Genomic DNA, 56,152 nt, shown 5'->3' on the forward strand with positions numbered 1-56,152 from the left:
AGTCCACGAGGAGGTCCGCCATCGCGCGGCTGTCCTCGTCGATCGGGCGCAGGGGCGAGTTGCGGTCGGGCTGGTCGGTCTCGACGACGGCGACGACCTTCTCGGGATCGACCCGGAGGTACGGATCGCCGATCCGCTGCATCGGCGTGGTCAGCTGGATCGGCGCCCGCTGCGGCGGCAGCCGGGTGCCGTAGTAGATGTCGTGGAAGCCCTCGAACCCGCGCGGCTGCCAGTGGTTGACCTCGAGGATCACCTTGTCCGCGTTCTCCAGCCAGGTCTTGTTGTTGCCGACGCTGCTGGTGGGGACGAGCAGGCCGTTGGGCAGGATCGCGGCCACCTCGACCACGGCGACGTCGAGGTCGCCGTAGAAGCCGAACCAGCTGTGCTGGGCGACGTGGGACAGATGTACGTCGACGTACTCGACCTCACCCGAGTTGATCTGCTGCCGCAGCAGCGGGTCCCCGTTGTAGGGCAGCCGCTTGGAGACGCCGTGGGCACCGGCCAGCACGCCGTCGAGGTCGGGCGCCGTCGAGGCTCCGGTCCACGCCTGGACCCGGAACTCCTCGCCTCGCTCGTGCGCCGCTCGCATCCGCTCCGCCAGCGCCGCCGGCACCGCCTTCGGGTGGCCGGCCCCGGTGAACCCCGAGAAACCAACGGTCTCCCCCGGCGCGATCTGCTCGGCCGCCTCGGCGGCACTCACCACCCGCCGGCGGAGCCCGCGGTCGAGAATCCTGTCCCCCGTCATGGGGTCGATCTTGCCCTACGTCGAGGCGATCAACGCCCGATTACGCGCTCGAAGCAGACGCGGTCGTACCCCGGACCGTCATAGTCGGGCTGCGGCTCGGACACGGAGAACCCCATCGAGCGGTGGAACCGGATCGACGTCGCGTTCTGCGGCCCGGTGATCGTCCGCACGACCTCGCCGCCGCGCTCGCGCGCCTGCCCGAAGAAGCGCTCGTAGAGCGCCCGTCCCACTCCGGTCCCGCGCAGCTGTGGATCGATCCCGACGAAGTGGATGTACGCCGCCCGCGGGTCGTCCTGGGACATGAACCCGATCAGGAACCCCCGCAGCTCTCCGCTCTCGTCCTCGACGATCGTCGAGGTGTCCTTGAAGTGCTGGAAGAACAGCCGGGTCAGCATCAGGGTGCGCATCATCGTCGCGTGCGGGTCGCCCCAGTCGTCCCACCACTCACCCAGTCGCGCCTGGACCCGCCCGTGGTCGTCCTCGGTCGCGGGCCTGAAGGTGAGATCGGGGTGCTCGCTGCTCATGTCACGCGATGCTCCCAAGAACCATGCATATGTGGGGAGTTGCACCGGAATCGCCCAGCCGGTCGTGCAACAACCCCACACATGCACCGCTCTTGCAGTCAGCTGCCTACGACGCCGACCAGGTGAGCGACGGCGTCGGCGAGGGCGACCTCGGTCTTCTCGCCGCTGCGGCGGTCCTTGACCTCGACCTTGCCCTCGACCAGGCCCTTGCCCACGGTGACGATGGTCGGGACGCCGATCAGCTCGGCGTCCTTGAACTTCACACCCGGCGAGACCTTGGGGCGGTCGTCGTAGAGCACGTCGATGCCGGCGGCCTCGAGCTCACCGGCGAGCGTCGCGGCGGCCTCGAAGACGGCGGCGTCCTTCCCGGTCGCGACCAGGTGGATGTCGTACGGTGCGACGTTGCGGGGCCAGGCGAGGCCGATGTCGTCGAGGGTGCCCTCGGCGACAGCGGCCACGGCGCGGGTGACGCCGATGCCGTAGGAGCCCATGGTCACGGTGACGAGCTTGCCGTTCTCGTCGAGCACCTGCAGCCCCAGCGCGTCGGCGTACTTGCGGCCGAGCTGGAAGACGTGGCCCATCTCGATGCCGCGGGCCAGCGTCAGCGGGCCGGATCCGTCGGGAGCCGGGTCGCCCTCGCGGACCTCGGCGGCCTCGATGGTGCCGTCGGGGGTGAAGTCGCGGCCGGCGACCAGGTCGATGACGTGCTGGCCATCGACGTTGGCGCCGGTGACCCAACGGGTGCCGGTGACCACGCGGGGGTCGACCAGGTAGCGGATGCCGGAGGCCGACTCCTCCCCCAGCACCTCGGGACCGATGTAGCCCTTGACCAGCTCGGGGTGCTTCTTCAGCTCGACGTCGTCCATGGGCTCGACCTCGATCGGCTCCAGCTGGCCCTCGAGGCGCTTGATGTCGACGTCGCGGTCACCGGGCAGGCCGATGGCGAGCGGCTCGACGGTGCCGTCGGGGTGGCGCAGCGTGACCAGCACGTTCTTGAGCGTGTCGCCGGCCTCCCAGGCACGGTCCTCGCGCGGGAACGCCTCGTTGAGGTGGTCGACCAGCGTCTGGATCGTCGGCGTCGCCGGGGTGTCCTCGGCGTGGGCCGCCGGCACGTCCTCGTAGGAGAGGGCCTCGGGGGCCAGCGTCGTGACCGCCTCGACGTTGGCGGCGTAGCCGCCGGGCGAGCGTACGAACGTGTCCTCGCCGGCCTCGGAGACGGCCAGGAACTCCTCGGAGGCCGAGCCGCCCATCGCGCCGGAGGTGGCCTTGACGATGACGTACTCGAACCCGAGGCGGTCGAAGACCTTGACGTACGCCGCACGGTGGGCGTCGTAGGCAGCCGACAGCCCCTGGTCGGTGTAGTCGAAGGAGTAGGAGTCCTTCATGATGAACTCGCGGCCACGCAGCAGCCCCGCGCGGGGACGCGCCTCGTCGCGGTACTTCGTCTGGATCTGGTAGATCGCCAGCGGCAGGTCCTTGTAGGAGCCGTAGAGGTCCTTGACCAAGAGCGTGAACATCTCCTCGTGCGTGGGCCCGAGCAGGTAGTCGGCCTCCTTGCGGTCCTTGAGCCGGAAGATGCCGTCGCCGTACTCCGTCCAGCGGCCGGTCGCCTCGTAGGGCTCACGGGGCAGCAGTGCCGGGAAGTGCACCTCCTGGGCGCCGATCGCGGCCATCTCCTCGCGGATGATCCCCTCGACCTTGCCGAGCACGCGCAGGCCCAACGGCAGCCAGGAGTAGATCCCCGGAGCGGCGCGGCGGATGTAACCGGCGCGGACGAGCAGCTTGTGGCTCGCGACCTCGGCGTCGGCGGGATCCTCACGCAGGGTCCGCACGAAGAGCTGTGACATACGGGCTGTGGTTCCGGGCATGCGGGCAAGCGTACGGCGCACCGGACCGCTGCCGCGAACCGGTTGGAATTGGCGTTGCAACCCCGTCGGCACCCCGCGCATCTTTACTTTCATGAGAGGTATCCGAATCCCGGCACTGGCCACGGCCATCCTTGCTGCTCTCATGCTCCCGGTGACGCTCGTGTCACCGGCTTCTGCGGCGGCTCCGACCGTCGATGTACGCCCCCTGCCCCTGCCCGTCGGCGAGAGACCGACCGTTCCCTACCTCGACCGGCCCTCGGACACGTCGGTCGTGGTGGTCGACCCGACGACCGGCACGAAGACGCCGGTGGAACATGTCGGCGACGACCTAGATTTCTACGAACTCCTGGGCCGCTCCGGGAGCGGGTTCGTGCTGCGGATCCGCAACCGCAACGTCGACCGGATCGTCCGGGCGCAGCTCGATGTCCCACAGAGATCCCTCACGGACATGTACTACGAGGACGTGGCCAGGCTGTCGGCCGACAGGCGCTACCTGCTCAAGACGGCGACGCTGAGCAGCGGCGGAATCCAGGTCCAGGTTCGCAACACCACCACCGGCGCGGTCGTCGCCCGGCACACATTCAAGGCATCCACCAAGCCCGATCCGATCGATGTCAGCGGCACCCGGGTGCTCGTGGGTGGCTACGGCACCCCGCGCACGATGATCTGGGACTGGAAGGCCGGCACGATCAAGACGATCGCCGCTCGGGCGGCGTACGCCGGCAGCTTCGCCACCAACAGACTGGCGACCTACACCAAGAACCCGTACGCGCCCGACGCCTGCTCGGTGGTCTCTACTGTCACCGCCCCGGGCGCCACACTGTGGCGCAGCTGCCTCGAAGCGGTGGCGTCCTTCTCGCCCGACGGTGCCCGCTTCGCGACCGATGCGATCGCCCACGAGAGCCAGGTTGTAGTCCGGCGCCGCAGCCTCCGCGGCACGCTGCTGACCACCTACCGAAACCCCAACAAGGTGTGGATGCACGCATGGGAGTCCAACACCCGGATCCTGATGGAGTCCTACCCGGCTGACGGGAGCGACGCTTGGCTGGTGCGCTGCGAGGTGGCGGCTTGCGAGCGCGCCACCAAGTTCAGGAACGGATGACTCAGATGAACACGACATTCACCCGCGTGCTGGTAGGGATGGCCCTGGCTGTCACCGCGCTCTCGCTCCCCGGGGCCCTCTCCCCGGCATCCGCCGCAGCCGACGTCGACGTACGTCCCCTCCCCCTCCCGATCGGCGAACGCCCGACCGTCCCCTACGTGCACCGGCCCACGTACGAGTCGGTCGCTGTAGTCGACCCGGCAACCGGAACGGACGTCCCGGTCGACTTCGTCGGCGACGACGGCGACTCGTTCGAGCTGCTCGGTCAGTCCGGGAAGGGCTTCATCCTGCGAGTCAGGAACCGCAACGTCGACGAGATCGTCCGAGCGCAGCTCGGGGTGCCACAGAAGACGCTCGTCTCCATGTACTACGGAGACAGGGCCAGGCTCTCGGTCGACGGCCGCTACCTGCTCATCTCGAAGACGCTGACCACCGGCGCGATCCAGGCCCAGGTCCGCAACACCTCCACCGGCGCGGTCGTCGCCCGGCACACCTTCAAGGCATCCACCAGACCCGATCCGATCGATGTCAGCGGCACCCGGGTGCTCGTGGGTGGCTACGGCACCCCGCGCACGATGGTGTGGGACTGGAAGGCCGGAACAGTCACGACGATCGCGTCCAGGGTGGCGTACGCAGGCAGTCTTGCCACCAACCGGCTGGCGACCTACACCAAGGACCCGGCCCGGGCCGGCGCCTGCACGGTCGTCACCACGATCACCCGGCCCGGCACCCAGCTGTGGCGGGGATGCGAGGAGAAGTTGGCGTCGTTCTCGCCCGACGGAGCCCGGTTCGCGACCGAGCTCCGGACCAACTCCGACGTCGTCAGGCGGCGAAGCCTCCGCGGCACGCTGCTGACCACGTACCGCAACCCCAACGGGCTGCGGATGTTCGCCTGGGAGACCAACACCCGGATCCTGATGTGGTCCGCCATAGGCAGCAGTGGAGAGACGTGGCTGGTCCGCTGCGAGGCCGCGGCATGCGAGCGCACCGTCCGCGGAAACGTCGGGTAGCTCAGAACATGATGGTGGAGAAGCGGGCCGTCTCGAGGAAGCCGGCCCGCTCGTAGGCACGGCGCGCGGGGGCGTTCCACTCGTTGACGTAGAGGGAGACGCGTGGGGCGATCTCGCTGCGGACGATGTCGCAGACCGCGGCCATCCCGCGGGCGGCGAGGCCCTCGCCGCGGCGGTGCTCGGGCACCCAGACCCCCTGGATCTGGGCGGCCTCGGGGGTCGCGCAGGCGACCTCGGCCTTGAAGACGACCTCGCCGTCCTCGATCCGGGCAAAAGACCATCCGCGCGAGATCAGCTGGAGCACCCGGGCACGGTAGAGGTCGCGGCCGCCGCCGGTCTCCGGCGAGATCCCGACCTCTTCGGTGTACATCGCCACGCACGCCGGATAGAGGGCGTCCATGTCGGCGCGGACGGTGCGGCGTACGAACGGGTCGGGCTCGACCATGCTCTGCAGCTGCTGCTCGAGATGGGGCTGCTCCCAGCGCTGGTCGCGCGGCGTGCCCCAGGACTCGCCGATCGATCCCCACAGCGCCCGCACCGCGGGCTGGCGCCCGACGATCGTCGAGACGGTGCGGATCCGGCTGCGGGCCCGCTCACCGAAGGCGTACGCATCCTCCTCGGTGGCCTGGATGGGGACCAGGTTGGCGCCGACGTGACAGGCCGCGATCAGGTCGCCGCCGTCCCAGCGCCCCCAGATCTCACCGCCGAGCCAGCGCGGCTCGAGGTTGGTGGTGCGCGCCCGGTATTCCGCGAACACGTTGACCACCGGATCCTGCGCGGTCAGGTCGAGGAACGCGCTGAGATCCCCCGCGTGCAGCGGGCGGATCCCCTGGCGCGTCGTCAGCATGTCACCGAGCCTAGGGCCAATCCGGTCGTACGTCGCCCTGCGGCTCGCGGACCGGATCACGCGCTGGTCAAATCGCAAAGGTGCGTTCGATCGTGTGCATTCGCTCGCGGATGGTCTTCAGGCGTACGTCCTGGCCGGCCTCGCCGGTGTCTCCCCAGACCGCCCGGCCCACCATCACGCCGCGGGCACCTAGTTCTCGGACCCGCAGGAGCCGCTGGCTGAAGTCGTCCCAGCCCATCCCGTCGGAGCGCGCGACCCAGGGAGCGCCGCCGATCTCGGCGCGTGCGATGGCCGCGAGGCCCTCGTCGTTGACCTTGAGCTTGAGCACGATGCCGCCGCACCGCGACCGCGCGGCGAGCGCGGCCAGATCCTCGAGGCAGTCCGGTGTCGCGCAGTACGGCTCGAGGAAGACCCGGTCATAGCCGGGGAGCCGCTCCAGGAGGGCCAGCACCATCGATGCGCAGCCGACCTGGTGGTCGTCGAAACCGATCTTCACCGCGTCCGTCGTCCGCTGCGGGACGACGAGCTCGTCGACGGTGTCGATGTCCGGGAGCCCGGCGCAGGCGAGCTCGCGGCGTACGTCGCCGTGCCCCTGCGTGGGGCGCACGACGATGCCCCAGCCAGGGGTGGTGGCCACCAGATCGAGGATCCCGGACCTGATGTCGGTCGAGTCCGGGGTGCGGAACAGCGCGTCGTCCGCGTGATCGATGGCAAGCCAGAAATTGGTCACTGTTGTCGCCAGTCTGAGAAGGGAAAATGAAGACATGTGGAGGCGCTAGGCGAAGCCTAAGCAGAGGCGACCGCGCATCTTCGGCAACTCGCGTTAATTGATTATTTCGGGTCGCGCCTCAGTATTCGCCGCCGTCGGCGACGATGCACTGGCCGTTGATCGCACCGGCGACGTCGGAGGCGAGGAACACGCAGACCTTCGCGACCGCGTCGGCGGTCACGAACCGGTGTCCGGGGATGCGCGCGGCCCGGTAGGAGATGTACTGGTCGACGGTCACGCCCTCCTTGCGGGCGTGCTTGACGAAGACCTGTCGCGAGGACTCGCTCCACATCGGGCCGGGAGCGACGACGTTGGCCCGGACGATGCCCTCCTCCTCCTGCGCGATCGCCTGGGCGAGCCCGGTCAGCGCGTGCTTGGACACGCCGTAGGCAGCCCGTCGTGACGGCGTACGGATCCCGAAGACGGAGCTGACCAGAACCACCCCTCCGGACCTGGCCGCCCGGAGCTTCGGCAGCGCGAGCGCGGCCGTGCGCCACACCGAGGTCAGGTTGAGATCGAGGGTGAGCTGCCACTCGGACCGGTCGATCTCGGCGACCGTGTCGGGAGTGGGGTTGATGCCCGAGCAGTTGATGAGCCCCGACAGCTTCTCGAACCCGACGAGCGTCTCGGCCAGGGCATCCACACCGTCGTCGGTGGTCAGGTCACCCTCCACCCGCGCGACCGCGCCGGTCTCGTCGGCGAGGTAGGCCAGCTCGGTGGTGCGGCTGTAGGCGTGCAGGATCACCGGGGTGCCCTCCGCGGTCAGCCGGCGCGCGACCGCGCTGCCGAGGTCGCCGGTCGCGCCGAGGACGAGCGTCGGCGATCGCTCAGTCTGGGTGCTGATGCTCATGGCGCTCCTTGATCCGGTGGATCGCCGCCCTCACCACGTCCTGATGGGCGGGCGGCAGACCAGTGAGACCCTCGAGATGGCTCAGGCAAGTGATATCACCCATTTGCCCGAGCCGGTACGCGGTAATCGGAATCGCCGGGGCCAGGACCGGATGCTGCAGCCGATGGACCAGGGCGTCGGTGATGTCGGTGCCCCAGCCGAGCACGTCGCGCTCGCGGGCGACCGCGCCCGGATCCTCCTCGCGGTCCAGGATCTCCAGGTAGCCGTCGACCGGCACCCGGCCACGCAGGATCAGCTGGAACATCGCCGCCTTGCGCAGGAACAGCGACCGGAACGCCTCCAGCACGAACTCCAGCTCGTCCCAGTAGCGCTCCGGCGCCTGGTCGAGGAGGTCGCCGTAGTCCACGCGCTCCTCGGTCAGGTAGAGGCAGATCAGCCGGTCCATCCAGGACAGGCTCTCGCGTACGCTCAGCCGGGCCACCGCGTCGAGGTCACCGGGCTGGAACCCGGCCTTGAGGAACGTCATCACCAACGGCCCCATGTGCATGTCGGCGAAGCGGGCGCCGTCGAGCGCCATCCCGTGCCCGTCGCGCAGCCGGTCGCGGATGCTCTCGGCGACGAAGTACTGGTAGAAGGTCTCGTGGGCGAACTCCGCCGACTCCGCCGAGTCCTTGGTCCGGCCGGTCACGCCGAAGACCTCGGAGTGGTCGAGCAGGTCCGCGATCCATTCGTACGTCAGGAAGTCACGCTGCCGGGTGATGTCGAGGTCGCGCTGCAGGTTGGCGAAGAGCCACTCCGAGACGCGCGGGACCGGGATCAGGTCCTGCTCCTGCGAGGTCGGCTCGTCCATCCCGGTGAACAGGTCCCAGGCGATGTCGCGGTAGGTCTGGAACCGCACCCGGCTGGGGATGCGCGAGCTCTTCCGGTCCCAGGGCTGGCCGCAGACGTGCTTGAGATGGACGGTGTAGCCGTCCCACTGGGTCCGGGGAGCCGGGGCGCCCTCCTCGAGGGAGGCGTAGAGCTGCTTGAGGACCATCGGGGTCGCGGGGAAGAACCCACCGCCACGCTCCATCTCCGCGGCCAGGTTGCGCAGCCGGTCGTCACCGCCGCGCTCCTTGCCGAGAGCACGCACCTCGACCGGGGAGATCGGCTCGACCCGTACGACCATCGCCGACTCGACCCCGAGGTCCTCGAGCCGGGCCGGGCTGCGCAGCTGCTCGGCGAGCTCGTCGCGCTCGGTCTGCAGGTTGCGCTTGCTGATCACCACGAACCGTCCGCCGCGGCCGAAGGCCGAGCGCAGCTCGCTCAGGTCGGGTCGGGTGACGCCGTGCTCCTCGGCGCTGGAGGAGATCAGGTCGAAGTCGTCGATCACGATCGGCGATCGGTCCTCGTCGACCAGGGCGATGTAGTCGACGGCGCCGTCGCGCAGGCTGACGTAGCGCACCTGCTCCCTCGAGGCCGTCCACTCCCTGGTCTCGACCGTCTTTCCCGAGCCCGAGGGACCGGTGAGGAAGAAGAGGTTGGACTCCGAGTCCTCCAGCCACCGGCCGAGCGCCTCGATGAGCGGGATCGTGGGCTGCTCGGTCGTCAGTCCGCCCAGCGCCGCCACCCGGGCCCGCGGGAAGGTCAGGCGGGAGCCGGTGGCGGCGGGCACCGGTGCCGCCGTCGTGGCAGGGTCCAGCACGGGCACCGGCGCCGCGGTGTCCTCGCCACGCCAGGCGTACGCCTTCCACCACTTCGCCTGCCAGATGCCGGTGTTCTTCCGGATCCACTCGCCTCGATGGGCCGGGTCCAGGGTGCGGGGCACCGCGCCGCCGACCACGCGGATGAGCTCGTCGAGCGGCATCATCTTCGAGCCGGACGTACGCCGGTAGAAGGTGCTCCGGGCCATGGCCACACCGGCGCCACCGTCAGCTTTTCCGGTCACTTGACGGACCCAGGCGCGCAATTCGCCGTTGAACTCCTCTGGCGAGAGAGATTCGTCGGTCATATCCCCTCACCGAGTCGTCGCGGAAGCGCTTGAGAGTATCTCGCAGGCGTCCCAATTCTGTCCCAGAAACGTCCCAACTCACCTGGGACTGTCTTTACTTCGTCCCCACTCCCACCCGCCCTCTGGTGGGACATCTGTGGGCTCCGTCACCGTTGGAGATGTCCCCAAGAGGGACAGCGCCGGCCCCTCTCCCGGGCCCCACCGCTGAAGGAGATGATGACCATGAGGAACCACAAGTTCAGCATCGCCACCTTCGCCGTCACGCTTCTTGTCGTGTTCGGCTTCAACCAGCTGCTCAGCGCCGAGCCGCCCACGTGCCAGGCAGCCGCCGGCACCTCGTCCGTGTCCGTCGTCCTCACGGAAGGAGTGCTGTCATGATCAGCAACTCCCAGCGCCCCGGCGATACCGTCCGGGCCCGCGGCGGCATCCGTTCCGGAAAGCGCGGTGTCGTCGTCGCCACCGCCGCAGGCCGCACCAAGGTCCGCTTCAACGGCAGCAGCGGCACCCGCTGGGTGCGCACCGGCAACCTGAGGTCCACCGGCAGCGGCTCGCTGTCCTGGATCCTCCCGGTCAAGGCCGCACTCGTCCTGTTCCTGGTCGTCCCCGGCCTCCGGTTCGTCGTCGTCCACCTGTGGACCCACGGCGGGCTCGACGGCTTCGCCACGGCCCTCGGCAACCAGATGGGCCAGGCCGCCCTCGCCTGGGGCCACCTGATCACCACCGACCCCCTCGGAGCGCTGCTCCACCTCGGGTTCCTCGGCCTGGTCTCCAGGCTGATGCACTGGTGAAATCACAAGACCTTCGAGACGTACGCAGGGGGACGTCTCGGAGCAGAAGACGGAAGCCCGGTCCGAGTGAGGACCGGGCTTCCTGCGTACGTGGCGGCCTGACAACTTCTGCCGAAACGGATGCTCGGCCGAGACTCCGACGGTAGATTTGCTGGACTCCGGCGGGACTGGATCGGGACTCATCCAGGACGCGAACGTGAAGAGGCGACTTCAGGGGAGGACGAGATGGCCCTCGACCCTGACGACAGTCCAGCCGCCCTCAATCGCGACCTCCGAATCTGGGTCAAGAACTGGACCGGCAAGGGCATCGGTCAGGTAGCGCTCGGCGCGAACATCAGCAACAGCCGTGCGTACGCAGCCACCGCCAACACCAACCTCGTTCCTCGTGACCTCCTCCTGGCCATCGTCCGCGCCGCCGTGCCTCCCACCTATGACATCGAAGAGCGCACCCGGTGGCTCCTCCGGTGGTCACGTGAGTGGGAACGGCGCTGGGAGATCGCCGAAGCCACGAGCCGCGGCGAGCACCTGAAGCCAGCCCCGCCACCGGAGCCCGCGCTCGAGCGTTCGTCGCAACCGCCGCTACAGCCCAACGCCGTGGTGAGGCTCGACCCCGAGCTCGTCCTTCCCGTACTCGAGCGGATCACCGACAAGGCCGTCCGACGAATCACGTCGAAGCATGTCTACGTCGCCAGGCAGCCGCTCCCGGTCGGCTATCACAATCGCGATCCCATCACGGTCTATATCGATCTACACTCCGCGTCGTGTTCACCTCGCTATCGCGAGGACCTCGCCCAGTTCCTCGCCGGCCGGGTACGCCGCGCCCTCGGCGGCCTCGACCCCGAGCGGACCGTCATCGCGACAGCCCGCGAAGGAAACATCCTGGTCGGCAGCCGGGTCGCCGAGCTCTGCGGCGTCCCGTTCCTCATGGTTCGCACCACCGCGCGCCCGCCCCGCTTCGGCTATCCCATCGAGCGCAACGCAGGCGATCAGGTCGAGGCCGTCATCGTCGACGACATCGTGATGAGCACACTGGTCCCCAGGATGGCCGAGCTTCTGCGCATTCACGAAGGCATCACGGCCACTAGGTGCTTCAGCATCTTCGATAGGGCCGACGTCGGCGCTGTGAACCGATGGGAAGGAGACGAGATCACGCTCGACTCCGCATTCCCGATCGACAGCGAGCTTGTCGAGGTCCTCGGGAACCTCGCCGAGCGCTACGCCTGAGCGGCGACGCACCGAGGCAGGCTCCACGTGGGCACGATATTTTGCGCTTCGAGACACGCCGCTAACGCTGGCGGATCTGCCTTCGACGGGGCTACCTTTCCTCTAGACAGATGCCAGGTTCCCCACCGGATCGGCTGGCTTGTTCCGCGCCCCGATTTCCTAACTAGAAGGCCTCCGGTGACCGACATCGAGATGGTGGTCAACCTCCATGTGACTGAACGGTGCAATTTTCAATGCACCTACTGCTTCGGTAAATGGGGCCTACTCCAAGAGTCGAGCGCGGAAACAACCGTGTGGGCCGACACCTCGGAGGCTCACCGAATCATGAAGGATCTCGCCGGAAAGTTCCGTAAAGACGGCGGCGGCGACAGCTCCATCCGGTTCAACTTTGTCGGCGGCGAGCCCGCGTTGCTCCCGAACATCGATAACCTCGTCAAGTACGCCCGATCGAAGTTGAAGACGCGTGTTTCGTACGTCAGCAACGGACTCATGCTTCGAAGTTTCGATGCCAAATGGACTGCTAGAAACATCGACATCGTCGGAATCAGCGTCGACTCTTCATTCCAAAGCACCAACCAACAGATCGGTCGCGTCACACGCAGTGGCAAGACCTTTGACCTGGCGGAAGTCGGCATGCAAGTTCAGGCCATTCGCAAGGAAGCCGATTGCTTGGGCATCAGGCAACCAGAGATCAAGGTGAACACGGTCGTGAGCGAACTGAATGTCCTTGAGGACTTCGGCACTGTCCTCAAGACGATCAGGCCGGACCGCTGGAAGATCCTCAAGATGCTACCGGTCTACTCTGCGAAGACGGCGATCAGCGACAAGGACTTCCACGATTTCGCTGTACGACACCGGACGTACATGCACGAGGACTCGAACTTGAATGGCCTGGTCATCACGACTGAAGACAACGACGAGATGACCGGCTCGTACGCCATGGTCGACCCGCTTGCCCGGTTCTTCTGGTATGGCGATCTTCCGGAAAGCGGCTATCAGTACTCCAAGCCGATGACCGAGGTGTCAGCAGAAGATGCATGGCAAGTTGCGGCTATCCACTGGGACGAACAGAAGTTCGGCGCGCGTTACACCGAACTCATGGACGGTGCAGACGTAGGCGACACAACGAAGGCCGAAGTCATCCACACTGCCGTGACGCTGCCGGTTCCAATGCCTCGAACAGTCGAGGAGCCTTCGGCGTCTGCGAAGCTCGTTTCCGCCTGAAGGCGCGAGTTGTCCAGCGACCGCCCGGCAATAGACCGGGATCAGTCCCGGATTCAGATCGTTCTGTCCTGACCTGATCCCGAGTTTCGTTTCGCTCTTCCGCATTCGGCCACAACCAGATCACCCTGGAACTGTCACCTTTCGAGGCAGCGTAGAAACCAGCCAGGGGGTCCGCGATGAACCACAAGTCCAGCTTCGTCGTCTTCGCCATCACGCTGATGATCGTCTTCGGAATCAGCCAGCTGCTCAGTCCAGATCGGGGCGACTGCTCGGCAGTCGCCCACGCCACGTACGCCTCCGGCCTCCTCGAGGAGGTGAGGCACCGATGATGGGCAGGCGACTGCGGACCGGCGACGTAGTCCGGGCGCAGCGCACGATCCCGCTGCGGTTCAGCGACCGGCTCGCTGGACGTGGAGTACGGAGCGGCAGGCACGGCGTCGTCATCGCCACCGACGGCCGCCGGGCCAGGGTGACTTTCGAGGGCCGCCGGTATGGCGGCACGGGCTGGGTGCGAAGCGCCAACCTCGGAGTCGTCTCCCGAGCGCCACGACCGCTGGCCTGGATCGTGCCGGTCAAGGCCGCGCTCGTCGTGTTCCTGGGCGTACCGGCACTTCGGTTCGTCGTCGTCCACCTCTGGACCCATAGCGGATTCGACGGGTTCGGCACAGCCGTCGGAAACCAGATGGGCGAGGGGATGCTCGCCTGGGGCCAGTTGGCCACCGCCGACCCGCCCCGGGCACTGCTCTACCTCGGGTTCCTCGGCGTGGTCTCGAAGCTGATGCACTGGTGAGACCGCAAGATCTTCGAGACGTATACAGGGGGACGCCTCGGAGCAGAAGACGGAAGCCCGGTCCGAGTCAGGACCGGGCTTCCTGCGTACGTGGCGGCGGAATGCTGACCGAGGCGATGTCCTGAGCTTGTCGAAGGGTAGCTCGGTCGGTGCGCACTGCCCTCGTGGAACTCCACGAAGGAAGCGACCGTTCACCGAGTTACCTCGGTGAACATCCACACCTCAGCCGCTGACCGACACCTGCGCGCCGGCGCCCTCGACGGGCTCCATGCCCTCGGCGATCTTCATCGCCTCCTCGATCAGGGTCTCGACGATGGCGGCCTCGGGGACGGTCTTGATGACCTCGCCCTTGACGAAGATCTGGCCCTTGCCGTTGCCGGAGGCGACGCCGAGGTCGGCCTCGCGGGCCTCGCCGGGGCCGTTGACGACGCAGCCCATGACGGCGACGCGCAGCGGGACCTCGAGGCCGTCGAGGCCGGCGGTGACCTGCTCGGCGAGCGTGTAGACGTCGACCTGGGCGCGGCCGCAGGAGGGGCAGGAGACGATCTCGAGGCGGCGCGGCTTGAGGTTGAGCGACTCCAGGATCTGGATGCCGACCTTGACCTCCTCGACCGGCGGCGCGGAGAGCGAGACGCGGATGGTGTCGCCGATGCCCTGGCTGAGCAGGTGGCCGAAGGCGACCGAGGACTTGATCGTGCCCTGGAAGGCCGGGCCGGCCTCGGTCACACCGAGGTGGAGCGGCCAGTCACCGGCCTCGGCGAGCAGCTCGTAGGCGCGCACCATCACGACCGGGTCGTTGTGCTTGACCGAGATCTTGAAGTCCTGGAAGCCGTGCTCCTCGAACAGCGAGGCCTCCCAGATGGCCGACTCGACCAGCGCCTCGGGGGTGGCCTTGCCGTACTTCTCCAGCAGGCGCTTGTCGAGCGAGCCCGCGTTGACTCCGATCCGGATCGAGGTGCCGTGGTCCTTGGCGGCGGCGGCGATCTCCTTGACCTGGTCGTCGAACTTGCGGATGTTGCCCGGGTTGACCCGGACCGCGGCGCAGCCGGCCTCGATGGCGGCGAAGACGTACTTCGGCTGGAAGTGGATGTCGGCGATCACCGGGATCTGCGACTTCTTCGCGATCGCGGGCAGCGCGTCGGCGTCGTCCTGGCTCGGGCACGCGACCCGGACGATGTCGCAGCCCGAGGCGGTGAGCTCGGCGATCTGCTGCAGGGTCGAGTTGACGTCGGAGGTCAGCGTCGTGGTCATCGACTGCACGGAGATGGGCGACTCGCTGCCGACACCGACCGAGCCGACCTTGATCTGGCGGGTCTTGCGGCGAGGGGCGAGCACCGGGGCGGGTGCCTCCGGCATACCGATGTCTGTCGGCGTGGGGATCGACGTCATGTCTACCAATCTTACGGGCGGGTCAGGCTTGCAGATGAAGTGGGACGACGAGGTCGGCGACGATCAGGACAACACCCATCACCAGCAGCGCCGAGGCCACGACGTACGCCACCGGCAACAGCTTCGCCGGGTCGGCATGTCCCGGGTCGGGACGCCGGAAGACCTTGGCGAAGGCGCGACGGATGCCCTCCCACAGCGCGGTCGCGATGTGACCGCCGTCGAGGGGCAGGAGCGGGACGAAGTTGAAGATGCCGATGAACAGGTTGAAGCCACCGACCAGGAACGCGAAGCTGGCGACCTTCTCGCCGACGTCGAGGCCGTCGTGGGCGGCGATCTCGCCGGCGATGCGGCCGCCGCCGACGATGCTGACCGGACTGTCGGCCGAACGCTCCTCGACACCGACGATCGCGAGCGCGACGTGCCAGACCTTGACCGGCAGCCTCAGCAGCGAGTGGACAGCGTTCTCGGCCATCGCACCCATCTCCTGGAGCGCGTAGACCGGCCCCTCCTTGGTGGTCACCACGTGCGACTCGGGAGACATCCCGAAGAAGCCGACCTTCGCGGTCTCCGGGTCAGCGCTGGTGTCGTCGAGGTCCTTGACCCGCTCCTGCACGACGGTCTGGGTGCTCAGCGTCATCTGCTCGCCGTCGCGCTCGATCACGATGGTGGCGTCGCCGTCCATGTTGTCGCGGATCAGCTCCTGGGCGACCGCCCACGAGGTCAGCTCGGTGCCGTTGAACGAGATCAGCTCGTCACCGGGCTTGAGGCCGGCGTCGGCGGCCGGGGTCGGCTTGTCGCTCGCGCGGCACTCGCGGCCCTGATCCTCCCAGGTCAGCAGGCACTCCTGCAGGCTCGAGACGACCGGGTGCCCCTCGTCGACGACGTTCTCGTGGACTCCGTAGATCCCGAAGACGCCCCACAGCACGAAGAACGCGATCGCGATGTTCACCGTCGGCCCGCCGGCCATCACGATGACCTTCTTCCACCACGACATCTTGTAGAACAGCCGCGGCTCGTCCTCGGGACGGATCAGCTCCCACTCGGCCGAGCGGGCGTCGCTGATCAGCTGGGTGAACATGCCGGTGTTGGACTTGCGCACCTTGAGCGCACCGTCCTCGGTGCGCTCCCCCAGCTGGTCGGCACCGGGCGGCAGCATCCCGAGGATCTTCACGTAGCCACCGAGCGGGATCGCCTTGAGGCCGTACTCGGTCTCGCCGACCTGCTTGGACCACACCGTCGGCCCGAAGCCGATGAAGTACTGGGTCACCTTCCCGCCGAACGCCTTCGCCGGGATCATGTGGCCGAGCTCGTGGAGCCCGATCGAGACCAGGATCGCGAGAACGAAGCCGATCACGGCCAGCGTGTAGAGCAGAACACTCACGGGCGGGTCTCCAGGATCCGAGTGGCTTCCTCGCGCGCCCAGGCGTCGGCGGCGAGCACATCCTCGATGGTGAGGCTGCTTTCAGAGCGTACGCCGCTGTGGGCTGCCATCACCTCGGCAATCGTGTCCACGATGCCGGGGAACGGGATCCGGCCCTCGTGGAAGGCGTCCACGCAGACCTCGTTGGCCGCGTTGTAGACGGCCGGGTGAGTGCCGGCACGGGTGCCGGCCTCGCGGGCGAGCGCGACCGCGGGGAAGGCGACGTCGTCGAGCGGCTCGAAGCGCCAGTCGGCGGCCTTGGTCCAGTCGATCGGGGTCTCGGCGTCGGGCACCCTCTCGGGCCAGGCCATCCCCATCGAGATCGGCACCAGCATCGTCGGCAGCCCGAGCTGGGCGACCACGGCGCCGTCGGTGAACTCGACCATCGAGTGGATGTACTGCTGCGGGTGGACGACGACCTCGATCCGATCGAACGGTACGTCGAAGAGCAGGTGTGCCTCGATGACCTCGAGTCCCTTGTTGACCAGGGTGGCCGAGTTGGTCGTGATCACCCGGCCCATCGCGAAGTTGGGGTGCTTGAGCGCCTGCGCCGGGGTGACCTCGGCGAGCTCGTCGCGGGAGCGGCCGCGGAACGGGCCACCGGAGGCGGTCAGCACGAGCTTGCGCACCTCGTCCGCGCGGCCGGCGCGCAGCGACTGCGCAATCGCGGAGTGCTCGGAGTCGACCGGGACGATCTGCCCCTCGCCCGCGACCCGCTTCACCAGCGGCCCCCCGATGATCAGCGACTCCTTGTTGGCCAGGGCGAGCGTGTTGCCCGCCTCCAGCGCGGCCAGCGTCGGGCGGAGCCCGACGGCGCCGGTGATCCCGTTGAGCACCACGTCGGCGGGCTGGGCGGCCGCCTCGACGGAGGGCTCCTCCCCCAGCCCGGAGAACCTCGGCGCGAACTCGGCGACCTGCGCCTCGAACAGCTCCTTGTTGGCCCCGCCCGCGGTCAGCCCCACGACCCGGAACCGGTCCGGGTTGGCCCGCACCAGGTCGAGGGCCTGGGTGCCGATGGACCCGGTCGAGCCGAGGATCACCACGTCGCGTGGTCGCTGATCGTTCACCAGCCCATCCTCCCAGCAGAGGCTGAGAAGGCGCCAAGCGCCCGCCGCTCGCGGGCCGCAAAACTGCAACAGCCCCGGACTCCCCCACGGGTCCAGGGCTGCGCGTGAAACGTTTTGCAACGTCTGCCCACAATTAAGCCACAAAGATGCACGTAAAGGCAAATTCCGAAATGCGCGTCCCAGTTAAATCTGCGGCGCGACCAGGTCTGGCTAGATCAGTGGGGCCAGGATGGCCCCGAGCCGCGGTGTGACGTGGCGGACCCACGACTCGGTCAGGTGCGAGCTGTCGTAGTAGGTGACCTTCTCCCCCACGACCAGCGGGCAGCGGTCCTCGGCGCACACGAAACGCTGGGTGTCGACGTACGCCGCCTCGGTGCCTTCCAGCGCCGACTCGGTGAGCTCGTTGCTGCTGGTCTCGCGCGAGTCGGGGTCGCTGAGGCAGGAGCGCTGGTCGGCCTCGGGGGCGCTGATGCAGTCGGCGGGGTCGTGGTCGACGGCGGGTACGTCGCCGAGGACGACGACCTTGCGGGAGATCTCCCGATAGGCCTTCACCGTGCTGCGCACGGCCCGGGACCACTGCTCGTCACGGTCCATCCCCTCGTACGTCTTCGGCATGAAGAGCTGTCCGCGGGCCGTCGAGACGATCGTGTCGGGGTCGAGGCGCTCGAGGTGGTCCGCGGACCAGTCGCGGAAGTCGTCGCACTCGGCCTGGGTCATCTTCTTGCCGCGGTGCTGGACCGGGTAGGGAGCGCAGCCGACCTTCACGACCGGCACCACCCGGAAGCCGTTCTCCTTGCCGAGGTCGTCGAAGGCGGTCAGCCACATGCCGGCGTGGGAGTCGCCGACGACGGCGACGGTCTTCTTCGCGTCGGTGTCGCCGAGGGTGCAGTCGGCGCCGCGGGTGTCGCCGTAGTTGGCGTAGCAGTCGCCGTAGGACTTCTGCCACCGATCGTCCGTGATGTCCTCGCCGAGCACGCCCGGCGGGATCGGGCCACCACGGTCGGCGATCTCGAGCGCGGCACGCAGCTCTCGCTGAACCTGCGGCGGGCCGCCGGTCTCGGCGGCGGTGTCGGGGACCTCGTGGGCCGCGAACCACGCCTGCGCCTGGGCGGCCCGTTCCTTCTCGGCGTAGGCGGCATAGCCGGTCGCCAGCCAGCCGCTGCCGACCGCCAGCACGAGCGCGACGGGCCACAGAGCCAGCGCGCGCAACCCGCGCGAGATCACCGGCACCTGCTTGTGCTGGAACGGGAGCTCGACGAAGCGGTGGCTCAGGACGGAGAGGAGCAGCGCGGCGGCGACCGCGACAGTCATCTCGAGGGCGGCGCTGCCGAGGTGGAGGAACTCGGGCGCCAGCACGATCAGCGGCCAGTGCCACAGGTAGAGGGAGTAGGAGATGTCGCCGACGTACCTCAGCGGGCGGATCGCGAGCAGCTTCGCGGTCGGGGCGTTCGCGCCCGAGGCCAGCAGCGCGACCGTGCCGAGGGTGGGCACCAGTGCCTGCCAGCCGGGGAACGGAGTGGCCTCGCTGAACAGGACGGTGGCGGCGAGGATCGCCGCGGCTCCCGCCAGGCCGGCGATGACGCTCGCGGCGCCTTTGAGTCGGCCGCCCCAGCAGGCCAGCAGCGCGCCGGCGGCGAGCTCGTAGGCGCGGGCCGGGGTGGAGAAGTAGGCGGCGGTCGGGTTCTCGCCGGTGGCGTGGATCGACCACGCCAGGCTCACGACGGCGATCACCGCGGCGACGACCGTGAAGCCCTTGCGGCCGAGCCTGGGGATGAGCAGGAGGGCCAGCACCGGCCAGACCAGGTAGAACTGCTCCTCCACCGAGAGCGACCAGTAGTGCTGGAACGGCGAGGGCTCGCTGGGCTGGAAGTACTGCACGCCCTCGGCCGCGAAGTGCACGTTGGCCAGGAAGAACGCCGCCCAGGTGCCGTCGGCGGCCGCGTCGGTGAGCCGGGTGGTGGGCAGCTGCCAGGCGGCGTACGCCAGGACGACCAGGATCACGAGAGTGGCTGCCGGCAGGATCCGACGGGCGCGACGCGCGTAGAACTGCGGGATGCTGACGGTGCCTGAGGTGTCGGCCTCGCGCAGCAGCAGGGTGGTGATCAGGAAGCCGGAGAGGACGAAGAAGACGTCGACGCCGACGAACCCGCCCTCGGTGTGCGGGATGCCCGCATGGGCAGCGACGACCAGGCCTACGGCAATGGCCCGGAGACCTTGGACATCTGTCCGCCATTGCTTGGCTGACATGTGGGGTGCACCTCGTGTGGGGGTCGACTGCTATCCATTGCTGGGTCCGAGTCGCGGAGGTGCGCGAAACGGGCCCTCGATGCTTTCACGGACATGGTCTGCTCGCACATCGAGGGTCGCCGACCGACCTGTTCAGTTGCTGTCCCCGCTGATGCCTCAGGCCCCGATGTAGGACATCACGTGCTTGATCCGGGTGTAGTCCTCGAACCCGTAGACGGAGAGGTCCTTGCCGTAGCCGGAGTGCTTGAAGCCGCCGTGGGGCATCTCGGAGATGTAGGGGATGTGGGTGTTGATCCAGACGACACCGAAGTCGAGGCGCTTGCTGACCCGCAACGCGGTGGCGTGGTCCTTGGTCCACACGCTGGAGCCGAGGCCGTAGTCGACGTCGTTGGCACAGCGGAGCGCCTCGGCCTCGTCGGCGAACCGCTGCACCGTGATCACCGGGCCGAAGATCTCGTGCTGGATCTGCTCGTCGTCCTGGCGGAGCCCGGCCAGGACCGTGGGCTGGTAGAAGTAGCCGTTCTCGCCGCCAACGACTCGTGCCGGCGCGCCTCCGGCGGCGATCGTGGCGTGGTCCGGGAGGCGGTCGACCATGCCCTTGACGCGGGCGAGCTGACCGGGGTTGTTGAGCGCGCCGACGTCGGTGTTGTCGGCGGGGAGACCGACGGTAGTGTCGCGGGCCGCCTCGGCGAGAGCGGCGACGAACTCGTCGTGGATGCCCTCCTGCACCAGCACCCGGGTCGCGGCGGTGCAGTCCTGGCCGGCGTTGAAATAGCCGGCCGCGGCGATGCCGGCGACCGCCTTGTCGATGTCGGCGTCGTCGAAGACGATCACCGGCGCCTTGCCGCCGAGCTCGAGGTGGACGCGCTTGACGTCCTGTGCCGCTGCGGCGGCGACCTCCATGCCGGCACGCACCGAGCCGGTGATGGCGACCATCTGCGGCGTCTTGTGCCGGATCAGCGCGCGGCCGGTGTCGCGGTCTCCGGTGACGAGGTTGAGGACGCCCGGCGGCAGGAACTCCTGGGCGATCTCGGCCAGCAGCGCGGAGCTGGCCGGGGTGGTGTCGGAGGGCTTGAGCACCACCGTGTTGCCGGCAGCCAGGGCCGGGGCGATCTTCCACGACATCATCGCGAGCGGGTAGTTCCACGGCGTGACCTGCCCTATCACGCCGATCGGCTCGCGACGGATCCAGGAGGTGTGGTCTGTCATGTATTCGCCGGCGCTCTTCCCCTCCAGGGTCCGGGCCGCGCCCGCGAAGAAGCGGAAGTGGTCGATCGTCGGCGGCAGCTCCTCCTCCAGGGTGAGCTGGAACGGCTTGCCGGTGTCCTTGACCTCGACGGCGGTCAGCTCCTCGGCCCGGGCCTCCATCGCGTCGGCGATCCGGAGCAGGGCCAGGCTGCGCTCCTGGGGCGTGGTCTCGCCCCAGGTCTCGAAGGCTGATGCTGCTGCGGCGTACGCCTGGTCGACGTCGGCCTCCCCCGACATCGCGGCCTGCGCGTAGACCTCGCCGGTGGCGGGGTCGACGACGTCGTACGTCGCGGCGTCGGCGGCCTCGCGCAGCTCGCCGCCGATCACGTTCCTGAAGGTCTGGTCAGCCATGCGCTAGAGACTAACTCCTTCCCGTAACAGGGATGTCACAACTGAATCCGAAGTGATAATCGCACTTTGAAACGGATTCGCTTGCGGAAGCGAGATGCGGTGGGTGACCATGGAGTCATGACCGGCAACTACGAGCAGCTGCAGCGCGACGCCAAGGACCATCTCTGGATGCACTTCACGCGGCATTCGAGCTATGCGAAGAACGACGTGCCGATCATCGCCAGGGGTGAGGGCGCCTACATCTACGACATCGAGGGCAACCGCTACCTCGACGGGCTCGCGGGGCTCTTCGTCACTCAGGTCGGTCACGGGCGTGCGGAGCTCGCCGACGCAGGTGCGGAGCAGGCGAAGCAGCTGGCCTTCCACCCGCTGTGGTCCTACGCGCACGAGCCGGCGATCGAGCTGGCTGCGCGGCTGGCCGCGCTCGCTCCCGGCGACCTGAACCGGGTCTTCTTCACCAACTCCGGCTCCGAGGCCGTCGAGACCGCGTGGAAGCTCGCCAAGAACTACTTCAAGCTGCGGGGAAAGCCGGGCAAGCACAAGGTCATCGGGCGCAACATCGCCTACCACGGCACCACCCACGGGGCGCTGTCGATCACCGGCCTGGCCGACATCAAGGCGCCGTTCGAGCCGCTGGTCCCCTCGACCTTCCGGGTGCCGAACACCAACATCTACCGGGCCTCGGAGATCACCGGCGGCCTGATGGACGGGAGCGACCCGGAGGCGTTCGGACGCTGGTGCGCCGACCAGATCGAGGTCGTGATCCGTGCCGAGGGGCCCGACACCGTCGCCGCGGTCTTCCTGGAGCCGGTGCAGAACTCGGGCGGGTGCTTCCCGCCTCCCCAGGGCTACTTCCAGCGGGTGCGCGAGATCTGCGACGAGTACGACGTCCTGCTCGTCTCCGACGAGGTCATCTGCGCCTACGGACGGCTGGGCACGATGTTCGGCTCGGAGCGGTTCGGCTACGTGCCCGACATGATCACCTCGGCCAAGGGGCTGACCTCGGGATATGCGCCGCTGGGCGCCACGATCATCTCCGAGCGGCTGATGGAGCCGTTCCTCTCCGGGGACGAGACCTTCTACCACGGCTACACCTTCGGCGGTCACCCCGTCTCCACCGCGGTGGCGATGGCCAACCTCGACCTCTTCGAGGCAGAGGATCTGCTCGGCAACGTACGCCGCAACGAGGGGGCGTTCCGGGCCACCCTCGAGAAGCTGAAGGACCTGCCGATCGTCGGCGACGTGCGCGGCACCGGCTACTTCTACGGCATCGAGCTGGTCAAGGATCGCGGGACCAAGGAGACCTTCACCGAGGAGGAGTGCGAGCGGATCCTCTACGGGTACGTCTCCAAGGCGCTGTGGTCCGAAGGCCTCTACTGCCGCGCCGACGACCGCGGAGAGCCGGTCATCCAGCTCTCCCCGCCGCTGACCGTTGGTCAGGCCGAGTTCGACGAGATGGAGCAGATCCTGCGCCGGGTGCTGGAGAAGGCCTCGACGATGCTCTGAGGGCGCTCACCGCTGACTCAGTTGTCCTGGATGGGGCGCCACGGCGACTGCTCCTCGAGGGCGTAGGCGAGCTCCAGGAGGGTCCGCTCGTCCCCGTACGCCGCGGAGAGCTGCACCCCGATCGGCAGCCCCTCCTCGCTGAGCGCCATCGGCAGCGAGATCGCCGGCGCACCGGTGATGTTCTGCAGCGGCGTGAACGCGACGTGCCGCTGGAGCCGGTCGACCAGCTCCTCGAACGGCACGTTCGGGGAGAGGTGGCCCAGCGGCGGGGTGACGCCGGCGACGACCGGGCACAGGACCACGTCGTGGTGGTCGAAGAGGGTCGCGTAGGCCGCCGCCGCCCGTCGTAGGCGGAGCAGTGCCGTGGGCGTCCGGCGCCAGCCGCCGGAGGTGAAGGCGCGACGCAGGCCGTCGGTGAGGCCGTCGAGGCGGCCGGTGTCGAGCGTACGGTCGATGGTCAGGCGGCCCAGGTTGCCGGCGAGGAAGGCGAGCAGACCCCAATAGCTGAGGAAGTCGTCGCCGAAGCGTGCGTCGACCGGGATCGGGACCGGCTCGACGGTGTGACCCTGCTCCTCCAGCAGGGTCGCGGTGCGTTCCACGGCCGCCTTCGTCTGCGTGTCCACGACGGCTTCGGTCACCGACTCGATGATCATCGCTACCCGGAGCCGCCGTCGTGCGGGGCCCTCGACCAGCCCGAGAGGCGGCAGGGCCGGGTTGCGCCAGTGCCGCTCGAGCGCGGCATGGAAGGTCGCGGTGTCGCGGACCGTCCGCGTCACCACCCCCTCGCTGACCATGTTGATCGGCAGGGTGCGGGCCGTCTCGCCGTCGATGTGCCTTCCCCTGCTCGGCTTGAGCCCGACGAGTCCGGCGGCCGCCGCCGGGATCCGGATCGACCCGCCACCGTCGTTGGCGTGCGCGATCGGCACGGCTCCGGCTGCGACCAGGGCCGCGGCCCCGCCGGAGGAGGCCCCGACGGAGTGGCGCGGATTCCAGGGGTTCGGTGTCGGCGGCCCGCTTCGGAACTCGGTGGTCGCATTCAGTCCGAACTCCGGCATCCGGCTCTTGCCCAGCACCGTCATCCCTGAGCTGAGGAACTGCGCGGTGTAGCGCCCGTCATGAGACGCCGCCCGTGCGTCGAACGCCTCCGAACCGTGGTTGGTCGGCATCCCTCGCAGGTCGGTGTTGTCCTTGAGCAGGGTCGGCACGCCGTGGAGCAGGCCGGTGTCGGTGTCCGCTCTCCGGGGCGCGTCATAGGCCTCGTACGCCATCGCGTGCAGCTCCGGGACGACGCGTCGCAGCCGGGCGACCGCCGCCGCCTCGACCTCTGCGGCGCTCAGCTCGCCGGTGCGGATGAGACGGGCGAGCTCGACGGCGTCGTGGTCGCCGAGGGCGTCGTCGGCGAAGGCGTGTACGCGGGCGGGTGCGGTCATGTCGGACAGCCTTCTGGATCGGCCCCCAAAAGTCTAGAAGATCTTCCAGACTTTGCACCGGGCCTCGTGAAACACTCGGCCCATGAAGCGACGTCACGGCGACAGCGCCCGGCAGCGACGCGACGCTCTCGTCCGGGCCACGATCGAGGTGGCTGCCGAGAAGGGCATGGCCGGGGTCACCCACCGGGCCGTGACCGAGCGCGCCGGGCTGCCGCTGGCCACGGTCGGCTACTTCTTCGACTCCATCACCGACCTGGCGGCCGAGGCGCTGCGCACCGGCGTGGCCGAGGACGTCGCCCGGCTGCGTACGCTCGCCGACGAGCTCGCCGCGAACTCGTCCGGCACGGATGCGATGGCCGAAGCGTTCGCCGCGGCACTGATGTCACCACCGACCGACGCGCTCGCGTTCCTGGAGGGACTGGTCCACGCCGCCCGCGACCCGCAGTTCCGGCCCGTGGTGGCCGAGGTGCTCACCGCCGGTCGCGCCGTCGCCGAACGCGCGGCCACGGTGGCCGGCGCGACCCGGACAGATCCCGACTCGCTGCTCGCCCTCGTGCACGGCTATCTGCTGCACGCCCTCGCGGCGCCGGACCTGGTCGACCCCGACGCCCTCCTGCGCGGCCTCCGCGCCCTCGTCATCGGCACCCTGGTCGAGAGCGGTGAGGTCGCGCTCGCCCTCCGGCTCGCCGGCCGTGGGTCAGCCGACGACGCGTACCTCGCTCCCTAGGACCGCGCCGTCCTGCAGGGTCAGGTGGTCGCCGGACCAGAAGCGACCCGGGTCGTAGTAGTTGGTCGGGCGCTCGTCGTCGAGCAGGCTCATCTCCTGGTACGTCGCGGCGACGACCTCGGCGCAGAAGACCTGCTCGAGCCCGGCCTTCGAGCGCACCCTCCCCCGCGCCCAGCGTCCGGCCAGCGCGGCGGTCGACGGGAACGGCGTGCCGTCGAGCCGAGCGATCGTCCGCAGCAGCGCGTCCTCCCGCGGACGGTCGATGTCTGCGGTCAGCTGGCGCAGCCAGACCTGCTGCTCGTAGCGCCCGGCCCACTGCTCGACCGCAGCGCGCAGATCATGGAGCTGTACGCCACGGTGGTGGGTGCCGGTATAGAGATCGAGCAGCCCCTTGCCGAGCTCGGCATGCCACATCAGCGGCGGCAGGTCGTCGAGCACCACCGCCATCCCGACATGATTGACCGGGGCGTTGCTCAGCATCCGGATCGCCCGGTCGGCGACCGAACGCCCACGGAAGAGCCACAGATCACCGGTCCGGGTCTGGTCCACGGCGTCGGCAAGGGAGATAGTGGTGTCGTCAGACATCTAGCAGGGGGTCCTATGAGTTTCGGCAGTGCAAGCGTGTGGAAGATCGTCGGTCTCGCCGGACTGGCCGGGGTCACCGCGACAGGCGTCATCATCGCGCGCAACCACCGCCAGCGTACGCAGCGCACGCCGGAGGAGATCCACGCCAAGCTTCGTGAGCGGGTTGCGGCGGCGCAGGAGGGTTCTGCGGCATAGGTTTCTTCGGGTTGGGGTGGGCCGCCGACCCGTTCTTTGAGGGTCTTCTCGATCTGGGCCGGCGTCAAGGACACCCTTCGGGCGCCGGCTTCGCCGGCCGCCTTCGGCGGTCCTGGACTCCGGACCAGATCGAGAAAAGATTTGGCTGGCTATCGGGGCGGCGGCCCGGGTGTGGCGCGGAGGGGTTCTTGCTGGGATTGGTGGGGCTCGCGGGGGTGGAGGGGTGGCCCTTCGGGCCACTTACCATCCACAGAAGCGAGGTTGTTCGCCCACCGCGAAACTGGCGTCTGACCTGCACCTATAGGTGGCTAGGTATCCGGTCAGGGCGTAGAATCAGACCCATCACGACACACCTCTGAAGGGAGGGAAGCGATGAGTCTCGAGCACGACGTCGACCGCTGGGGCAGCCAGCCCGGCGACCCGATCGACGCCGCCCTGACCGCCATCGAATCCTCCCTCCAGGACCTACTCGCCACCGATCCCGTCTACTGGCGCACCGGCCAGAAGAAGGACCTACTGGCCCGGCTGGAACGAATCCACGCCCAACAAGCCGCGCTGAAACTCCGGGTCCTGGCCACCGCCGGCGACATCGCCGACGAAACCGGCGCGAAGGATGCCTCGGGATGGATGCGGACCGAACTCCTGGTCGACAAGGCCGCAGCCCGCTCCCAGATCAAGCTCGCCACAGGCGTGGCAAAGTACGAGCTCGTCGCAGCCGGCCTGGCCGAAGGCATCGTGTCCCAGGACAAGGCCCGCGTGATCACCAAAGCGTTGGACCAGATCGAGTCCGACCCGGCCGCCAGCGGTGAGGACCTGGTCCTGGCCGAGAAGCTGCTGGTCGACCATGCCACTCGACTGACCGCCAACGAGCTGCGGATCGTCGGGAACAAGATCCTCGCCGAGATCGACCCCGAACGATTCGAAGCCGCCGAAGCCAAAGCTCTCCAACGCGAAGAAGAACACGCCCAACGCCGCACCTTCTTCCAAACGCGCGACAACGGCGACGGCACTATCGACCTCCACGCCCGCGTCCCCCGCGCCGTCGGGATGCGGCTGCGCACCATCCTCGACTCCCTGGCCCAGCCCCGGAAGTGGTCCGCGGAGGACAAGGGCCGCAAAGCGCCCTACGACCGGTTGCTGGGCCAGGCCTTCGCCCGCGTGGTCGAGACCTACGACGTCGACCTCCTCCCCAGACACGGCGGGCACGCCACCACCGTGTTCATCACCATGAACGTGGAGGACCTCCACAAGGACCTCGGCACCGCCGCGCTCGGGTTCGACGGCGACCAGATCACCGCCGCCGAAGCCCGCCGCATGGCCTGCAACGCCGACCTCGTCCCGGTCGTGCTGGGCACCGACTCCGAGATCCTCGACCTCGGCCGCACCGCCAGATTGGCCCACCCGATCCAACACCGAGCCCTCCGGCTACGAGATCAAGGCTGCCAAGCCGAAGACTGCGACGCCCCCGCCGCCTGGACCGAAGCCCACCACCTCAAACCCTGGTCCCAAGGCGGCAAAACAGACATGGCCAACATGGTCCTGCTCTGTCCCAGCGACCACCGCCGCATCCACGCCGGCCACGCCTATGAGCGGCTCCCGGACGGACGGATCCGGTTCACCCGACGGACCTGAACCGGTCACGCCCGAAACCAGACCGCCCCCACCACCCACGTTCTTCGCCGCCACGCGTCCCTGGCTGCCGAGACGATCAGTGCGCGCTCGTTCCCGCGACCCGTTGGGGTTGACGTCGTCGAACCACGGCCAGCCCTCGAATCCGTTGCGGATCGCCGGTCCGCTGCCGATCACCAGACCGCACCCGTGCTGGACGTGGGACCTGTGCTCGACGCAGAACCTGTGCTCGACGCAGAACCTGCGCTCGACGCAGGACCATGCCCCCGGAACGGTCGCGCACTACGGATGGCTTCCCCACTGCTGATGCTGCCCCACGCGACGATATGTTCCCCACGCTCCACAGCAGGGGCACCGACATCGCAGTGGGGAGTTTTCCTCACCCGTGAAGAAACCCGGGCACTGACCCGCACCACCTCTGTTGAGCCACCCCTTTCGCCGCTCGAGCAGTCGCCGCCGAAGCACCAGCAGCGGAAGCCAACGCCGCTACCAACCAGAGGTCTGCCGCCCCGAGCTGCGACACCTTGTGAATCGTTCACAAGGTGTCATCGTCTAGTAAAAGCCCCGAGACCAAGCCCTCCCCCACAGGAACATCGACGCCAGCTCCCAAGCCCGTACCCACCCCACGGAATCCGCGCCAAACCCCGCCGCCGACCCGATAACCAGCCAAAATTCTCGGGCTCGGCCGGTGTCAAGGATCGCCGAAGGCGACCGGCGAAGCCGGCGGCCGCAGGCCGTCCTTGACTCCGGGCGAGACCGAGAACACCCTCCATAACGGGTCGGCGGCCCCAGCCAAGAAAGAACGATCAGCCACAGCGCCCACCCCAAAAAGCCAGCCCTACGAGTCGAACCCCAACCCCAACCGATCCATCGTCCGCAAGAACAGATCCCGACGACCACCATTCGCATCGGCCTTGCCGAGCGAGCGGACCATCATCGAGATGCCCGCATACCGAGCCGGCTCGGGCGGGAACGGAAGCGGCCTGGAGCGCACCATCTCCAGGGACGTACGCTCCGTCTGCTCGCCGCTGAGGAGGTCGAGCATCACCTGGGCGCCGAAGCGGGTGGCTCCGACGCCCAGACCGGTGTAGCCGAGGGCGTAGGCGACGCGGCCGGCGTACGCCTTGCCGAAGAATGCCGAGAAGCGGGTGCAGGTGTCGATGACGCCGGCCCAGCGGTGGGTGAAGCGCAGTCCCTCGAGCTGCGGGAAGGTCTCGAAGAAGTGGCCGGCCAGCTTGTCGTGGGTGGCGCCGGTCTCCAGCTCCGGCGAGATCTTCGAGCCGAAGTGGTAGATCGCGTCGTAGCCGCCCCACAGGATCCGGTTGTCCCTGGTCAGGCGGTAGTAGTGGAAGTGGTTGGCGGAGTCGCTGACGCCCTGCCGGTTCGCCCAGCCGATGGCGTCCAGCTGCGCATCGGAGAGCGGCTCGGTCATGAGTACGTAGTCGTAGACCGGCACGGTCATCATCCGCAGCCGCCGCAGAAGCGGCGGGAAGGCGTTGGTGGCCAGCGCTACGCGCCCGGTCCGCACCGACCCGGTGAGGGTCGAGACCAGCATCCCCGCGCCGTCGCGGACCAGGCCGCTCACCGCGGAGCCCTCGTGGATCACGATCCCTGCGTCCAGGCAGGCTTGGCGCAGCCCCCAGGCCAGCCGCGCCGGCTCGACCGTGGCCGTATCACCGAGCACCTCCAGGCCACCGAGAAAGGTCGGCGAGCGGAGCTCGGCCCGCACCGCGTTCTCATCCAGCAGCCGGTGCTTGATGCCGTGCTCGGTCAGCGCGGCCGACCACTCGGCGAGGTCGTCGACCTCGTGCGGGCGGGTGGCGACGTTCAGTGCGCCGGTCAGCCGCCAGTCGCAGTCGATGCCGTACTCCTCGATGGTCGCGGCCATCTCATCGAGGTTCTGCTGACCGAGCCGGTCCAGGGTCGCGAGTTCGTCGGGCCAACGCTCCAGGCCGTTCCAGAATCCATGGGTCAGCGACGCCTCGGCGAAGCCGCCGTTGCGGCCCGATGCCTGGTCCCCGCACTGGCCGGCCTCCAGCACCACCACCGACCACGACGGAAACCGCACCCGCGCCAGCAGCGCCGTCCACAGACCCGAATAGCCACCCCCGACGACCACCAGATCCGCCGATGTCACCCCGAGCAGAGGCGGCAGCGGCGCTGGCTTCGCGGGGTCGTCCAGCCAGTAGACGGCGGGCTTCGCATCGGTCAGCGAGACATGGTTCACGACGCCCACTATGACAACTTCAGAGGCCTTCAGCCACACACAACGTACGGAATCATGGAAATTGTTCGTTACACACGACGGATTTCGTTGCATCTGGCCACGACGAACAGGTTGACTGGGCGCCATGACCACTCGCAAGCGCAACGGGGGCGCTCACCTCGACGAGGTCAACAAGCTGATCATCGAGCAGCTCCAGCAGGACGGGCGGCGCAGCTATGCCGCGATCGGCAAGGAGGTCGGCCTGAGCGAGGCCGCGGTGCGACAGCGCGTGCAGCGCCTCGTCGACAGCGGCGTCATGCAGGTCGTCGCGGTCACCGACCCGCTCGAGCTCGGCTTCGCGCGGCAGGCCATGATCGGCGTACGCACCTCCGGACCGATCGAAGGGATCGCCGACGAGCTCGGCAAGCTCGACGAGGTCGACTACATCGTCATCACCGCCGGCTCCTACGACCTGCTCGTCGAGGTCGTCGCCGAGAGCGACGAGGCCCTGCTCAACCTCGTCTCCAGCAAGATCCGCGCCATCGAGGGCGTGGTGAGCACCGAGACGTTCATGTATCTCCACCTGCACAAGCAGACGTACGCCTGGGGAGTCAGGTGACCTCTTACCCCGAGATCAGCCTGTGGCACGCGACCGCGGGCGACGCCTGGGAGCCGCGGCCGGCGCTGATGGGCGACATCGAGGTCGACGTCGCGATCGTGGGTGCCGGCTACACCGGGCTGTGGACGGCTTACTACCTGGCCGAGGCCAGGCCGGACCTGAAGATCGCGATCCTCGAGGCCGAGGTCGCCGGCTTCGGCGCCTCGGGCCGCAACGGCGGCTGGTGCTCTGCCCTCTTCCCCGCCTCGCTCGACAAGGTGGCCGCGGGGTCGAGCCGGGAGGCCGCGCTCGCCCAGGACCGGGCGATGCGGGCAACCGTCGACGAGGTGATCCGGGTCGCCGGGGCCGAGGACATCGAGGCCGACATCGCCAAGGGCGGCACTGTCGTGGTGGCCCGCACGGCCGCCCAGCTCGAGCGCGCCCGCGACGAGGTCGAGCACGCCCGCTCCTGGGGGCTCGGTGACGCCGAGATCTCCCTGCTGGACCGAGCCGCTGCCGAGAAGCGGCTCGCCGCGACCAACACACTCGGTGCGACCTACACCCCCGACTGCGCTGCGCTCCATCCCGCGAAGCTCGTCCGGGGCCTGGCCCGCGCCGTCGAGTCCCGCGGCGTCACGATCTACGAGCAGACCCGGGTCACCGCGATCGAGCCGCACCGGGTACGGACCGAGCGTGACGTGGTCACCGCCGACGTCGTCGTACGCGCCACTGAGGGCTACACACCGACGCTGGCCGGCCTCGAGCGCGAGGTCATCCCGGTGCGCTCCCTCATCATCGCCACCGAACCCCTCTCCGACCTGGTCTGGTCGAGCATCGGCCTGGAGGAGCGCGAGACGTTCTCCGACGGCCGGCACCTGCTGATCTACGGGCAGCGCACCGCGGACGACCGGCTGGTCTTCGGCGGGCGGGGCGCTCCGTACTCCTTCGGGTCGAAGATCACCCACGCCGATGCCTCCGACCGGCGCACCCACGGCCGCCTGCAGGCGACGTTGATCGAGATGTTCCCGGCCGTGCGCGGCCACAAGATCACCCACCGGTGGGGCGGCGTGCTCGGCATCCCGCGCGACTGGCACGCCTCGGTCGGCTACGACCCGGGCAGCGGGCTCGCGCATGCCGGCGGCTACGTCGGCGACGGCGTCGCGACCACCAACCTCGCCGGCCGTACGCTGCGCGACCTGATCCTCGGCACCGAGTCCGATCTCACCGCCCTCCCCTGGGTCGGTCACGTCTCACCGCGCTGGGAGCCGGAGCCGCTGCGCTGGCTCGGCGTCAACGCCGGGCTGCGGGCGATGACGGTGGCCGACGTGGAGGAGACCGCCACCGGCAAGGGCTCGCTGGTCGCCCGGGCCGTCGCGCCACTCGTCGGCGGCCACTGACCCGGCGAATAAACCTGTTGCGTACGCCGGTCGCGGTCCTCCACCATGGACCCCGACCGGCGTCCTCGTCCACGAGGCGCCCCTGATCGAGAGGAGCAGACCCATGACTGTGTCCGTCCTGTGCCTGCCCACAGACAAGAACTCTCGTATCAGGAGCACCCGAAGTGACTCAGGAGAACATCTCCGCTGATCCCCTCGGTGGGATCGACTCGAAATTCGTCTTCGACTTCCAGGTCTATGAGGACCTGGACGATGGACGACGCTGGTCCACCTGGCTCTCCGTGGAGCCGCTCTCACGTGGTCCGGAGCCGCGGCCGGACTGGGTGGTGACCTCTCAGGGCGCCATCGACACCGACCTCGGCATCATCAAGACCGGCAAGGAGGCCGACGCCTTCCTGCTGGTGCGCGCCGACCCGCTGGAGCCGGAGCGGGAGGCGGTGATGGTCGCCAAGCGATACCGCGACACCGACCACCGCACCTTCCACCGGGCCGCGAGCTACACCGAGGGCCGTTCGGTCAAGCGCTCCCGTGACGAGCGCGCGCTGAAGAAGAACTCGACCTTCGGCCGCGAGGTCGCCAAGGCCGAGTGGGCCAACGCCGAGTGGAACGCGCTCGTACGCTGCTGGAACCTCGGCCTCCCGGTCCCCTATCCGGTGCAGATCGACGGCACCGAGATCCTGATGGAGTGGATCGCGGTCGACGGCGGCAACGGGGAGTTGGAGACGGCGCCGCGGCTCGCCCAGACCCGCCCGGAGCACCACGTCCTGGAGATGTGGTGGGACGGGCTCGTCGAGGCGCTGGCCACGATGGTGCAGGCGGGCCTGGTCCACGGTGACCTCTCGCCCTACAACATCCTGGCGCAGCACGACCGGCTGGTGATCATCGATCTCCCCCAGATCATCGACCTGGTCGGCAACCCCCTGGGTTTCGACTTCCTGCTCCGTGACATCACCAACGTCGCGAAGTGGTTCCAGGCCCGCGGCCTGGAGGTCGACGAGCAGGAGGTCTACGCCGACCTGATGGCCCACGCCTTCTGACCCGCCGAGGCGTCACTCCGGTCGGGGGGGGGGGGGCCCCCCCGGCCCCCCCCCCCCCCCCCCCGCCCCCCCCCCGCGGGGGGGGGGGGCGGGGCGCCCCCCGCGCCCCCCCCCCCCCCCCCCCCCCCCCCCCCACGTAGGTGACGGCTCGGCATTAGGGTGACGGCCATGAAGCATCACCGGGGACGCCGCGTCGACATCGAGTCGGTCGAGGAGCTGGACGGACGGGTGGCGGCGGGGGCGGGGAGTCTGCGGGGATGGCGGCTGCGCGCGCTGGATCTGACCTCGCGCTCCGAGACCCTGCGGGACACGGAGCTCGCCGGGGCGACGTTCCTGGATTGCGCCTTCGCGCCCGGGGACGGCAACTACGCCGAGGACGAGGGCGCGTTGGTGATGCCGGTGATCCCGGAGACGCCGGTCGACGTCCACCGATCGAAGCTCTACACCGCCGAGGAGCTCTACGACGACCCGGTCTACGCCCGGAGCCTGGACGCGAGGGCGTACGCCTGGCGGCAGCAGCCGCTCGATGCCGACGACCTGCTCGCGATCACCCTCCACGACCACGCCATCGACACCGCCCTGGAGGCCTGGGTGCGGGCGCGCCGCGACGAGGGCACGAGGATCGTCGGGGTGATGGGCGGGCATGCGCTGCAGCGCGGCGAGGAGGGCTACGCGTCCGCTGCCCGCCTCGCCCAGCACCTGGCGAGCCGTCACGTGATCGCCACCGGCGGTGGCCCGGGAGCGATGGAGGCGGCCAACCTGGGCGCCTTCCTCGCCGGGGCCTCGAAGAAGGTTCTGGAGGATGCGCTCGAGTCGCTGGCGGCGGTGCCGTCGTTCCGGCCCTCGATCCGTGCGTGGGCGCAGGTGGCCCTCGACGTACGCGACCGGGTGGAGGGCACGCCCGGAAGGTCGCTGGGGATCCCGACCTGGCACTACGGGCACGAGCCGCCCAACGTCTTCGCCGGAGCGATCGCGAAGTACTTCCGCAACGCCACCCGCGAGGCCGTGCTGCTGGAGGTCTGCGACGGCGGGATCGTCTTCCTGCCCGGAGCCGGCGGCACCGTGCAGGAGATCTTCCAGGACGCCTGCGAGAACTACTACGCCGACGCGAGCGCGGTCGCGCCGATGGTGCTGGTCGGGCGCAGCTACTGGACCGAGGAGCTGCCGGTCTGGCCGCTCCTGCAGGCCCTCGCCCGCGGTCGCGCGATGGAGGGCCACATCCACCTCGTCGACACCGCCGAGGAGGTCCTCGAGGTCATCGCGGCCGACGCGCCCGGATGACGTCGCGGTAGTGGTCGACCAGGGCGGCGTTCACCGCGCCCCAGGACTTGTGCGCGACGCTCTTGCGGGCCTCGCGTCCCATCCGCAGCCGCAGCTGCGGGTCGTTGTGGAGCAGCGCGACGTGGGAGCCGAGATCGTCGCGGCTGCCCGGCTCGTAGAAGAACCCGGTGACGCCGTCGGCGACCAGGTCCAGCGGCCCACCCGATCGCGGCGCGACGACCGGGACCCCGGAGGCGAGCGCCTCCTGGACCGCCTGGCAGAACGTCTCGTGGGAGCCGGTGTGCGCGAACACGTCGAGGGAGGCGTACGCAGCCCCCAGCTCCTCCCCCTGCAGCACACCGAGGAAGGTCGCGTTCGGGAGCAGCTGGCGCAGCTCGCGCTCCTGCGGTCCGCCACCGACGAGCACGACCTTGTACGCCGGGTTGTGGGCCAGCGCGGTCAGCAGGTGGAGCTCCTTCTCCTGAGCGAGGCGGCCGACGTACCCGACGATGGTCTCCCCCTTGGGCGCGAGCTGCGCGCGCAGGTCGTGGTCGATGCGGCTCGGGTGGAACAGCTCGACGTCGACGCCTCGCGGCCACAGCCCGGTGCGCTGTACGCCGAGACCCTCCAGCTGGGTCAGGGCCGACGAGCTCGGCGCCAGGGTGCGGTCGGCCGCCGAGTGCGCCTGACGGGTGAGCATCGCCGCGGCCTGCGGGCCGCCGACCGCCTTGTACTTGTCCCAGAAGCCGACCAGGTCGGTCTGGTAGATCGCCACGCTCGGGATGCCGAGCTCCTTGGCCACCAGCACCGCCTGCCGACCGAGCAGCGCGGGTGAGGCGACGTGGATGACGTCGGGGCTGAACCGGCGCATCACCGCCCGCAGCTTGCGCCGCGTCTCGAGGCCGACGCGGAAGTCCTTGTAGACCCAGAACGTAGCGCCCCGGGTCCGGGTCACCGGGAACCCGGCGTACTCGGTGGGCCCGGTGGGGGCCACGACCTCGACGGTGTGGCCGTCGACCGCGAGATGCTCCAGCACGCGGCGTACGGAGTTCGTCACGCCGTTGACCTGCGGCAGGAACGACTCCGTGACGATGAGGACACGGAGCGGCTCCGAGTTGGCGGCGACCAGCGGGACCCGATCGAGGCTGATGCTCATGTTCCTGATCGTGAGCGCCGTCCGGCAACGCGACCCCCGACTTGGTTGACGCGTCGGTGAACCTCCCGTGGCCAGAACTCCGTGCCGGGCGACAGATAGTCCAGGCGGTGTCATCAGCGGAAACGCCGCATGACCCTCAGAAATCTGTCACCGCACCTCGGTCGGCGACAGAAGCCCGACAGCCGGCGTTCCTAGGCTCGCAGGATCGCGATGTGCTGAGACGCACATCGTGACAAGGGGGACGTACGCGGACCGGTCCACAACCGGGCCCGGTCCGCGTACGTGCTACTCGGCGGCGGCCAGCTGGCCGCAGGCGCCGTCGATCTCACGGCCGCGGGTGTCGCGGACGGTGGTGGAGATGCCCTTGGCCTCGAGGCGGCGTACGAACTCACGCTCGTCGGCGGGGTCGGAGGCGGTCCACTTCGAGCCAGGAGTGGGGTTCAGGGGGCACAACATGAATTGAGGTGCGCGCTGGACGACGCCTGCGGGCCGCAGAGCACTGCGGCGGGGTGTCAGAACGTGTTTTCCGGACCGGGGAATGCGCCGGTCTTGACGTCGTCGGCGTAGCGTCGTGCAGCGTTGAGTAGTAGGCCGTGAATGTCGGCGTATTGGCGTACGAAGCGTGGCAGCCGGCCGGTGTTGAGGCCGAAGGCGTCTTGCCAGACTAGGACTTGGGCGTCGGTGTGGCTTCCTGCGCCGATGCCGATGGTCGGGATCGAGAGATCTCGGGTGACTTGCTCGGCCAGGTCGGCGGGGATCATCTCCATGAGGACGGCGAACGCTCCGGCGTCTTGGACTGCATGGGCGTCAGCGAGGACGCGGGCGGCCATGTCGCCGCGGCCTTGGACGCGGTAGCCGCCGAGTGCGTGTTCGTGTTGCGGGGTGAATCCGATGTGGGCGCAGACCGGGATCCCGCCTCGGGTCAGGCGTTGGATCTGCGGCAGCACCTCCGCGCCGCCCTCGAGTTTGACTGCCGCGACACCCGCTTCCTTCATGAACCTGGTCGCGGTGGCGTAGGCCTGTTCGGGCGAGGCCTGGTAGGAGCCGAACGGGAGATCCCCCATCACGAGGGCCCGTGTGGCGCTGCGGGCGACGGCCCGGGCCAACGGCAGCAGTTCGTCGACCGTGATGGGTATCGAGTTGGGATGGCCGTATACGACCCCCGAGGCGCTGTCGCCGACCAAGAGCACGTCGATCCCGGCTTCGTCGAAGACCTGCGCGGTGGAGGTGTCGTAGGTGGTGAGCATCGTGAACTTCTCACCGCGTTCTTTCATCTCACGCAGATGGTGGGTTCGGATGCGTCGCGCTGGTGGATGTGTAGACGAGGTGGCCGCAGAGCCGTAACGGCTCGGCTCCTCGGCGGCAGTTCGCGCGGCCGGGTTGCTGGCGACTGGACGACTGGTCATGGGCGCGTTTCCTTCGTGTGGTCGAGGCTCTGAGAGGAGTCCCCGCCGTTGTCGGATGGTGAATGATCGGCCGACGGTGTCAGCCTGCGGCCTCTCTTCTGGGAGGTGGCCACGCACGTGGGAAAGGAACGTCGAGTCTGTGCTGTTCCACGGGCTCGTGGGGCGCAGCGGCGAGGATGCGTCCGTCGCCGATGACGGCCGCGCCGCTTCGCAACATCGAATCGAGGAGCTGGTCAGCGATGTCGTCGGTGGTACGACGCAGCAGTGCCGCGGCGTCCTTGAGCCAGGGCTGCCGGTGCAGGTACGACTCCACCTCGCCGGTCGCGACGCCGTCACGGATCATGAGCGCGAAGGCGAAGATGCGGCGTGCCCCGTACCAGACGGCGCCTTCCGGGTCGTCGACCAGACGTTGGGCCCGCCGCTGGGCCTGGCCCAATGCGGCTTGGGTGTCGACCGGGATCGGGCCGTGGGCGGTCAGCAGAACGCGTGGACGCAGGTCTGCCATCCGGGCGAGCGAGGCTACCGCGGCGCGGGTCGCCTCGGGGCCGTCCGTGGCAAGGCTGACCCAGCCGACGTCGTAGTCGGACAGGGCGTCTCCGACTACCAGAAGTCGCTCCTCGGGCTGCCATAGCGCCAGGTGACCAGGCGTGTGCCCCGGGGTGGCCACCACCTCCCACTCGGCGTTGCCCAGCGTGAGGATGTCACCATCCCCGAGGGCCTCGTCCACGTCGTAAGGCGGGACTGGCTGGTCGAGGTACTCCGCTGCGCAGCATCCGGGGTCACGGCGCGAGAGGGCATCAGCATCAGGCATGCTGGCGGCGATGCCTGCACCGCGTCGTTGCAGCAGCGCATTGCCGCCGACGTGGTCTGAGTGCCAATGGGTGTTGACCACGCGGTGGAGGCGGCTGGTGTGTCGCTCCGTCCAGGCCGCGGTCCGGTCGGCGTGCCCGACGAAGCCGCTGTCAACGAGTGCGGGCTCGCGCCCGTCGAGGAGGAGCAGGTTCGCGTCGGGGAAGGGGCGTTGCTCCCAGTGCACCCAGTCCGGGAGCTCGTGCCGCCCCTTCGTGCTCACCACGGGGCGTCCGCGTTCTTGAGCTGCTTCCAGTAGCGGCGGTGTGCACGCCTGGCGTCGGCGCTGGTCATCCCGTCGGGCAGCTCGCGGTCCTGCGAATCGGCGAGTGCCGCGATGTCGCGCAGCGCTGGCGCCTGGAGGGCGCGTTTGGTGTAGGCGTACTGATCGAGGCAGTCCTCGGGAGTCAGCTCGGCGATCGCGACGGAGCGTTCGAGCAGCTCGTCGGCCGAGACGAGGTCGTGCACGACGCCCATCGTATGGGCCTGGGCAGCCGTGAAGGTGTCTCCGTGGAGGCTCAGCCGCGCGGCGGTCGGCTCTCCCCACGCGTACTGGAGCATTCGTAGGTAGACCGCCGGCATCGGGATCCCGATGGGGACCTCGTTGATACCGAACCGGGACACCTCGTCCTCGACGGCGATCCGGTGGTCGCACACTGCGGCGGTGATCAGGCCACCGGCGAACGCGTGTCCATTGACGGCGGCGACGGTGGGGCGCGGGTAGGTGAACAGCCGCATGTTGGTTGCGCGGTAGTCGCTGAACCAGGTCGCCACCGCGTCGCGGTCACCGGCGAAGAGTGGGAAGTGCTCGCCGAGATCCAGTCCGGCAGAGAACCGCCCGCCCGTGCCGGTCAGCACCACTGGGGAGTCGGGGTGGTCATTCTCGAGGGTGTCGAACGCGTCGTGGAGGTCTGCGAAGAACGCCCGGTTCTGGGCGTTGACCGGGTTGGTGTTCATGGTCACCACCGCCACTCGGCCGTCTCTCTCGATGGTCCAGGTCATAAGTGTCCTTCCGTGTCGTCGGTCTCACTGTGGCGTGGTTGGTCCAGTGAGGGCACCCCCGGACGAGGGTTGCGACCGCTATCCGCATAGCTCAGGTCGTTCAGATGGCGACCTGTTCGAACAGCAGAGCGGTGCCGATGACCACCATCGCTGCGGCCGAGACCCGGCTGACCGCTCGGGCGGCGGTGGGTCGGGCCCGGAGCACCAACTGTGCGCCGGTGCCGACGAGCAGGTAGACGACGGCACAGTTGACGACATGAACCAGGCCCAGGCAGAGGATCTGTGCCCCGACCGGCCAGGACTCGTTCCGGTCGGTGAACTGAGGGAGCAACGCCAGGAAAAGGAGGTACACCTTCGGGTTCATGCCGCTGACTCCGAAGCCCTTCGCCAGCAGACTCAGCCACGATGAATGGCCAGGAGCATCAGCCTCCTCGGTCGCGTGCGGCTCAGCAGGATGGAGCCAGCCGCGCACTCCCATCCAGATCAGATAGGCAGCGCCGACGACCGTGATCACGGCCAGGGCTATCGGGGCACCGGCAAGAACCGCCGCGATCCCGGCTGCCACCGCCACCGTCGCAGCCACATGACCGCTGAGCAGCCCGGCCACCGCAACCGGCACGTTCGAACGTCGTAGACCCGCGTCGATCACGTAGGCCCAGTCCGCACCCGGCGTGAGCACGAACAGCGTCGACACTACCCAGAACGCTGCTACGAGTCCCATATCCACAGTCGGCAGACTAGGTCGAAAGCCGCGAAAGGTGTTCCCAACTTTCCCTCTGTTCGCGCCGTCTTGTGGAAAGATCAACCGCGTGGACGCCGTTGACAGGAAGATCCTTGCCGAACTTCAGCAGGATGGTCGGCTCACAGTGACCGAACTCGCCGAACGAGTGCAGCTCAGCCTGTCCCCATGCCATCGCCGGGTCCGCGGCCTCGAGCGCTCAGGCGCGATCGCCGGCTACCGCGCCTACCTCGATCCGCAGGCGCTGGGGCTCACCTTCGAATCCCTGGTGTTCGTCACCATGACCTCCGCGGATCGCGCCACCCTCGACGCCTTCGAAGACGCCGTACGCGAACTCCCGAACGTCCTCGAGGCACAGCGACTCTTCGGCGACCCCGACTACCTCCTCCGCGTCATAACCCGCGACCTGCCCGCGTTCCAGCAGCTCTACGACGACCACCTCGCGACTCTCCCTGGCGTCCAGAGACTCACCTCAACCCTGGTGATGAAGACGGTCGCTGAGAATCGGCCACTCCCGTTGCAATAACACGAGATCGCCATGCGGTGGGGTCTGCACTCCATCGCGAGACCGGACTGCTCGCACGGCCGGGCGAAGGAGGTATCCCGAGCATCAGCGATTGCCACAGGTCGGCCAGTTGCGTGTGGCCCTCCAGTTCAAGCGACGCGTGGCCTCAACGCGGCACAATATGAATCAGAGTGCGCCTTGACCAGCGTCCCGATGTGTCAAGCCGCCCACCGTTCCCTCCGACGAGCGGTGGCGACCCGGCCCGGTCCGCGTACGTGTTACTCGGCGGCGGCCAGCTGGCCGCAGGCGCCGTCGATCTCACGACCGCGGGTGTCGCGGACGGTGGTGGAGATGCCCTTGGCCTCGAGGCGACGTACGAACTCGCGCTCGTCGGCCGGGTCGGAGGCGGTCCACTTCGAGCCAGGAGTGGGGTTCAGGGGGATCAGGTTGACGTGGACCCAGCCCCAGTCGCCGTAGGAGTTGAGGACGTCGGCGAGCAGGTCGGCGCGCCAGCCCTGGTCGTTGATGCCGCGCATCATCGCGTACTCGATGGAGACGCGGCGCTTCGTCACGCGCGCGTAGTTCCAGGCGGCGTCGACGGTCTCGGCGACCGAGAAGCGGGTGTTGATCGGGACGAGCTCGTTGCGCAGCTCGTCGTCGGGGGCGTGCAAGGAGAGGGCGAGGGTGACCGGGATGCCCTCCTCGGTGAGCTGCTTGATCCGGGGCACGAGGCCGACGGTTGAGACGGTCACGTGGCGCGCCGAGAGCCCCAGGCCCTCGGGCGCCGGCGAGGTGAGGCGGCGGACCGCGCCCATCAGCGCCTTGTAGTTGGCCATCGGCTCCCCCATGCCCATGAAGACCACGTTGGAGAGACGACCGGGGCCGCCGGGGATCTCGCCGCTGGCCATCTGCCGGGCAGCGACGACTACCTGGTGGACGATCTCGGCCGTCGACATGTTGCGCTCGAGACCGCCCTGGCCGGTCGCGCAGAACGGGCAGGCCATGCCGCAGCCGGCCTGGGAGGAGATGCAGACCGTGGCGCGGTCGGTGTAGCGCATCAGCACCGACTCCACCAGAGCGCCGTCGAAGAGCTTCCACAGCGTCTTGACGGTGGTGCCCTTGTCGGCCTCCTGCTGACGGATCGGCGTCATCAGGTCGGGCAGGAACGTGTTGACGAGCTCTTCTCGCTGGTTGGCGGGAAGGTCGGTCATCTGGGCGGGGTCGTCGACCAGCCGCTCGAAGTAGTGCACCGAGAGCTGCTTGGCCCGGAACCCCGGGAGCCCTGCCTCCTTCGCCGCGTCCTGACGGCCGGCCAGGTCGAGATCGGCCAGGTGGCGCGGCGGCTTTCCGCGGCCCTTGGGCGGCGCCATCACCAGGGGCAGGCGGCGCCCCTCCATCGCGGCGGCCTCGGCCTCAGGACTGTGCGGGGCCGGTACGTTCGCAGGATCGGGCTCGGTCACTGCTTCATTGTCCCACCGGGGTGCTGCCTACGGCTAAACCTGGATCCGGCCCGCCCGGTCAGCCCGTCTTCAGCAGGATCCAGAAGACCAACGCGCCGACACCGACCACCACCAGCACGGTCAGGATGATCCCCAGCCAGACGAACTCGGCCAGGCGGCGGGTCTTGCGCGGGATGAGCAGGGCCAGAGGCACCAGCAGAGTCAGCGCCACCCACGGGAACAGCTCCTCGGCCCGCTCCTGACCGAGCACCCACGCCAGCAGGGCGCCCCAGGTGCCGGGCACCAGGATCGCGTACGCCAGGCCGATGTAGAAGCCGACCAGGGCTGCCACGGTCGGGTGCGAGTCGTGCAGCCACGCCCACACGCCGCCGGACCCCGAGGACTCCTCCTCCGGGCCGTGATCTGCCTCGACGTCTGGATCGGGGTCCACGTCGAGGTCCGCGGGACGCTGGGTCACTCTTCAACGGTAACGCTGAACCAGGTCATCCTTGGTAAAGAATCGCTGCCGCGACGAACTCGACCCAGCCGGGTCGAGCTCCCAGTGCTCCGCGGCGACGCCGCGCACCTTGGCGGGTCGGCCGTGGCGTACGAGGAAGAGCATCAGGCAGGGCCGGGTCAGAAGACGGCGTAGTGAAGGATCAGCCAGACCGGGGCGACGGTCGCCAGGAGGGAGTCGAGGCGGTCCATGATGCCGCCATGGCCGGGGATGATCTGGCTCATGTCCTTGAGGCCGAGGTCTCGCTTGATGACCGACTCGACGAGGTCGCCCAGGACGGCCATCACGCAGGCGACCACGCCGAGCGCGACACCGATCCACCAGGATGCGTCGAGCAGCCATACGACCAGACCGACGCCGGTGGCGACGGTGAAGACCACCGAACCGGCGAAACCCTCCCACGACTTCTTCGGGGAGATCACCGGCGCCATCGGGTGCTTGCCGAAGAGGACCCCGGCCACGTAGCCGCCGATGTCGGACATGATCGTGAGCAGGACCCAGACGATGATGCCGCGTACGCCGTCGTCCGAGAGGCCGCCCGAGGTCCAGCCACCGCCCTCGCCGAGCATGAGCGCGACGAACGAACCCAGGAACGGCAGGTAGAACAGGGTGAGGACGGAGGCCGCCGAGGTGCGTACGTAGCCGTCGACCCCACGCCGCAGCACCCACAGCATGATCACCAGAGCGGTGACCGCGGTCGCCGTCACCAGCGCGTCGGAACCGAAGAAGTACGCCGCCAGGACCATCAGCGTGCCGCCGATCATCAGCGGCTGCTCGGGGACGTCCATGTCCTTGGCCATCAGGCCACGGTGGAGTTCCCAGACCGCGGCCACGACACAGCCGACGACGATCAGCATGAACGCCGTCTTCACGAACATCAGGCTCAGCGCGATCGCGACCAGGAGGACGACGGCGGAGCCGATCGCCGCGGGCAGGTTGCGGCCGGCACGGCCGTAGTCCTTCTTCGGCGGCTCGGAAGCCGCGGAAGAAGATGACGGCGGAGTCTGGGTCACTTGTGGTTCAGCCATTCATCCGTGGGTGTTGGTCAGCGGTGGACCATATCGGGAAACCGACTGGATCTCGACACGCGGTCACGCCTTCGCAAGCTCAGGCGTGCGCTGGTGCCCTTCGGGCACTTTACTTCCTCGCTCGGCGCGAACGGACGAGCAAGCTCGCCGTTCGACCTCACTCGGTCGTCACGCTCGATCTTTTCGCGCTGTTGCCCTGCGACTCCGTCGCAGGGCAACAGGCTCAGACCTCGAGCAGCTCGGCTTCCTTGGACTTGAGCAGCTCGTCGATCGCCTCGGTGTGCTTCTTGGTGAGGCTGTCGAGGCGCTTCTCGGCACCGGTGACGTCGTCCTTGCTGGCCTCGCCGTCCTTCTCGAGCTTCTCGAGACCCTGCTTGGCCTTCTGGCGCACCTGGCGAACCGAGACGCGACCCTGCTCGGCCTTCTCCTTGGCGAGCTTGATGTATTCCTTGCGGCGCTCCTCGGTCAGCTCCGGGAAGACCGCACGCAGGATCTTGCCGTCGTTGGACGGGTTGACACCGAGGTCGGAGTCGCGGATCGCCTTCTCGACGTTGGCCATCGCACCGATGTCGAACGGGGCGATGTTGATGATCCGCGGCTCGGGGCTGGTGAACGAGGCGAGCTGCTGGATCGGCGTCGGGGTGCCGTAGTAGTCGACCAGGATCTTGCTGAACATCTGCGGGGTCGCCCGGCCGGCACGAATCGTGGCGAAGTCCTCACGCGTGGAGTCCACCGACTTCACCATCTTGCTGTCGGCCTCGTTGAGGATGTCGTTGATCACCGGATGCTCCTGTGCGCTCGTAAGTGTTGTGGGTGTGTGGCGTGTGGGCTCGTGCCGCTCAGCCAGCGGTGACGAGCGTACCGATCTTCTCACCCTGGACGATCCGGTAGACCGCCCCCTCGTCCTCCGCACCGTAGACGACGATCGGCATCTTGTTCTCCATGCAGAGGGCGAACGCGGTGGCGTCGGCGATCTTGAGCTGCTTCTGCAGCGCCTCGCCGAAGGTGATCTCATCGTACTTCGTCGCCGTCGGGTCCTTCTTCGGGTCGGCCGTGTAGACCCCGTCGACGCCGTTCTTGGCCATCAGGACGACCTCGGCGTGGACCTCGAGGGCGCGCTGGGCGGCGACGGTGTCGGTGGAGAAGTAGGGCATCCCGGAGCCGGCGCCGAAGATCACGACGCGGCCCTTCTCGAGGTGACGCATGGCCTTGCGCGGGATGTAGGGCTCGGCGACCTGGCCCATCGTGATCGCGGTCTGCACGCGGGTGTCGACACCCTCCTTCTCGAGGAAGTCCTGCAGCGCGAGGCAGTTCATGACGGTGCCGAGCATGCCCATGTAGTCGGCGCGGGACCGGTCCATGCCGGCCAGCTGGAGCTCGGCGCCGCGGAAGAAGTTGCCACCGCCGACGACGATCGCGACCTGCACGCCGGATGCGGCGACAGCGGAGATCTCCTTGGCGATCGAGGCGACCACGATGGGGTCGACACCGACCTCGCCACCGCCGAAGTTCTCTCCGGACAGCTTGATCAGGATGCGCTGGTAGCGGGTCATGCCGTGGCCTTTCCTGGGGCGACGTCTTGCGGGGTGGTGCATGCGGGGGTGGCGTACGAAAGGGCCGGTCCGATGATCACCATTCGGTTCATCGGACCGGCCCCTTTCGTCGTACGTTGCTGCTCAACCTAACCGATCGCGCGCTGTTCGCGCGGAATCAGGCTGGTTCAGGCGCCGACGTCGAAGCGGGCGAACTGCTTCACCTGCGTGTTGGCGGCGTCGAGGACCTGCTTGACGGACTTCTTCGACTCGAAGACCGACTCCTGGTCGAGCAGGACGATCTCCTTGAAGAACGCCTTGATCCGACCCTCGACGATCTTGGCGACGGCAGCCTCGGGCTTGCCCTCCTCGAGCGTCTTCTTGGTGAGGACGTCCTTCTCGGCGTCGACCACGTCGGCCGGCACCTCGTCGGAGGTGAGGTACTGCGCCTTGAGCGCGGCAGCCTGCTGGGCGGCCTGCTTCGCGGCCGCCTCGTCACCCTCGTAGGCAACCAGGACGCCGAGGCTCGGCGGCAGGTCGGAGGCCTTCTTGTGCAGGTAGACCGTGGTCTCACCCTCGAAGTAGGCCACCTGGCCGAGCTCGATCTTCTCGCCGATGGTGCGGGCGAGCTCCTCGACGGTCTCGCCGACCGTCTTGTCGCCGAGCGAGACGGCCTTGAGGGACTCGAGGTCGTTGGCCTTGTTGGCGTCGGCAGCCTCGGCGATCTGCTGGGCAGCAGCGACGAAGCCCTCGTTCTTGGCAACGAAGTCGGTCTCCGAGAGGAGGCTGACCAGGGCGTTGCCGGACGCGGCGACGAGGCCGGCCGAGGTGGTGCGCTCCGCGGCGCGGGCGGCGGCCTTGGCCGTGCCCTTGACGCGAAGGATCTCGACAGCCTTGTCGAAGTTGCCGTCAGCCTCGTCGAGCGCCTTCTTGCAGTCCATCATGCCGGCCTGGGTCAGCTCACGGAGCTTCTTGACGTCGGCAGCGGTGTAAGCCATGTGTGTCTTCCTCTGACTTGTTAAGTGGCTCTTGGGTGGACGATGAGGCTCAGGCCTCGGCCGGGGCCTCAGGGGTCTCGGCGGGGGTCTCCTCGGCCGGAGCCTCGGTGGCCTCAGCAGCCTCCGCGGCGGGGGCCTCCGCGGCGGGGGCCTCCGCGGCCGGGGTCTCCTCGGCCGGGGTCTCCTCGGCAGCCGGGGTCGCCAGAAGCTCGCGCTCCCACTCGGCCAGCGGCTCCTCGGCGGTGGCGCCCTCGGTGCCCTCGGTCTTGCCACCGGAGCGGGCGATGAGGCCCTCGGCGACGGCGTCGGCGACCACGCGGGTCAGCAGGCCGACCGCGCGGATGGCGTCGTCGTTGCCCGGGATCGGGAAGTCGACCTCGTCGGGGTCGCAGTTGGTGTCCAGGATGCCGACGATCGGGATCCTGAGCTTGCGAGCCTCCTCGACAGCGAGGTGCTCCTTCTTGGTGTCGACGATCCAGACGGCGGACGGGGTGCGGCCCATCTCGCGGATGCCGCCCAGGGTCTTCTCGAGCTTGTCGCGCTCCCGCTTCATCTGCAGGAGCTCCTTCTTCGTGCGGCCCGAGCCGGCGACGTCGTCGAAGTTGACCTCGTCGAGCTCCTTGAGGCGGTTGATCCGCTGGTGCACGGTCTGGAAGTTGGTGAGCATGCCGCCGAGCCAGCGCTGGTTGACGTAGGGCATGCCGACGCGGGTCGCCTGCTCGGCGATGGCCTCCTGGGCCTGCTTCTTGGTGCCGACGAACATGATCGTCCCGCCCTTGGCCACGGTCTCCTTGATGAAGGCGTAGCTGCGGTCGATGTAGGCCAGCGACTGCTGCAGGTCGATGATGTAGATGCCGTTGCGGTCGGTGAGGATGAACCGCTTCATCTTCGGGTTCCAGCGACGGGTCTGGTGTCCGAAGTGGACGCCGCTCTCGAGGAGCTGGCGCATGGTCACGACTGCCATGATGTTTTTTCTCCTAGGTGGTGGCCCGCGCGTGCACCGCTGGTGGCTCGACCTTGCGTTTTCTCGAGGTCGGGCGGGTGCTGGCGTGAGCCGGTCGGTTTTCAGTTTCGCGCCCATCGGTGGTGATGGGCCCTGACGCCTGCACGCGGTCCGACCTGAGCATGCTGCTCGGGACTGAGGGCCGCGCCCGCGGGCGACCGGCGTCTCGGAGCGAGGCACCGTCGCGGTCTGCTGGCGTGCGAAGTCAGCCCACAGGGGGCTGCCGGTCCAAGACTAGCCGCCGACCGGGTTCTCGGGCCAATCCTCCGTGACCAGCTCCGGCGCGGGCCGATCAGTGTCCACAGGGGTGTCTCGGGAGAGGGTTGTCCACAGGACGTACGACGCTCGTTGTGCGGGTCCTCGATCCGGGGTTGTCTGCTCGTCATGACCTCGTACCGCCTCTCCGACCGGGCCCGCGCCCTCGTCGCGGCCCTGTTCCTCGTCGTCCTCATCGCCCCGGCAAGCCCAGCCCTCGGAACGCCACGTGCCGAGGTGGCGCCGTCCGGCGCCGCGCTGGGTGGGGCTGTGGGTCACGACGAGGGTCCGAGCCCGGTCGGAGAAGCCGACGAGGTCCCCCGAGGCGTGTGGCCGCTGGCACCCCAGCCGGAGGTCGTGCGCCGCTTCGCCCCGCCAGATGCTCCGTGGGGTGCGGGTCATCGCGGCGTGGACCTGGCTGGGTCTCCGGGCGCGGTCGTACGCGCCGCGATGGCTGGGACGGTCGCCTTCGTCGGACTGATCGCCGGCAAGGCGGTGGTGACCGTCGATCACGGAGCCACTCGGACCACCTATGAGCCGGTCGCAGCCACCGTGGCCGTCGGCGACCCGGTCGCGGCCGGAGCGCCGTTGGGCCGGCTCGGTATCGCCGGCTCCCACTGCTTCCCGGCCTCCTGCCTGCACTGGGGCTGGATCCGCAACGCCGACGATGTCTACCTCGACCCGCTGCTGCTCGTCGACGCGCCGGAGCCGGTCCGACTCCTCCCCCTCTGGCGTAGCGACCCGGTCAGGTAGCCCGACTCACCGAACCGCATCCGTCCCCAGGGTTTGTAGACGGACAAGACGACGGCGATCGTGAGGGCGGTCAGCGAAACGGCCGGCGGGAACCGAAGGTTGCTGACGTCGCCGGTCAGCTCGCCGGTCGCGGCCAGGACCTCGCCGATGATCCGCACCTGCTCCATGCCCGGCATCAGGACGAAGAGGATCAGCGCCACCAGCACGATGTTGACGACCAGCTTCACCGCGACCCACCAGAACCGCACCAGCCCCCACTTGCTCCCCCAGCCGAGCACCAGCCCGGTCGCCAGCACGATCAACCCCGCCGCGAGCATCGGACCCGCGAGATAGGTGCCGATCACCTGCAGCGCCAGACCGCGGTCGGCGGCGTCGCCCGATCCGGAGCCGACCGCGGCCATGATGCCGACCACCACGTCGATGCCGAGCCAAGCTCCCACCCCGAGGAGATGGAGCACGAGCACTGCCTTGCGTACGCCGGGCCGGAGCCGCGCTGGCCTGTTGGTCCTCGAGTTCCTGGTCATGCCCTCAGACTGGCCGGGCACCGCCGTCCCGGCGTCCGCGCGACCGCGGTGACTGCGTACGCGATCTGGCGTAGGCACCGCCGAGTCGGCAGTTGTGGCGGCCGAGAAGTGAGTTGTGGGCCGCGAAAGTCGAGTTCCGTCACCCACAACTACGGTTTCGGCCACCACAACTGCCAACTCGGCCGACCTAACTGCCGACTCGGCCGACCTAACTGACGACTCGGGCGACGCGGGTGACGTCTCGGCGGGTCAGGCGCGGGGGTGGGCCTGGCGGTAGGCCTTGCGGAGCCGGTCGCTGCTGACGTGGGTGTAGATCTGGGTGGTGGCCAGGCTGGCGTGGCCGAGGAGCTCTTGGACCGAGCGCAGATCGGCGCCACCCTCGAGGAGGTGGGTGGCGGTGCTGTGGCGCAGTCCATGGGGGCCGAGGTCGGGGGCGCCGGGGACGTCGGCGAGGCGGCGGTGGACGAGGGTGCGTACGGCGCGCTGGTCGAGCCGGCCGCCGCGAGCGCCGAGGAACAGGGCCGGGCCCGAAGACTCGGTGACCAGCTGCGGGCGGCCACGGACGACCCAACGGTCGAGCGCCCGCACCGCGGGGCCGCCGAAGGGCACCATCCGCTCCTTGCGGCCCTTGCCGAGTACCCGGATGACCCGGCGCTCGTAGTCGACATCGTCCAGATCGAGGCCGACGAGCTCACCGACGCGGGCGCCGGTCGCGTACAGCATCTCCAGCAGGGCGATGTCGCGCATCCCCACCGGTGTGCCGTCCTCGGCCGCGGTGATGGCGGCGGCGATGAGGGACTCGACCTCGTCGGGGCGCAGTACGGGCGGAAGCGTGCGGTGGGCTTTGGGCGAGCCGAGCGCGGCACCGGCATCGACCTGCGCCCGGCCGGTTCGGACCAGCCATCCGCAGAAGACCCGGGCCGCGGTGGCCCTCCGGGCCAGGGTCGTACGTGAGTGGCCGGTCGTCTGCTGTTTGGCCAGCCAGCTGCGCAGCGTGCGCAGGTCGATCGACTCGGGCTCGGTTCGGCCCATCCGGCCGGCGTGGTCGAGGAGGCTGCCGATGTCGCCCAGGTAGGCCCGGACCGTGTGGTCGGAGAGGCCGCGTTCGGCGGCGAGGTGTCGCTCGTAGTCCCCGAGCAGCGCGGCGTAGACCTCGGGGAGCTCCTCTTCCGTGGACCCGTCTTCCGGGTCCACGTCGGGATCAGCGCTCACCGAGCCAGGATAGGTGTTTGCCCAGTCCTCACGTGCGAGCCGCGCCCGGGGCCAGCTGCCACCCGTCAGGGAACCGCTCGGCAAGACCGAGCGCTTCGAGTCGCGACAGCGCGGTGCCGGCCGTCTTCGGGTGCAGGCAGGCGGATCTCGCGATCGCGAGCTGTGAGGAGGGGCTACCGACCGGGACCGCGTCAAGGACCTGCTTCTCGACGGAGGTGAGCGAGTCGCGGCGGCGTACTGGGCCTCGGGGTTCCTCGGGGACCGCCTCGCCCATGTCGCCGACGAGCTCGCGCACGTCGAGACCGTCGGTCACCAAGACGCCTTTCCCGCTGCGGACCAGCTCGTGGGTGCCGACCGAGGTCATCGCGCCCACCTGACCCGGCACCGCCATCACGGGTGTGTTGATGCTGTAGGCCCAGTGTGAGGTGTTGAGGGAGCCGCTGCGCGCTGCGGCCTCGACGACCACGGTGCCCCGGGCGAGGGCCGCGATGATCCGGTTGCGGGAGAGGAATCGATAGCGGGTGACGGGGAACCCGGGCGCGATCTCCGAGATCACCGCTCCGGTCTCGGCGATCGCGTCGATCAGGCGCCGGTGGCGTAGCGGGTATGGAACGTCGACGCCACCCGCGAGTACGGCGACGGTGCTGCCCGGCGGCCCGGTGAGCGCGCCCCGGTGAGCGGCCGCGTCGATGCCGACCGCTGCCCCGGAGACCGTCACGAAGTCGTTGACCGCGAGATCTGCCGCGATCCGCGCCGCGGCGTCGGCGCCGTAGGCGGTCGCGTCCCGGGACCCGACGATGGCGACCGACCGGTCGAGGTCGCTGAGCAGGAGCGGCCCGCGCACCCACAGACCGAAAGGCGTGCCGGTGCGGTATTGAAGGGGCTCCTGCCCAGCGAGCCGCTCGACCTGAGCGGGCCACTCCTCATCGCCTGGGATGACGTAGCGGAACCCGGCGTTGGTCGCCCGCTCCAGGTCGCGGTCGGGGTGGATCTGGGCCAGCCGCAGCCTCGCTTCGAGGCCGTCGTCGCCGAGCTCGGGATCCTCCTCCGCAAAGCGCTGGTAGACCTCGGTCGCGGTGGATCCCACCATGCAGGTGTCGAGCAGCGGGGTGCCGGGCTCGATCAGCTGGGTCAGCGCGATCCGGGCCAGGCGCTCGCGCTCGAGGTCGGTGAAGGTCGGTGCGACGGGCGCCGCGGTCATGCCGACCTCCCCTCGAACGCCGACACCGTGAGCGAGCCGCCGTTGCGCAGCGCAAGCGCGGTCTCGGTCTCGGTGACCCCCGGCCAGTCGACCCCGGCGAGGTCGGCGACCGTCCACGCGAGGCGATGGACGCGCACCGCGCCGCGACGGGTCAGGACGCCGGAGAAGATGCGCGAGTCGATGAGCGCTTCGGCCGATGGCGGCAGCGGCCAGTTGTCGCGCAGCGCGATCCCGCTGGCCTGCCCGTTGAGCCGCCAGCCGAAGTCGGCGTAGCGCTCGCGCTGACGGCGCCTGGCAGCGGTGACCCGTTCACGGATGTCGGCGCTGGTCTCCGAGCCCCACGGGTCGTGGTTCTGCTCGGACATCGGTCGCAGCGTGCGGATGACGTCGATGCGGTCCGTGATCGGTCCGGAGACCTTGCGCGCGTAGGACTGGCGCTCGTTGGGCCGACAGATGCAGCCGTCCTTGGTGACCGAGGCGTCGAAGTTGCCGCACGGACACGGGTTGGCGGCGAGTACGACCAGAGCGCGCGCCGGCAGCGTCACCGACTCCTCGCCTCGCGACACCGTGATGTCGCCGCTCTCCAGCGGCTCGCGCAGGCACTCGATGACGTCGCTCTTGAACAACGGGAACTCATCGAGGAAGAGCACGCCGGCGTGGGACAGCGAGACTTGGCCCGGACGGACCCGGCCGGTGCCACCGCCGACGATCCCGGGTTTGGAGGCGTCATGGTGCGGGGCCGCGAATGGCGGCCGGGTCAGCAGCCCTCGGTCGACGTCGAGCACCCCGGCCAGCGACTGCACCGCCATCACCTCCAGCGACTCCTCACGGGAGAGATCGGGCAGGATCGTCGGGATCCGCTCGGCGATCGAGGTCTTCCCGCAGCCCTTCGGTCCCTTGAGCAGCAGGTGGTGTCCGCCGGCGGCCGCGACCTCGACCGCATAACGGGTCTCGGGCATGCCACGAAGGTCGGACATGTCCATGTCGTCGAGCCTGCGGTCACCCCGCCAGCCGAGCAGGCTGCCGCCGGTGCCGGTGGCGACCGGCGGCGCGTCGGGCACCGGCTCGCCGCGCAGCTCGGCGACCACCTGGCCCAGCGACCGGAACCCCAGGATCTCCATCCCTGGCACCATCCGCGCCTCGGCCACCTGCGGCTCCGGCACCACCACCCGAGCGATCCCGGCGTGGGAGGCGGCGAGCACCATCGGGAGCACACCGGAGGTCGGCCTCAGCCCACCGTCGAGCGCCAACTCCCCGATGAAGACCGTGCGTTCCAGCCCGGTCGTCTCGAGCTCGCCGCCGGCCGCGAGGATCGCCAACGCCATCGCGAGGTCGTAGTGCGACCCGCCCTTCGGCAGGTCGGCCGGCGAGAGCAGCACCGTGATCCGCTTGGTCGCGGGCCATTCGAGGTCCGAGTTGATGATCGCCATCCGCACCCGGTCGCGACCCTCGGCCAGCACGCTGTCGGCACGCCCGACCAGCGTCACTCCGACCAGACCGGGCGAGACATCGGCCTGCACGTCGACCAGGTGACCGACCGCGCCTCGAAGGGCGACGCCATGAGCTCGCGCGTATCCCATCACAGGCCCCTGACGTGATCGACCAGCGCCGAGCCACGCGGCGCGTGCATCACCGCGACGAGATCGATCCGGATCCCCGGAGCGCGCACGTCGTGCTGCTCCAGCCAGGCGATCGCCAACCGCTTGAGCCGGTCGAGCTTGGTCTTGTCGACTGCCTCGTGCGGAGTGCCGCACCCGTCATGGCTGCGGGTCTTGACCTCGCAGACGACGAGGGTGTCGCCCTCGCGCAGGACCAGGTCGATCTCCCCGTCCGTGCATCTCCAGTTGCGGTCGAGCACGGTCATGCCCGCCTCGACCAGGTGCCTCTCGGCGACCGATTCGCCGTAGTTTCCCAGCGCGATCCGCGCCGGCGCCGTTGAACTCATCATGGACCTCCTGCCATTCGGCTTCGAGGTCCAGACTCATCGCGGGCACCGACAATCCGGGCTGGGTCCGGGGCGCCTGGGGATAACCCCGGATCGAGATCGCCCTGTGGACAGAAACTGGCCCGAGATCAGCCGGCAATCAGTCCAACGGCTGGTCGATGTCGGTCGGGTTGAGCGTCTCGACGTTGACGTCCTTGAAGGTGAGCACCTTGACCGCCTTCGCGAACCGGGCCGGCCGATACATGTCCCACACCCAGACGTCGTTCATCGAGACCTCGAAGTAGACGTCCCCCGAGTCCGTACGCGCCCGCACGTCGACCTGGTTGCACAGATAGAAGCGGCGGTCGGTCTCGACGACGTACTTGAAGATGCCGACCACGTCGCGATACTCGCGGTAGAGGGTCAGCTCCATCTCGGTCTCGTACTTCTCGAGATCCTCGGCGCTCATGGCATCGCTCGCTGACCCTCGCTCATGCCTAGGACTCTAGGGCCAACTCGCGGGAAGTTCCGGGAAGACTCCACGAGCGCCGGTGATATGCCGACGGCCCCAGGCGCTCCAGCGCGGCGATGTGGGCGGGCGCGGAGTAGCCCTTGTTGTCGGCCCACGCATACTCCGGGAACTCCGAGTGCAGCGCGACCATCAGCGCGTCGCGCGACGTCTTCGCCAGGATCGAGGCGGCGGCGACGGCGGCGCACTTCATGTCGGCCTTGATCATCGTCGTCACCGGCGGCACCTCGACCTCCTCCACCATCGCCGAGACCTCACCGAAGAGCCCCTCCTGCACGGGCGGGGTCAGATAGTTGTGGTTGCCGTCGAGCAGCAGGGCATCAGGACGTACGTCCAGGGCGTTCAGCGCCCGCTGACCGGCCAGCCGCATCGCGGCCATGATCCCGACCTCGTCGATCTCTGAGGCCAGCGCGTGACCGACGGCGGAGTCGACGGCCCACCGGCGCACCTTCGGCGCGAGCATCTCGCGAGCCTCGGGAGTGAGCAGCTTGGAGTCGCGTACGCCCTGGGGTGCTGTGCGGGTCACCGCGGAGATCACCACGATCCCGATCGAGACCGGCCCGCAGAGCGCGCCACGCCCCACCTCGTCGACGGCACCGAGATGGGTGACGCCCTCGCGCAGCATGGACCGCTCGACTCGCAGGGTGGGCGCACTGCTCACTGTGAAGGCACGTCCTCGAAGCTCTCGGGCCGGTGGATCCACTTGGCCCGGTCCAGGGGCCAGCCCAGCGCCACGACCTTGCCGACCACATTGTCCTCCGGCACCCAGGGCACCAGCGCGCAGTCGGTCTCGTTGGCCGTGCACATGTGCACGGTCGAGTCGGCCGAGTTGGCCCGGTTGTCGCCCATCACGAACAGCGAACCCTCCGGCACCGGACCGGCCTCCCAGTGGCGGTTGCCGGGCATCGGCCCGAAGCACTCGCCCTCCTTGTTGGGGCGGCCGCACTTGGTCTGGGAGGGCCGGGCGTACGGCTCGTCGATCGGGACACCGTTGACGATCAGCCGACCCTGCTTGTCGCAGCACTCGATGACGTCGCCAGGGACCCCGATGACACGCTTCACCAGGTGGCCCCCCTCGGGGTAGAGGCCGATGACCGCGAGCGCCTTGCCGAAGATGTTGCTGGGGCCTGCCGACTCATCGACACCGAGCCAGGAGCCCGGGTCGGAGAAGACCACGACATCGCCGCGCTGGGGCGTGCCGGCGAGCCAGTAGGAGGGCTTCTCCACGAGCACCCGGTCGTCGGTCGCCACCGACGGGCCGCCCTGCAAGCCGGGCTCCATGGACTCCGAGGGGATGTAGAAGGCCTGCACGAACAGGGCCTTCACGACGACCGCGACCAGCACCGCCAGCACGACCAGGACGATGCCCTCCTGCCAGGCCGACAGGCGGTGCTTGTGTTCCTCCTCGCGGCCCGGGCCCTTGGCCGGGCCCGGCTGCTCAGAGGCCCAGCGCGGGGCCTGAGGAGAAGACGAGAACGACCGCGATCCCCCTGTCTCGGGCCCGTCCCAGCGGGCCTGGGGCCCTACGCCGACGGAAGGATCGCGGTCGTTCGAAGTCACGCGGTGAGTCTAGAGACTCCCTCCACAACGAGCCTCATCGACTCGCAATGCTCAGGAAACCCTCAGACCTCTCGGCTCACGCCTCGCGGCGCTCCTTGATCTTCGCCTTCTTGCCGCGCAGGTTGCGCAGGTAGTAGAGCTTCGCGCGACGGACGTCACCGCGGGTGACGACCTCGATCTGCTCGAAGATCGGGGAGTGCAGCGGGAAGGTGCGCTCGACACCCACGCCGAAGGAGACCTTGCGGACGGTGAAGGTGCGGCCGATGCCGGAACCGTGGACGCGGATCACGACGCCCTGGAAGACCTGGACGCGGGACCGGTTGCCCTCGACGACCTTGACGTGCACCTTGACGGTGTCACCGGCGCGGAACTCCGGCAGGTCGTCGCGCTTGGAGGCGTTGCCGACCTCAGCGAGTACGTTGCTCATCATTTCTCCTCACGCTCGCCACAGGCCGATCGCGGTCATCCATGCCCCTGTTGGGGCGATCTTTGGCGGTGGTCCAGCCACGCTGGCCGGCGGCGTACGGTTCCCCCTGTGGCAGGAGCCCGTCGCGACACCTCCGGGTGTCATCTTCGGAGCGTGCTTCGGCCGACTGGACCGGCTCACAAGTCTGCCACAGTGCCGCAGGCCGCCGGGAATCGAGACCGCGCGGAGCGCGGAGACGTACGCAGCGTACGCGCGCCCCGTGCGAGGATGCCCCCCGTGACCGACACCGACTGGCCACCGCACACCTACGTGACGCGCCCCTATCGGCAGCGGATCCCGCGCGGTCCGCGCGTGGATCGGCTGCTCCGTGAGGTCACGGTGGCGCTGCCGCCCCACATCGCCGATCTCGACCTGGCGCTGGAGCGGCCGGTGGCGGCGATGACGACCGCCAGCGCGGGCGCACTCCGTCATCTCGACCTGGTCCACGGCCGGGCGATGGACGGGCTCAACCACCTGCAGCTGCGCACCGAGGCGATCGACTCCTCCAAGATCGAGCACGTCGAGGCCAGCATGGCCGACTACGGGCGGGCGCTGCTCGGCATCGGCGCCAACTCCTCGGCGACCTCGATGGCATCCGCGACCCAGGCGATGCAGCGGCTGATCAGCGAGGCCGACACCACGCGCAAGATCACCTCCGACGCGATCCTGCGCGCCCATCGGGACCTGTTCGGACGCCATCCTGACGAGGCGGCCAACGCCGGCAGGTTCCGCGTCGTGCAGAACTGGGTCGGCGGCTCCGACTACGCGCCCCGCGACACCCTCCACGTGCCACCTCCGCCGGAGACGGTCGTCGACTACATCGAGGACCTGGTCGCCTTCGCCAACCGCGACGACCTCTCCCCCATCGCCCAGGCGGCGATCGTGCACGCCCAGTTCGAGTCGATCCACCCCTTCATCGACGGCAACGGCCGGATCGGTCGGGCGCTCATCCACGCCGTGCTCCGGCGACGCCGCGCCTCCCGGCACCTGGCCGTCCCGATCGCCTCGGCGCTCGTCGCCCACCGCGACCGCTACTTCGCCGCCCTCAACGACTACCGGGCCGGCACCGCGGCCACGATCATCGCCATGCTCGCCGCCTCGACGACGATCGCGACGACGGAGTCGTGGAAGACGGCCGAGACGCTGGAGAGCATCCGGGGTGGCTGGGGCGAGGCGGCCGGTGGCCCACGGCCCGGGTCGGCTGCGTACCGTCTTCTCGACCTGCTCACCGAGGAGCCCATCCTCAACGCCGAGCTGGTCGCCAAGAGCCTCGGGATCGAGAACGCCGAGGAGACGATCGACGGCCTGGAGCGGGCCGGGACCCTCACCCGCGCCAAGGGCACCCGCCGCTCCCCCGTGTGGGTCGCGCCGGCGGTGCTGGCCGAGATCGAGGACCTCAGCGCCCGCATCCAGCACCAGGCCCGGCAGCTTCCGTACGGCCCTCGCTGAGGCTGTTCGTCCAGGAAGGTATGCAGCCGAAGGAACACCCCCGTACACGCCGCGAGGCCCACCCCGGCGAACCGGGACGGGC

55 protein-coding genes and 1 pseudogene (1 of these 56 cut by a window edge) are annotated in these 56,152 nt (G+C 68.9%); 19 read left to right on the forward strand and 37 right to left on the reverse strand.

The features are described from left to right. From ACIRON_RS04670 to ACIRON_RS04680, 3 genes are all read right to left on the reverse strand, one after another. Positions 1-745, reverse strand: partial view of an acetyl-CoA hydrolase/transferase family protein gene (locus tag ACIRON_RS04670; protein ID WP_402989569.1) — the start only. The gene continues 767 nt to the left of window position 1, outside the view; the window shows 745 of its 1,512 coding nt (coding positions 1-745); its start codon is at positions 743-745; its stop codon lies beyond the left edge, outside the window. A 29-nt stretch (positions 746-774) separates the two neighbouring features. Beyond that, on the reverse strand, positions 775-1,269 hold the full coding sequence (locus tag ACIRON_RS04675; protein WP_402989572.1) for a GNAT family N-acetyltransferase: 495 nt from the start codon (positions 1,267-1,269) through the stop codon (positions 775-777). A gap of 98 nt (positions 1,270-1,367) precedes the next feature. Next, positions 1,368-3,137: a proline--tRNA ligase gene (locus ACIRON_RS04680; RefSeq protein WP_402989575.1), complete on the reverse strand. Its 1,770-nt coding sequence runs from the start codon at positions 3,135-3,137 to the stop codon at positions 1,368-1,370. Between the two features lie 91 nt (positions 3,138-3,228). Between ACIRON_RS04680 and ACIRON_RS04685 the strand changes: the two genes are divergently transcribed. Then, positions 3,229-4,239, forward strand: coding sequence for a hypothetical protein (locus ACIRON_RS04685; RefSeq protein WP_402989578.1), 1,011 nt, complete (start codon positions 3,229-3,231; stop codon positions 4,237-4,239). Between the two features lie 5 nt (positions 4,240-4,244). Continuing rightward, on the forward strand, positions 4,245-5,249 hold the full coding sequence (locus ACIRON_RS04690) for a hypothetical protein (protein ID WP_402989581.1): 1,005 nt from the start codon (positions 4,245-4,247) through the stop codon (positions 5,247-5,249). A 1-nt stretch (position 5,250) separates the two neighbouring features. Here ACIRON_RS04690 and ACIRON_RS04695 read toward each other — a convergent pair whose 3' ends face one another. The 4 genes from ACIRON_RS04695 to ACIRON_RS04710 form a co-directional block, all read right to left on the reverse strand. Beyond that, complete coding sequence (locus tag ACIRON_RS04695; protein WP_402989584.1) at positions 5,251-6,096, reverse strand: GNAT family N-acetyltransferase; 846 nt, start codon at positions 6,094-6,096, stop codon at positions 5,251-5,253. Between the two features lie 67 nt (positions 6,097-6,163). Further along, positions 6,164-6,826, reverse strand: a complete 663-nt coding sequence (locus tag ACIRON_RS04700; RefSeq protein WP_402989587.1) for a hypothetical protein — start codon at positions 6,824-6,826, stop codon at positions 6,164-6,166. Between the two features lie 118 nt (positions 6,827-6,944). After that, positions 6,945-7,715, reverse strand: a complete 771-nt coding sequence (locus tag ACIRON_RS04705) for an SDR family NAD(P)-dependent oxidoreductase (protein WP_402989589.1) — start codon at positions 7,713-7,715, stop codon at positions 6,945-6,947. Further along, the gene (locus tag ACIRON_RS04710) at positions 7,693-9,642 is read right to left on the reverse strand and encodes a hypothetical protein (protein WP_402989592.1); all 1,950 of its coding nucleotides are present in this window, start codon (positions 9,640-9,642) and stop codon (positions 7,693-7,695) included. The genes ACIRON_RS04705 and ACIRON_RS04710 overlap by 23 nt, the downstream gene beginning before the upstream one ends. 285 nt (positions 9,643-9,927) lie before the next feature. Here ACIRON_RS04710 and ACIRON_RS04715 point away from each other — a divergent pair, with 285 nt between their 5' ends. The 6 genes from ACIRON_RS04715 to ACIRON_RS04740 all read left to right on the forward strand — a co-directional run bounded on the left by ACIRON_RS04715 (position 9,928) and on the right by ACIRON_RS04740 (position 13,731). Then, entirely contained in the window at positions 9,928-10,083 is a 156-nt protein-coding gene (locus tag ACIRON_RS04715; protein WP_160024439.1) for a hypothetical protein, read from the forward strand. Beyond that, positions 10,080-10,493: a hypothetical protein gene (locus ACIRON_RS04720; RefSeq protein WP_402989594.1), complete on the forward strand. Its 414-nt coding sequence runs from the start codon at positions 10,080-10,082 to the stop codon at positions 10,491-10,493. Before ACIRON_RS04715 ends, ACIRON_RS04720 begins: the two co-directional genes overlap by 4 nt. A 225-nt stretch (positions 10,494-10,718) precedes the next feature. Continuing rightward, positions 10,719-11,717, forward strand: a complete 999-nt coding sequence (locus tag ACIRON_RS04725; protein WP_402989597.1) for a hypothetical protein — start codon at positions 10,719-10,721, stop codon at positions 11,715-11,717. Positions 11,718-11,894: 177 nt separating this feature from the next. After that, a complete protein-coding gene (locus ACIRON_RS04730) occupies positions 11,895-12,941 on the forward strand; it encodes a viperin family antiviral radical SAM protein (protein ID WP_402989600.1) in 1,047 nt (348 codons plus the stop codon). A gap of 176 nt (positions 12,942-13,117) precedes the next feature. Then, the gene (locus tag ACIRON_RS04735) at positions 13,118-13,270 is read left to right on the forward strand and encodes a hypothetical protein (RefSeq protein WP_402989603.1); all 153 of its coding nucleotides are present in this window, start codon (positions 13,118-13,120) and stop codon (positions 13,268-13,270) included. Next, positions 13,270-13,731, forward strand: coding sequence for a hypothetical protein (locus ACIRON_RS04740; protein WP_402989606.1), 462 nt, complete (start codon positions 13,270-13,272; stop codon positions 13,729-13,731). Before ACIRON_RS04735 ends, ACIRON_RS04740 begins: the two co-directional genes overlap by 1 nt. A 222-nt stretch (positions 13,732-13,953) precedes the next feature. Here the strand turns inward: ACIRON_RS04740 and ispG are convergent, their stop codons facing one another. From ispG to ACIRON_RS04765, 5 genes are all read right to left on the reverse strand, one after another. Further along, complete coding sequence (gene ispG / locus ACIRON_RS04745; RefSeq protein WP_402989609.1) at positions 13,954-15,120, reverse strand: flavodoxin-dependent (E)-4-hydroxy-3-methylbut-2-enyl-diphosphate synthase; 1,167 nt, start codon at positions 15,118-15,120, stop codon at positions 13,954-13,956. Positions 15,121-15,142: 22 nt separating this feature from the next. Next, positions 15,143-16,501, reverse strand: coding sequence for a M50 family metallopeptidase (locus ACIRON_RS04750; RefSeq protein WP_402989611.1), 1,359 nt, complete (start codon positions 16,499-16,501; stop codon positions 15,143-15,145). Further along, complete coding sequence (dxr, locus tag ACIRON_RS04755; RefSeq protein ID WP_402989614.1) at positions 16,498-17,607, reverse strand: 1-deoxy-D-xylulose-5-phosphate reductoisomerase; 1,110 nt, start codon at positions 17,605-17,607, stop codon at positions 16,498-16,500. Before dxr ends, ACIRON_RS04750 begins: the two co-directional genes overlap by 4 nt. Before the next feature lie 210 nt (positions 17,608-17,817). Then, the gene (locus tag ACIRON_RS04760; protein ID WP_402989617.1) at positions 17,818-19,854 is read right to left on the reverse strand and encodes an acyltransferase family protein; all 2,037 of its coding nucleotides are present in this window, start codon (positions 19,852-19,854) and stop codon (positions 17,818-17,820) included. 156 nt (positions 19,855-20,010) lie between these two features. Beyond that, entirely contained in the window at positions 20,011-21,453 is a 1,443-nt protein-coding gene (locus ACIRON_RS04765) for a gamma-aminobutyraldehyde dehydrogenase (protein WP_402989620.1), read from the reverse strand. Between the two features lie 117 nt (positions 21,454-21,570). Between ACIRON_RS04765 and ACIRON_RS04770 the strand changes: the two genes are divergently transcribed. Continuing rightward, positions 21,571-22,959 (forward strand): aspartate aminotransferase family protein, encoded by a 1,389-nt coding sequence (locus ACIRON_RS04770; protein WP_402989623.1) that lies wholly within the window; start codon positions 21,571-21,573, stop codon positions 22,957-22,959. 17 nt (positions 22,960-22,976) lie between these two features. Here the strand turns inward: ACIRON_RS04770 and ACIRON_RS04775 are convergent, their stop codons facing one another. Beyond that, positions 22,977-24,389: an amidase gene (locus tag ACIRON_RS04775; RefSeq protein ID WP_402989626.1), complete on the reverse strand. Its 1,413-nt coding sequence runs from the start codon at positions 24,387-24,389 to the stop codon at positions 22,977-22,979. A gap of 82 nt (positions 24,390-24,471) precedes the next feature. Here ACIRON_RS04775 and ACIRON_RS04780 point away from each other — a divergent pair, with 82 nt between their 5' ends. Next, positions 24,472-25,116 (forward strand): TetR/AcrR family transcriptional regulator, encoded by a 645-nt coding sequence (locus tag ACIRON_RS04780; RefSeq protein WP_402989628.1) that lies wholly within the window; start codon positions 24,472-24,474, stop codon positions 25,114-25,116. On the opposite strand, the gene ACIRON_RS04785 is transcribed toward ACIRON_RS04780, so the two are convergent. Continuing rightward, entirely contained in the window at positions 25,087-25,701 is a 615-nt protein-coding gene (locus tag ACIRON_RS04785; RefSeq protein ID WP_402989631.1) for a hypothetical protein, read from the reverse strand. The genes ACIRON_RS04780 and ACIRON_RS04785 overlap by 30 nt on opposite strands. Positions 25,702-25,716: 15 nt before the next feature. Between ACIRON_RS04785 and ACIRON_RS04790 the strand changes: the two genes are divergently transcribed. Together ACIRON_RS04790 and ACIRON_RS04795 are read left to right on the forward strand one after the other, a co-directional pair. Further along, positions 25,717-25,896: a hypothetical protein gene (locus ACIRON_RS04790; RefSeq protein ID WP_091049769.1), complete on the forward strand. Its 180-nt coding sequence runs from the start codon at positions 25,717-25,719 to the stop codon at positions 25,894-25,896. A gap of 372 nt (positions 25,897-26,268) precedes the next feature. Continuing rightward, a complete protein-coding gene (locus ACIRON_RS04795) occupies positions 26,269-27,528 on the forward strand; it encodes a DUF222 domain-containing protein (RefSeq protein WP_402989633.1) in 1,260 nt (419 codons plus the stop codon). Positions 27,529-28,363: 835 nt separating this feature from the next. Here the strand turns inward: ACIRON_RS04795 and ACIRON_RS04800 are convergent. Beyond that, entirely contained in the window at positions 28,364-29,752 is a 1,389-nt protein-coding gene (locus tag ACIRON_RS04800) for an NAD(P)/FAD-dependent oxidoreductase (protein ID WP_402989636.1), read from the reverse strand. A gap of 124 nt (positions 29,753-29,876) precedes the next feature. Between ACIRON_RS04800 and ACIRON_RS04805 the strand changes: the two genes are divergently transcribed. The 4 genes from ACIRON_RS04805 to ACIRON_RS04820 all read left to right on the forward strand — a co-directional run bounded on the left by ACIRON_RS04805 (position 29,877) and on the right by ACIRON_RS04820 (position 34,044). Continuing rightward, positions 29,877-30,350, forward strand: a complete 474-nt coding sequence (locus ACIRON_RS04805; protein WP_008363265.1) for an Lrp/AsnC family transcriptional regulator — start codon at positions 29,877-29,879, stop codon at positions 30,348-30,350. Further along, positions 30,347-31,726, forward strand: a complete 1,380-nt coding sequence (locus ACIRON_RS04810) for an NAD(P)/FAD-dependent oxidoreductase (protein WP_402989638.1) — start codon at positions 30,347-30,349, stop codon at positions 31,724-31,726. Before ACIRON_RS04805 ends, ACIRON_RS04810 begins: the two co-directional genes overlap by 4 nt. 164 nt (positions 31,727-31,890) lie before the next feature. Then, positions 31,891-32,763, forward strand: a complete 873-nt coding sequence (locus tag ACIRON_RS04815) for a serine protein kinase RIO (RefSeq protein WP_402989641.1) — start codon at positions 31,891-31,893, stop codon at positions 32,761-32,763. Between the two features lie 168 nt (positions 32,764-32,931). Further along, on the forward strand, positions 32,932-34,044 hold the full coding sequence (locus ACIRON_RS04820) for an LOG family protein (RefSeq protein ID WP_402989644.1): 1,113 nt from the start codon (positions 32,932-32,934) through the stop codon (positions 34,042-34,044). On the opposite strand, the gene ACIRON_RS04825 is transcribed toward ACIRON_RS04820, so the two are convergent. The 6 genes and pseudogenes from ACIRON_RS04825 to ACIRON_RS04850 all read right to left on the reverse strand — a co-directional run bounded on the left by ACIRON_RS04825 (position 34,019) and on the right by ACIRON_RS04850 (position 39,157). Further along, entirely contained in the window at positions 34,019-35,179 is a 1,161-nt protein-coding gene (locus ACIRON_RS04825; protein WP_402989646.1) for a glycosyltransferase family 4 protein, read from the reverse strand. The genes ACIRON_RS04820 and ACIRON_RS04825 overlap by 26 nt on opposite strands. A 285-nt stretch (positions 35,180-35,464) precedes the next feature. Then, a pseudogene (locus ACIRON_RS04830) lies at positions 35,465-35,632 on the reverse strand (23S rRNA (adenine(2503)-C(2))-methyltransferase RlmN); the annotation flags it as partial. A gap of 59 nt (positions 35,633-35,691) precedes the next feature. Continuing rightward, positions 35,692-36,585, reverse strand: coding sequence for a 3-methyl-2-oxobutanoate hydroxymethyltransferase (panB, locus tag ACIRON_RS04835; RefSeq protein WP_402989649.1), 894 nt, complete (start codon positions 36,583-36,585; stop codon positions 35,692-35,694). 79 nt (positions 36,586-36,664) lie between these two features. Further along, the gene (locus tag ACIRON_RS04840; RefSeq protein ID WP_402989652.1) at positions 36,665-37,657 is read right to left on the reverse strand and encodes an MBL fold metallo-hydrolase; all 993 of its coding nucleotides are present in this window, start codon (positions 37,655-37,657) and stop codon (positions 36,665-36,667) included. Continuing rightward, a complete protein-coding gene (locus ACIRON_RS04845) occupies positions 37,654-38,436 on the reverse strand; it encodes an enoyl-CoA hydratase/isomerase family protein (protein ID WP_402989655.1) in 783 nt (260 codons plus the stop codon). The genes ACIRON_RS04840 and ACIRON_RS04845 overlap by 4 nt, the downstream gene beginning before the upstream one ends. 100 nt (positions 38,437-38,536) lie before the next feature. Then, positions 38,537-39,157, reverse strand: coding sequence for a LysE family translocator (locus tag ACIRON_RS04850; RefSeq protein ID WP_402989658.1), 621 nt, complete (start codon positions 39,155-39,157; stop codon positions 38,537-38,539). 88 nt (positions 39,158-39,245) lie between these two features. Between ACIRON_RS04850 and ACIRON_RS04855 the strand changes: the two genes are divergently transcribed. Next, positions 39,246-39,701, forward strand: coding sequence for an Lrp/AsnC family transcriptional regulator (locus ACIRON_RS04855; RefSeq protein WP_402989661.1), 456 nt, complete (start codon positions 39,246-39,248; stop codon positions 39,699-39,701). 257 nt (positions 39,702-39,958) lie between these two features. Here ACIRON_RS04855 and rlmN read toward each other — a convergent pair whose 3' ends face one another. The 7 genes from rlmN to rpsB form a co-directional block, all read right to left on the reverse strand. After that, entirely contained in the window at positions 39,959-41,077 is a 1,119-nt protein-coding gene (gene rlmN / locus ACIRON_RS04860; protein ID WP_402989957.1) for a 23S rRNA (adenine(2503)-C(2))-methyltransferase RlmN, read from the reverse strand. Between the two features lie 121 nt (positions 41,078-41,198). Beyond that, a complete protein-coding gene (locus ACIRON_RS04865) occupies positions 41,199-41,597 on the reverse strand; it encodes a hypothetical protein (RefSeq protein WP_402989663.1) in 399 nt (132 codons plus the stop codon). A gap of 158 nt (positions 41,598-41,755) precedes the next feature. After that, a complete protein-coding gene (locus tag ACIRON_RS04870) occupies positions 41,756-42,664 on the reverse strand; it encodes a phosphatidate cytidylyltransferase (RefSeq protein WP_402989666.1) in 909 nt (302 codons plus the stop codon). Positions 42,665-42,887: 223 nt separating this feature from the next. Then, entirely contained in the window at positions 42,888-43,442 is a 555-nt protein-coding gene (gene frr / locus ACIRON_RS04875; protein WP_218131437.1) for a ribosome recycling factor, read from the reverse strand. Between the two features lie 61 nt (positions 43,443-43,503). Then, positions 43,504-44,217, reverse strand: coding sequence for a UMP kinase (gene pyrH / locus ACIRON_RS04880; RefSeq protein WP_378727855.1), 714 nt, complete (start codon positions 44,215-44,217; stop codon positions 43,504-43,506). Between the two features lie 167 nt (positions 44,218-44,384). Further along, a complete protein-coding gene (gene tsf / locus ACIRON_RS04885; RefSeq protein ID WP_091049737.1) occupies positions 44,385-45,194 on the reverse strand; it encodes a translation elongation factor Ts in 810 nt (269 codons plus the stop codon). A gap of 49 nt (positions 45,195-45,243) precedes the next feature. Then, on the reverse strand, positions 45,244-46,158 hold the full coding sequence (gene rpsB, locus ACIRON_RS04890; RefSeq protein ID WP_402989669.1) for a 30S ribosomal protein S2: 915 nt from the start codon (positions 46,156-46,158) through the stop codon (positions 45,244-45,246). A 423-nt stretch (positions 46,159-46,581) separates the two neighbouring features. Here rpsB and ACIRON_RS04895 point away from each other — a divergent pair, with 423 nt between their 5' ends. Beyond that, positions 46,582-47,205: a murein hydrolase activator EnvC family protein gene (locus ACIRON_RS04895; protein ID WP_402989671.1), complete on the forward strand. Its 624-nt coding sequence runs from the start codon at positions 46,582-46,584 to the stop codon at positions 47,203-47,205. On the opposite strand, the gene ACIRON_RS04900 is transcribed toward ACIRON_RS04895, so the two are convergent. The 9 genes from ACIRON_RS04900 to rplS all read right to left on the reverse strand — a co-directional run bounded on the left by ACIRON_RS04900 (position 47,124) and on the right by rplS (position 54,582). Then, entirely contained in the window at positions 47,124-47,729 is a 606-nt protein-coding gene (locus tag ACIRON_RS04900; protein ID WP_402989673.1) for a hypothetical protein, read from the reverse strand. The two genes, ACIRON_RS04895 and ACIRON_RS04900, sit on opposite strands and share 82 nt — an antisense overlap. 249 nt (positions 47,730-47,978) lie before the next feature. Continuing rightward, positions 47,979-48,941 (reverse strand): tyrosine recombinase XerC, encoded by a 963-nt coding sequence (locus tag ACIRON_RS04905; protein ID WP_402989675.1) that lies wholly within the window; start codon positions 48,939-48,941, stop codon positions 47,979-47,981. Positions 48,942-48,969: 28 nt separating this feature from the next. Further along, on the reverse strand, positions 48,970-50,142 hold the full coding sequence (dprA, locus tag ACIRON_RS04910) for a DNA-processing protein DprA (protein WP_402989678.1): 1,173 nt from the start codon (positions 50,140-50,142) through the stop codon (positions 48,970-48,972). After that, positions 50,139-51,722, reverse strand: a complete 1,584-nt coding sequence (locus ACIRON_RS04915; protein ID WP_402989681.1) for a YifB family Mg chelatase-like AAA ATPase — start codon at positions 51,720-51,722, stop codon at positions 50,139-50,141. Before ACIRON_RS04915 ends, dprA begins: the two co-directional genes overlap by 4 nt. Continuing rightward, complete coding sequence (locus ACIRON_RS04920) at positions 51,722-52,087, reverse strand: YraN family protein (protein ID WP_091050102.1); 366 nt, start codon at positions 52,085-52,087, stop codon at positions 51,722-51,724. Before ACIRON_RS04920 ends, ACIRON_RS04915 begins: the two co-directional genes overlap by 1 nt. A gap of 139 nt (positions 52,088-52,226) precedes the next feature. After that, positions 52,227-52,535 (reverse strand): DUF2469 domain-containing protein, encoded by a 309-nt coding sequence (locus tag ACIRON_RS04925; protein ID WP_045550889.1) that lies wholly within the window; start codon positions 52,533-52,535, stop codon positions 52,227-52,229. Between the two features lie 28 nt (positions 52,536-52,563). Then, positions 52,564-53,256, reverse strand: coding sequence for a ribonuclease HII (locus ACIRON_RS04930; RefSeq protein WP_256328699.1), 693 nt, complete (start codon positions 53,254-53,256; stop codon positions 52,564-52,566). Then, positions 53,253-54,155 carry a signal peptidase I gene (gene lepB, locus ACIRON_RS04935; protein WP_402989686.1) on the reverse strand — a complete coding sequence of 301 codons (903 nt, stop codon included), beginning with the start codon at positions 54,153-54,155 and terminating at the stop codon, positions 53,253-53,255. Before lepB ends, ACIRON_RS04930 begins: the two co-directional genes overlap by 4 nt. Before the next feature lie 76 nt (positions 54,156-54,231). Next, positions 54,232-54,582 carry a 50S ribosomal protein L19 gene (rplS, locus tag ACIRON_RS04940; RefSeq protein ID WP_091050100.1) on the reverse strand — a complete coding sequence of 117 codons (351 nt, stop codon included), beginning with the start codon at positions 54,580-54,582 and terminating at the stop codon, positions 54,232-54,234. A gap of 267 nt (positions 54,583-54,849) precedes the next feature. On the opposite strand from rplS, the gene ACIRON_RS04945 reads away from it, so the two are divergent. Further along, positions 54,850-56,070 (forward strand): Fic family protein, encoded by a 1,221-nt coding sequence (locus tag ACIRON_RS04945; protein ID WP_402989689.1) that lies wholly within the window; start codon positions 54,850-54,852, stop codon positions 56,068-56,070. The last annotated feature ends 82 nt before the right edge of the window (positions 56,071-56,152 follow it).

Source organism: Nocardioides sp. NPDC101246, assembly GCF_044767415.1.
Classification (GTDB): domain Bacteria; phylum Actinomycetota; class Actinomycetes; order Propionibacteriales; family Nocardioidaceae; genus Nocardioides.

Excerpts from the sequence above, each read along its gene's own strand:
- ACIRON_RS04675 (WP_402989572.1), bottom strand. The coding sequence starts at position 1,269 with ATGAGCAGCGAGCACCCCGATCTCACCTTCAGGCCCGCGACCGAGGAC.
- ACIRON_RS04945 (WP_402989689.1), top strand. The coding sequence starts at position 54,850 with ATGCCCCCCGTGACCGACACCGACTGGCCACCGCACACCTACGTGACG.
- rplS (WP_091050100.1), bottom strand. The coding sequence starts at position 54,582 with ATGAGCAACGTACTCGCTGAGGTCGGCAACGCCTCCAAGCGCGACGAC.
- ACIRON_RS04920 (WP_091050102.1), bottom strand. The coding sequence starts at position 52,087 with ATGAGTTCAACGGCGCCGGCGCGGATCGCGCTGGGAAACTACGGCGAA.
- ACIRON_RS04695 (WP_402989584.1), bottom strand. The coding sequence starts at position 6,096 with ATGCTGACGACGCGCCAGGGGATCCGCCCGCTGCACGCGGGGGATCTC.
- ACIRON_RS04690 (WP_402989581.1), top strand. The coding sequence starts at position 4,245 with ATGAACACGACATTCACCCGCGTGCTGGTAGGGATGGCCCTGGCTGTC.
- ACIRON_RS04715 (WP_160024439.1), top strand. The coding sequence starts at position 9,928 with ATGAGGAACCACAAGTTCAGCATCGCCACCTTCGCCGTCACGCTTCTT.
- ACIRON_RS04705 (WP_402989589.1), bottom strand. The coding sequence starts at position 7,715 with ATGAGCATCAGCACCCAGACTGAGCGATCGCCGACGCTCGTCCTCGGC.
- ACIRON_RS04870 (WP_402989666.1), bottom strand. The coding sequence starts at position 42,664 with ATGGCTGAACCACAAGTGACCCAGACTCCGCCGTCATCTTCTTCCGCG.
- ACIRON_RS04765 (WP_402989620.1), bottom strand. The coding sequence starts at position 21,453 with ATGGCTGACCAGACCTTCAGGAACGTGATCGGCGGCGAGCTGCGCGAG.
- ACIRON_RS04895 (WP_402989671.1), top strand. The coding sequence starts at position 46,582 with ATGACCTCGTACCGCCTCTCCGACCGGGCCCGCGCCCTCGTCGCGGCC.
- ACIRON_RS04780 (WP_402989628.1), top strand. The coding sequence starts at position 24,472 with ATGAAGCGACGTCACGGCGACAGCGCCCGGCAGCGACGCGACGCTCTC.
- ACIRON_RS04785 (WP_402989631.1), bottom strand. The coding sequence starts at position 25,701 with ATGTCTGACGACACCACTATCTCCCTTGCCGACGCCGTGGACCAGACC.
- ACIRON_RS04790 (WP_091049769.1), top strand. The coding sequence starts at position 25,717 with ATGAGTTTCGGCAGTGCAAGCGTGTGGAAGATCGTCGGTCTCGCCGGA.
- ACIRON_RS04900 (WP_402989673.1), bottom strand. The coding sequence starts at position 47,729 with ATGACCAGGAACTCGAGGACCAACAGGCCAGCGCGGCTCCGGCCCGGC.
- ACIRON_RS04725 (WP_402989597.1), top strand. The coding sequence starts at position 10,719 with ATGGCCCTCGACCCTGACGACAGTCCAGCCGCCCTCAATCGCGACCTC.
- pyrH (WP_378727855.1), bottom strand. The coding sequence starts at position 44,217 with ATGACCCGCTACCAGCGCATCCTGATCAAGCTGTCCGGAGAGAACTTC.
- ACIRON_RS04775 (WP_402989626.1), bottom strand. The coding sequence starts at position 24,389 with ATGACCGCACCCGCCCGCGTACACGCCTTCGCCGACGACGCCCTCGGC.
- ACIRON_RS04720 (WP_402989594.1), top strand. The coding sequence starts at position 10,080 with ATGATCAGCAACTCCCAGCGCCCCGGCGATACCGTCCGGGCCCGCGGC.
- ACIRON_RS04915 (WP_402989681.1), bottom strand. The coding sequence starts at position 51,722 with ATGGGATACGCGCGAGCTCATGGCGTCGCCCTTCGAGGCGCGGTCGGT.
- ACIRON_RS04845 (WP_402989655.1), bottom strand. The coding sequence starts at position 38,436 with ATGACCTGGACCATCGAGAGAGACGGCCGAGTGGCGGTGGTGACCATG.
- ACIRON_RS04795 (WP_402989633.1), top strand. The coding sequence starts at position 26,269 with ATGAGTCTCGAGCACGACGTCGACCGCTGGGGCAGCCAGCCCGGCGAC.
- dprA (WP_402989678.1), bottom strand. The coding sequence starts at position 50,142 with ATGACCGCGGCGCCCGTCGCACCGACCTTCACCGACCTCGAGCGCGAG.
- ACIRON_RS04820 (WP_402989644.1), top strand. The coding sequence starts at position 32,932 with ATGAAGCATCACCGGGGACGCCGCGTCGACATCGAGTCGGTCGAGGAG.
- ACIRON_RS04685 (WP_402989578.1), top strand. The coding sequence starts at position 3,229 with ATGAGAGGTATCCGAATCCCGGCACTGGCCACGGCCATCCTTGCTGCT.
- ACIRON_RS04850 (WP_402989658.1), bottom strand. The coding sequence starts at position 39,157 with ATGGGACTCGTAGCAGCGTTCTGGGTAGTGTCGACGCTGTTCGTGCTC.
- tsf (WP_091049737.1), bottom strand. The coding sequence starts at position 45,194 with ATGGCTTACACCGCTGCCGACGTCAAGAAGCTCCGTGAGCTGACCCAG.
- ACIRON_RS04925 (WP_045550889.1), bottom strand. The coding sequence starts at position 52,535 with ATGAGCGCCGAGGATCTCGAGAAGTACGAGACCGAGATGGAGCTGACC.
- ACIRON_RS04735 (WP_402989603.1), top strand. The coding sequence starts at position 13,118 with ATGAACCACAAGTCCAGCTTCGTCGTCTTCGCCATCACGCTGATGATC.
- panB (WP_402989649.1), bottom strand. The coding sequence starts at position 36,585 with ATGACCAGTCGTCCAGTCGCCAGCAACCCGGCCGCGCGAACTGCCGCC.
- ACIRON_RS04740 (WP_402989606.1), top strand. The coding sequence starts at position 13,270 with ATGGGCAGGCGACTGCGGACCGGCGACGTAGTCCGGGCGCAGCGCACG.
- ACIRON_RS04805 (WP_008363265.1), top strand. The coding sequence starts at position 29,877 with ATGACCACTCGCAAGCGCAACGGGGGCGCTCACCTCGACGAGGTCAAC.
- ispG (WP_402989609.1), bottom strand. The coding sequence starts at position 15,120 with ATGACGTCGATCCCCACGCCGACAGACATCGGTATGCCGGAGGCACCC.
- ACIRON_RS04770 (WP_402989623.1), top strand. The coding sequence starts at position 21,571 with ATGACCGGCAACTACGAGCAGCTGCAGCGCGACGCCAAGGACCATCTC.
- rlmN (WP_402989957.1), bottom strand. The coding sequence starts at position 41,077 with ATGGAGGGGCGCCGCCTGCCCCTGGTGATGGCGCCGCCCAAGGGCCGC.
- ACIRON_RS04825 (WP_402989646.1), bottom strand. The coding sequence starts at position 35,179 with ATGAGCATCAGCCTCGATCGGGTCCCGCTGGTCGCCGCCAACTCGGAG.
- ACIRON_RS04680 (WP_402989575.1), bottom strand. The coding sequence starts at position 3,137 with ATGCCCGGAACCACAGCCCGTATGTCACAGCTCTTCGTGCGGACCCTG.
- rpsB (WP_402989669.1), bottom strand. The coding sequence starts at position 46,158 with ATGGCAGTCGTGACCATGCGCCAGCTCCTCGAGAGCGGCGTCCACTTC.
- ACIRON_RS04760 (WP_402989617.1), bottom strand. The coding sequence starts at position 19,854 with ATGTCAGCCAAGCAATGGCGGACAGATGTCCAAGGTCTCCGGGCCATT.